We start from the raw sequence: 57,671 nt of genomic DNA, 5'->3' as shown, positions 1-57,671 counted from the left end.
CCTTGAATGACACCTAAAGAATGTTGATAATCTTTCGATTTAAAAGCCTTTAGATTTTCTTTAGTTTCGGCTATTTCGTCTAAAATATCAAAGCAAGTATTCTTCAACTGGTAAGCGTATTGAGTTGCTATTTCCTTAGTTGGTTCATTGTAATAGCTTTCTAACGAGCGTTGGGGGATAGGAGTTTTCTTAGACATGGTTCGCACCCTCCTTTGTGTCATAAATAGGGCGTGGACACAAAAGCACTTCCGACTTTAAATATCTTACCTTATTACCTATACGGTAAGCCTTCAATACGCCTTTTCGTGACCAGTCCCAAATTGTCACGGTGCTAACAGCGAACATCTTAGCCACTTGGTCACGTGTTAAGTATTCTGGTTTATCAACCAACTGTAAGGAAGTTTCTTTCTTCACTTTCGCCAATTCCTCAACAATACTTTGCACTTGCATAAGCCTTGTTTCTAATATTTCAAATGGATTTGAAATTACTTGTTTCATTTGCTTATTTGTTTAATTTTTAATAAGCAAACCTACATTCAAATATTACTATGGTGAAAAATTTGTGATTAAGTTTTACTCAAAAAAAAATGCAAGATACTGTTAATAAGCACCTTGCATTTTTTAAACTTTTAAGATATTCTATCTAATTGGTGAAAGGTTAGTGAAATATTGGTGAAGTAAAAAATTACTTAGAAGGCAAATTTTTATATTCATTTTCCGCCATAATAATGGCTTTTATATTCTTTTCAGGACATTTCTTTAACAACTCAATAGCACAAAGATAATCTTTATCTCTATTCCTTTGATATACCATTCTATTTCTACCGCTCTCATTCATTTTATTATACTCTTTACAGAATTGCCCCCAATCTATTCTAAACAATAAAGAAACCTCTTGCATAGCCTTAATTTTTCCACCTTGACGAATATCAAAAGGTTTTTCAATACCGCACTCAATCAAAAAATAATAGTACAGTGCAATCGCCTTTATTGAGTATTTATTTACCTCAACATTTAAAGAATTATCTTCAACTTCATTCTTATTGGTATCATCATTTATTTCATCTTTTTTAAATTCAAGAATATATTTTATGTAACCAAACCAAATTATATCATTTTCAAAATCTCTTAAAATATCATTTCTTTTTTTAATAGAACTACAAGGTATAAACTCTCCTTTTAAATAAAATGAAATAAGTTCTTTTGTTACATTTTTATACGCCAATACTAATTCACCTTTAATGACATTCGATAGTGAATCAATCGACATTCTTATTTTTTTTAAAAATACTTTTTTTAGTGTTGAAATATTTTTTTCACTACTAATTTTCAATTCCTCACACTCTTTTTTAGTCGGAATAAAAAACTGAGTACTTGGATAAACATCATAGTTAAATATACTACTTTCCTTTCTTTGATTTACTTCTAATTGTAACCGTTTAAGTTTATCAACTAAAGCACTCTTATTTAAAGAATTACATTCCCGAACCTCCGTATAAATCATATCTTTCTCTAAATCAAGTTGCAATATTCTTTCGTAGAACTCACTTGCTTCAAATAAAGTATTTACAAATTTTTCAAAGTCTAAATTTTCAATATCCATCGTTAATATAATTAAATTTTATCCTTCATGTTCCGCTAACATATCCATAAACTCAGAATTATCTAACTTCAAATATTTAATAAAATTCTTTTCGGTTGTGTGTCCAGTAGCACGCATAATTATTCTACTATCAACGCCATCACGGTAAAGGTTTGTAGCAAAAGAACGCCTTGCGGTATGTGTACTTACCTGTTCCCATTTCTCAAATATTTCTACTTGTTGCCCACCGCTAACCGTGGAGGTTATTTTTACCTTTTGATTTATCCCTGCTAATTGGCATAGCTCTTTTACAGAACGGTTTATTTCCTGTTCCGAAATAACTGGTAAAACATTATCATACTTTAATAAAATATCTTTTACAATTGGTCGTAATGGTGTTGTAGCTATGGCTTTAGTCTTGGTTTGCATAATTTCAATATAGGCATTTTCTTTGTTTGTAGTTTTAAAGTTTTCTGGTTTTACTTGATACCAGTCTGAAACCCTAAAACCAGTATTTAAGCCAATCAAGAACAAATCACGAACTTTATCTAAACGTGAATTGCTGGACAAATCAACTTTCTCTATCAATTCAATTTCTTTTTTTGTTAAATAAACATCAACGGGGTTTTCTGTCATTACTTTAGCAACGTCTAACAATCCATCATCATCTATCCATAATTTAGCCTTTTTACACTCTCTCAAAAACACTATCAAGTACTTTTGATACGAGCCTACGGTATTGACTTTGTATTTCTTTTCCATCGTCAAAAAATTTATGTACTCATCCCAAAACCTACGGTTAAGATTTTCAAAAGTTATAGGTTCTTTGGTGTATTCTTCATACTCTTTCAATCCGTTAAAACCAGTATTATAATTTTTAATGGTACGTTCTGCCATACGCTTACCCTCATTCAATCTTTTACCGCTCTTACAATCATCAAGATACTGTTTGATAAATTCAAAGAATGTAATCTTTATTTCAAATTTAGGATTTAGAATACTTTCTAATTCAATCTTGAGCAACTCCCTTGTTAATTCTTTTTTAGGAATAGACGTTTTATATTTTACACTTATGCCATCTACTATTTTTTCCAGACTATCCAAATAAGAATTTATCTCAACTCTATTCAATACCTTGATTTTGTTTTTTAGCCTTCCAGTTTTAAAGTCCCAATTTTCGGGCAATACTTTAAACTTGGTCGAATAAACAAACTGCTTTTGACCCAACTTAAAACCTAAAAAAATTAACTGCGGTGTTGTTCCGTTTTTGTTCCTTAAAAAGAAGAATGTATTAGCCATATATAAGTAATAATGAATGCCAAATATTAGTTTCAAAGTTAGGCATTTTCTTAATATGCTAAGCGAATTGCTAAGCTATTTTTCTTAACACTACTTAATTTACCTTTATTCTACTTAAACAATAGGATAAACAAAAAGTGCCTTTAAAGTTAATTAAAGGCACTTTTAAGGCTTTTTGATAACCTGAGAGTAAAATATAAATTAAGTATATTTGACTACGGCTCTGGGTACTTTGTAAAACCCTAATTACTTCACTGATAGTAATTAGGGTTTTTTATTTGTCTTTTGGTTTCGCAATGTGTTACGCATTTTCCTAAAATATCCTTCTACATAACAAAAAACGCCCTTTAAATTGAATTAAAGAGCGTTTTTTACTTGAATCCTGTACTTAATTACGATTTCTTTAAAATCGCAAAGAATTCTATGCCAAAGCCTAAAAGTACAATAATTGGGCCGAGTGTCAATCCTAAAAATCCAAATCCAAATTCTTCTTTGTCGAGACTCATAATAAAAAAGCCTGCAAGAATAATCGCAATGCCGACTAACATGATTGTATAGTTTGTTTTTCCAAAAGGAAGTTTTTCTTTGTTAGACATAATATGTATGTTGAATTATAAATTATCAAATCTTTTTATTTGTTAATAAAGTTCATCTAAAGACAATCTTAAATAACGCTCTACTGACTGGAAAGTACTCAAAACTCCCATCAATGTTCCAATAATCAAAATACCGCCTATTAATATCAGCATTTTGTCCATTTCTTGTAGTAAAACCAAGCCTTCTATTTTTTGTACGGCTACTTGCTGTAAAACGATTAACAGAGTACAAGCAACAAAACCACTAATTAAGCCTTGTAAAGCTCCTCTGACCACAAAAGGCTTACGAATGAAAGCATTAGTTGCACCTACTAATTGCATACTTCTAATCAAGAAACGCTGTGAGTAAAGAGCTAATTTAATGGTATTATTCACCAAAATAATGATGATAAATAATAAGAGTAATACAAAAACTGAAAGAATTAAGTAAATCTTTGAAATGTTTCTATTCACCTCATCCACGAAATTTTCTACATAAGCTACTTCGTGTATGCCATCTATTTGCTCTAATTCGGTTTTGATTTGTTTTAAATTGGCATCCGTAAAATATTCTTGTTTAATTTTTACGGTGTATAAATTATGAAGAGGATTATTTTCGCCTAATAACTTTCGGTAATCTTCACCAGACTCTTCAATAAACTGTTTGGCTGCTACTTCTTTTGAAATAAAATTTACTTGTGGCGAATTTTCCTTATAAAGTACAAAAGGCTTGGCAATTAATACTTTGTAGATTGAATCTAAACGAACAGTGGTTAAATCGTTCTTCAAATACACCTGTACTTCAACATTTTGCTTTACTAATTCAGCTAATTTTCGGGCATTTAGTGTTAGTAGCCCACACAAACCAATCAGAAAAAGAGCGATTGTAAGACTAACAACCACCATTACATTGGGGGTACTTCCTAATTTTTTTATCTTAGCCATAGTATTTTGAGGCAAATATTTCTAACAAATTTACGATTTTTCTAACGCAATTGACGCCAATTAACGCTTTTTAACAAAAAGCCATCCGAGGCTATCAGATGGCTTTTGTGAAGGTACAATTTTATTAATTTCTTTTATCCAATTCGTCTCTAATTTTTGCAGCCTTTTCATATTCTTCGTTCGCTAAGGCTTCTTGCAACATTTTATTGAGTTGTTCTACTGGATTTTCTTTCAACATTTCTCCGAAAGATTTCTTTGGTTTTACTTCTGGCTCTAAATCTTCCATTAATGGGTCTTTTGAAGATTCGTTTGAAGAAATTCCTGCTTCCGACAATACATTTTCAAAAGTATAAATCGGAACATTGAATCGAAGACCAATGGCTATTGCATCCGAAGGACGAGCATCTATATAAGTATCTTTGATACCGTCTGTACAATGAATTTTTGCAAAGAAAACACCTTCTTTTATATCTGTGATGGTAATCTCGCTTACCGAATAATGAAAAGTACGAGCAAATGATTTAAACAAATCATGGGTCATAGGGCGGTTGGGTTCTATCTTTTCAATTTCGATGGCTATTGCTTGTGCTTCAAACATCCCAATAATGATGGGTAGCCTTCTTGGGCCAAACTCTTCTCCCAACACCAATGCAAATGAACCCGTTTGTGATGAACTGGGTGATAATCCTAATATTTCTAACTTAATTTTTTCCACTTTTCGAGTATATGCTTTTAATTATTAACCGAGTTTTTTCATTAGCGTCTGACAAAGATATAAACCACGATAAATTTAAAAAAGTTTTCTGAGAATAGATTCAAAATAAAAGACCTGTGAAAATTAAAATCACAGGTCTTTTATTCTTTTTTTGAAATTTATTTTGAAGCCAACACTGCTTTTGTTAATCTCGGTAAAATATCAAAAACATCTCCGACGATACCATAATCGGCTGCTTTGAAAAATGGAGCTTCAGGGTCTTTGTTAATTACTACAATTACTTTTGAAGAATTGACACCCGCTAAATGTTGAATTGCTCCGGAAATTCCTGCTGCGATGTACAAATTTGGTGATACTTTGATACCTGTTTGTCCAACGTGTTCGTGGTGAGGTCTCCAATCTAAGTCAGAAACAGGTTTTGAACAAGCCGTAGCTGCACCCAAGGCATTGGCTAAATCTTCCACAATTCCCCAGTTTTCTGGGCCTTTCAAACCTCTTCCTGCCGAAACTACCAAATCCGCTTCTGGTAAAGAAATAGTACTTGATGCTTTGTGAGTTGCTACTAATTTTACACCAAAATCAGCGTCATTGAGCGAGGTTGAGAAGCTTTCAACCGTAGCCAAATCACTTGATTCAACTACTGCCACAGCATTTTTCTTAATAGCAAGAATTTTTTTATCGGTTTTTAATTCAACCGTTGCAAAAGCTTTTCCTGTATAAATACTTCTGTTTACTTTAAAACCATTTTCAAGGTTTGGCAATGCTGTTACGTTTGAAACAATCGCCGCTTTTAGTTTTCCTGCCACTCTTGCCGCTACGGCATCACCCAACGACGATTTAGCCAAAATAACAACCTCAGAGCCTTCTTGTGCTACGGCTTGTCCTAAAACACTTGAATAAGCTTGAATATTGGCTTCTGCCAAACGTACATCATTGGCATGAAGTACTTTGGTAGCACCAAAATTCCCAGCTTTGGCCAATTCCTCTGCCGATGCCTCGCCAATGGCTAAAACTGTGGCAGAAGTACCTTGTAATTTTGCAAGCTCTGCTCCGTAGAACACCGCTTCGAGCGAAGATTTTTTTATCGCTCCATTATCTAATTCAGTGAATATTAATACTGACATTTTATTTCGGATTTTAGATGGAAATGAAATATGAGTTTTGAATTAAGTCATCTTGCAAATTTATTTTGACTAAAAAGAACAATAAATTACTGAAAATCAAAACACTAACTCACAATTGACAATTCACAATTTTACATGATTACTTATGAAAGATGAGTTTTGAAAGTAAACGACTTTATGCAAGCACAACTCAGCACTCAAAACTCATCACTTAAAGTACTTTTGCTTCTGTTTTTAGTAAAGCGATTAACTCTTCGGCTTGTTCGGCTGGAATCATTTTGCAAGCTCCTTTTGGGGCTGGCAATTGGTATTTTTCCGTAAAAGTAAGGTTCTCTCCTACTGGCTGAACTACTTTCAAAGGTTTGGTTCTCGCCGTCATGATTCCACGCATATTCGGAATTTTCCATTCTGCAATTGGTTCTTGACAACCCAATACTAAAGGCAAATTAGCTTCAAGGTCTTCTTTTCCGCCTTCAATTTCACGAGTAATCTTGGCTACACCTCCTTCAATTTCTAATTTCATTACTGGCGAAAGCGAAGGAATGCCCAAAAGCTCGCCTACTAAACCGTGTACTACGCCACTATTGAAGTCGATAGATTCACGACCCATCAAGATTAAATCATACTTTTCAGTAGCAGCAATTGCCGCAATTTGCGTAGCAACAAAATAAGAATCCGTAGGTTCGCAGTTTACCCTAATGGCATCATCAGCACCAATGGCCAAACATTTACGAATCACAGGTTCTGCATCTGCTTCGCCTACATTCAATACAGTTACTGTACCGCCTAATTTTTCTTTTAGCTCTATAGCCCTCGAAAGTGCATAATCATCATAAGGCCCAGTGATGTAAGTAACTCCTGCTTTGTTGAATTTTGTATCTCCGTCCGTGAACGAAATTTTCGCTGTGGTGTCGGGTACGCTGGTAACACAAACTAAAATTTTCATTTTATATGCTTTATTTTGTTAATCTATTAGATTTTGCTTTCGGATATACTCTCAATATTTCACTATTTTTGGTTTAATTTGTAGTATTCCTTATCTTCTCACAATATTAACGAAAAGTTTCAATAATAGTATGCAAGCATACTATTATTTATAAATAAATTATACAATGCTTTCAAATAGATTAGAATTACTCAAACAATTTCTTGAAGAAGACCCAAACGACCCATTCAATCATTACGCTTTAGCGACAGAATACTTAAAAACTGAGCCTACAAAAGCCAAGGAGATTTATGAATACTTACTAAAAAATCATTCTGAGTACTTGCCAACTTATTATCATGCAGGAGCTTTGTTGGTAGAATTTGAAGAATATGATTCGGCTCAAAAAGTCTATCAGGAAGGTATCGAATTGGCAAAAAAAGTAGGAAATGAGCGTGCCTTAAAAGAACTTAAAGGAGCATACCAAATGCTTTTGGATGAATTGGAGATGTAGAAATTCTTCACCGATTTTAGAATGTCTTCAATGTATTATTTAACCTCAAACTAAACTATGAAAAGAATTAAAAAATTGTTTTGGCTTTTAAAAGCTACGTTTATCGTTTTTATATTTTCTGGATTCCAGCTAAATAAAAGTACCGAAACACAAGTTCGCAAAGCAGATGTAATTATTTATGGCGGAACTTCGGCTGCCATCATAGCAGCTGTACAAGTAAAAAAAATGGGGAAAAGCGTAATCGTTGTTTCTCCTGATACACACTTAGGCGGTTTGTCTTCGGGTGGTTTAGGTTTTACTGATACAGGTAACAAAGAAGTAATTGGTGGACTTTCTCGTGAATTTTATCAAAGACTGTATCAATATTATCAAAACAATAGTACTTGGCATTGGCAGAAAAAAGAAGAATACGGCAATAAAGGACAAGGCACTCCTGCCATTGATGGAACGAACAGAACGATGTGGATTTTTGAGCCACATGTAGCAGAACAAGTATTTGAAGATTTTGTCAAAGAAAACAAAATACTGATTTACCGCAATGAATGGCTTGACCGCTCTGAAAAAGGCGTAGTAAAAGTAGCTGGAAGTATCCAGTCGTTTCGTACTTTAAACGGCAATGTATATCAAGCAAAAATGTTTATTGATGCTACTTACGAAGGCGACCTTATGGCGGCGGCAGGCGTTGATTATCATGTGGGTCGTGAAGCGAATAGTGTTTATGGCGAAAAATGGAATGGTGTTCAACCAGAAGTATTTCAACATGGTCATCATTTCAAAGCGAAAATTAGTCCTTATAAAATAGCTAATGATTCAACAAGTGGACTTTTGCCTGAAATTTCATCCGAACCAATTGCTGAATATGGTTCGGGAGACAATAAAATTCAAGCCTATTGTTTCAGAATGTGTCTGAGTAATCATCCAGAAAATAGAATCCCTTTTCAAAAACCAGAAGGCTATAACCCTGCTCGATATGAATTACTTGCACGAGTTTTTGCCACTGGCTGGCGTGAAACTTTTGATAAATTTGACCACATTCCTAATCGTAAAACAGATACTAATAATCATGGACCTTTTAGTACAGACTATATCGGCAAAAACTATGATTACCCAGAAGCAAGTTATGACCGTCGTAAACAAATCATCAAAGAGCATGAATTGTATCAAAAAGGTTTGATGTACTTTTTACAAAACGACAAAAGTATTCCAGCGGATGTTCATGAAAAAATGCAAGAATGGGGTTTACCGAAAGATGAATTCAAGGACAATGGAAATTGGCCACATCAACTCTACATCCGAGAAGCAAGAAGAATGATTGGTGAATTTGTGATGAAAGAGGCTGATGCTTTAGGAAAAACTCAAGTTCCTAATCCAATCGGAATGGGTTCTTATGCTTTGGATGCCCATAATGCTCAACGTTATATCAAAAAAGACGGCTATGTACAAAACGAAGGAGATATAGGCGTACACCCAGATAAGCCGTATTCAATTGCTTATGGCTCTATTTTACCAAAAGAAAAAGAATGTAATAATTTGTTAGTTCCTGTTTGTGTATCAAGCTCGCACATTGCTTATGGTTCTATTAGGATGGAACCCGTTTTTATGATTTTAGGGCAATCGGCAGCTACGGCAGCAGTACTTTCTATTAACAACAAAGTATCGCCTCAGCAACTACCTTATAGTAAATTGAAAGCTGTTTTGTTGAAAGATAAACAAAGGTTAGAACTGTAAAAAACTGGGTATCCTTTCATCATAGTTTTAGTTAGGATACCCAATTATTTTAAATTAAAGACTTTTTATCAAAGTACTGATAATTTTTGTCATCAAAGGTTCTGACTTACTGGCGGCGGCAATGATTTTCTCAAGACTTGCTTTCACTAAAGTTTCTGGAATGCCCATGTCTGTAATAATTGACATTCCGAAACACTTCATCCCCATTTGATGCCCCACGATAATTTCTGGAACGGTGGACATTCCTACGGCATCAGCTCCTAAAACTCTTAAAAGTTTGTACTCGGCTCTGGTTTCCAATTGCGGCCCCGGACACATTATATATGTACCTTTCTGAACTGGAATGGTTAAAGAAGCGGCAATTTCCTCGGCTTTGTCAATTAATGCTAAATCATAAGGGTCGCACATATCAGGAAAACGGTCGCCAAAAGAAGGAGTATGTTTGCCAGTCAAAGGGTTTTCGGGCATGAACAAACTAATATGGTCTTGGATAATCATCAAATCACCGACTTTAAAATCGGGATTCAAGCCACCAGAAGCATTCGATACAATTAATTGCTGTACGCCCAATTGCTGCATTACTCTTACAGGAAACGTTACTTCTTTCATAGAATAACCTTCGTAGTAATGAAAACGCCCTTGCATACAAACCACATGCTTATCTCCGATTTTACCAAAAATCAATTTTCCTTGATGAAACTCTACGGTAGAAACGGGAAAATTTGGAATTTCTGCATAAGACAAAGTATGTAAAATATCAATTTCATTTACCAAAGCTCCCAAGCCTGTGCCTAAAATAATACCAAATTCGGGCTGAAAATCTTTTACTTTTTGCTGAATAAATTGAGTAGTTTCTGTGATTTGCTGAAAGTACATGGTAATTTGAAAATTTGGTGATTTGAAGATTTGAAAATTATTGATTATGATAGCCGAAAGCTCACTGATAATATGATTCTATGCTTGCTATCTTTGTTTCAAAAATTTGAAAATAAAGTAAGTTAATTACATATTTTTGCCTGCCACAAAACCTGTTGTCCAAGCAGCTTGGAAATTGAAACCTCCCGTTACGGCATCAATGTCTAATACTTCTCCTGCAAAAAATAAGTTTTTCACTATTTTACTTTCCATCGTTTGTGGATTAATTTCTGCTAAATCTATTCCTCCGCAAGTCACAAATTCTTCTTTAAAAGTAGTTTTGCCTTGTACTTTTTGCGAGCAATTCAATAAATTTTCAATCAATTTATTCATAGATTTATTTGAAATATCAATCCAACGAAGATTTTCATCTATTTCTGAAAGTTCACAAAATTTCTTCCAAAGACGAGTTGGCAACGTAAAAAGAGCGTTTGATTGAATGATTTTTTTAGGACTTGCCTTTTTCATCATCGCAAAAGCTTCTCTTGCTTCTTTTTCTGAAACATCAGGAATCCAATTGATTAAAGCCGTAAATTCATAATTTGCCTCAGCTAATTCCCTTGCTCCCCAAGCTGAAAGTTTCAAAATCGCTGGCCCAGAAAAACCCCAATGCGTTACCAACAAAGCTCCTTCTTGCTGTATTTTTTTTCCCGCAATTCGGGCAATTGCTTTCTGTACGCTTACGCCTGAAAGCTCTGAAAATAAGGAATTTGGCACATTGAAAGTAAAAAGTGAAGGCACAGGCTCGATGATATAATGCCCCAAATCAGCCAACCATTCATAACCAGATTTTTGTGGATTTCCGCCTGTTGTAATCAATAAAGTATCTGTGGGAAGGACTTCACCACTTAGCAATTCTACGGCTTTTACTGTTTTTTTTTCCAATAAAATTCGCTTCACTCCTGCCGAAGTAATTACTTGTACGCCCAGTTTTTTTGCCTTTTGCTCTAAACAAGTAGCGATGGTTTCTGAACTATCGGTTTCAGGAAACATTCTGCCGTCGGCTTCTGTTTTCAATACAACACCTTGATTTTCAAACCATTTTACCGTACTTGTTGCATTAAACTGATTAAATAAATTTCTTAAAAAAGCCGAACCTCTCGGATAAAATTTTGATAATTGCTTATTATCAAAACAAGCGTGCGTTACGTTGCAACGTCCACCGCCCGAAATACGAACTTTATTTAAAACTGTTCTATTCTTTTCTAAAAGTGTTATTTTCGCAGTTGGGTTGTTCTCGGCTGCGGTAATTGCTCCGAAATACCCCGCAGCACCAGCACCTACCACTATAATTTGTTTTCTCGACATTTTTTGATGGTTTGTAGCATTTTAAACCTTGATACATCATGCCGTAAAATTAGCGAATTTTGTAGCGGTATTTCCAAAATCTTATTTTCAAACATATTTTCACGCTAAGATTAATCTTTTTCAAAAAATGGGCAAAATCAAATTTCTTTTATTTCTCTTATTGCTTGGCGTTTTTTTGTATTACTGGGGCAAACCTCAACCTTTGAAAAGCTTAGGGAGAGACCTTTCGAGTCTTTCTAATAGTTCTAAAAAAAGTACTAAAGAAAACCCAGAAGAAGTAAAACCAGACAAAGAAGAGAGTACTTTTTTAGAAGAAAAATCAAAAGAATTGACAGATGGAATTAAGGAAGAAGTAAGTAAGAAAGTTGAAGAATCTGTTTTAGACATTATCAAAAATAAATTATTTAGCGATAAAAAAGGGAGTACTGAAAGTAGCAATGATTTAGACAAATACATTCCATTTTCAAAACATAACAACGAAATCGTTCGCCACAAAGCCTTTATTTTGAATTACAGAGAAGAGTATGAACAGGCTTCTTGGGTACTTCATAAACTTAGTAGCGAAGCCGTGACTGGACACGAACCACGCTCGAATGAATTTATTGAAGACCCATCAGTAGAAACAGGTTCAGCAGTTACGCAAGATTATTCTCGTTCGGGTTTCGACCGTGGGCATCTTTGTCCAGCAGGTGATTTCAAACATGATAAAGAATTGCAAGACGAAACTTTTTATATGTCGAATATGTCGCCCCAAGTACCTGATTTTAACCGTGGTATTTGGAATCATTTAGAAAGTAAGGTGCGTACTTGGGTGAGTACAAAAGGAGAATTTATTGTTTTGACAGGGCCGATACTTACCACAGGACTTGAACGAATCGGAAGAATTAATAAGATTGCTGTACCAAAAGCCTATTATAAAATCGTTTATGACCCAGCGGAGCAGAAAGCAGTGGCTTTTTTAGTACCCAACGAAGGCTCAAGTAAATCTATCAAAAGTTTTGCGGTAAGTATCGACAAAATCGAAGCACTAACAGGAATAGATTTTTTTGAAAAACTACCCGATACTTTAGAGCAAAAAATTGAAAGTAAAAATAATATTCAAAGCTGGTATGAATAAAACAAAGCGATACAAAGCCCATCAGGTACTTTTTAGGCAATAATAAATATCGTAACTTAGTATCTTAAAAGCTTAGTTCAAGCAGAACCTCCAAACCCATCATCAGTCATATAGCCCTAAAATTATTAATAATAATGACATTAGCCTTTACCATTTGCTCTATAAACTACTTAGCCCAAGCCCAAACGCTGGGGCAATCGCTACAAAAAACAAATCCAGATATAGAGTTTGTGATTGGTCTGGTAGATAGACTTGATAAAGTAAATTTAGAACCAGATAAAATTCCACCTTTTCAGTTACTTGAAATTGATAAAATCAATATTGATTGTTTGGATGATATGTGTAAAAACTACGACATCACCGAACTCAATACGGCTGTAAAACCTTTTTACTTCGACTATTTTTTCAAAAATAGAAAAGACATTCAAAATGTCATTTATTTTGACCCCGACATTATTGTTTTTGATACACTCAAAAGTCTAACGGATAGTCTTTTAGTAAAAAGCATCGTCATTACTCCACACATTAGCTCGCCAATCTGGGATGATTTCACAACTCGTGAAATCGACCACCTCAATACAGGTATTTACAATTTAGGATTTATCGGCGTTGGACGCAGTAAAGACAGTTACGAGATGATTGATTGGTGGAAAGAACGCCTCAAGAAAGATTGTAGAATAGACCTTTGCAATGGACTTTTTGTTGACCAACATTGGATAAACTTCGTGCCTTTGTATTATCCAGATTCGGTTTTGATAGAAAAACATCCGGGCTACAACATGGCGTATTGGAACTTACACGAAAGAAGTATTACAAGAGATGGCGAAAAGTTTTTGAGTAATCATCAGCCTTTGATTTTCTTTCATTATAGCGGTTATCAATTAAAAAATCCGAATAGCGTTTCAAAGTATCAGAATCGTTCTACTTTTGAAAAACGCCCCGACATTGTGCCTTTATTTGAATATTATGCTCAACAATTGCGCAATAATTTCAACGATTATTATATCCAAATTCCTTGTTATTATATTAAACCGCCCGTAGTAAAGCGTTATAAAAGAGTACGAAAAGCTTTACAAACTCCTTTCAGAAAAATTCTTAATTTAATTCAAGAAGACTAAAAATATTTGAGATTTCTTTCAAGAAAATATGATGATAAAAAGAGAATACTGTGGAAATAGACCAACAAAAATAGGATTTAGTATTTTGGATATTTTCATTGATGTAAGCTTGTTTGTTTTAGGTAAGAAAAAAAACAAAAGTTACGTTCATCCACAGAAAATTTTGCTATTTAATTTTGGGCATTTGGGGGATATGCTGATGATGGGTTACATGATAAATGCCCTGAAAAAGCAATTTCCTACTGTTGAAATCCACCTTGTAGCAGGGCGTTGGTGCAAATTATTGGTAGAAAACAATCCTTTGTTCGATAAAGTATTTTACGTAAATCACTTCCAAACTAATAGAAGTAACCTATCGTTTTTAGAAAAAATAAAAATGTTTCTGAATGATGCTTTTGCTTTTATTCAAGAACAAAAACAATATTCATACACTCATTCTTTCGATTTTAGGTATTCAGCTTACAATGCAAATCCTTTGTTGCCTTTTTTAACGATTCAGAAAAAAATAGGCTTTGGCTCAAGAGCTTGGGGTGGATTTCTGGATAAAGAGTATTTTTTACTTGCTTCGCCCGTTCATACGATTGATATACAAATTCAAGTTTTGAGCGAGCTAATTGCTGAAAATAGCCTCACACTTGAACCTGTACTCTTTGTAGCCGAACAAAATGTGCTACCAATTCAAGTAACACAAGATTATTTAATGATTTTTCCAGAAGCAGGTATCGAAAATAAAATGTTGGATTTAGCTACTTGGGAAAGTATCGTTACTTATTATTTACAGTATTTTCCACAATATCAAGTAATTGTTTGTGGACTGACTGACTATACAGAACAACTATCAGCACGATTAACGCAAAAGCATGCTGAAAATATCATTAATGCTTGTGGCAAACTTTCGATTCCACAAATTATAGCTTTACTTAAAAAAGCTTCGGGAGCAATTACTTTAGATTCATTCCCAGCCCATTTAACCTCTACACAAACACCTACTTTGTGTTTATTTAAAGGCGGAAGTGGCTTTGAATATTTTCCTATCAATGCCAAAGCAACCTACATCATTCACAATCATTTGTACTCAAAAGAAATCACTCAATTTAGGACTGATATGGACATAAGTTATGTAGAATCTTTTGATGATGAAATATTCAAAAAAAATCTTTTCGTCGCTCTTAATAAATTATTTTCAATCAATCTGTAAGTTCATCATTTTGTGTATTTAGAACTTCAAATTATCTTTGAAAATCAATCAAAGCATTTGAAAGCATATTCGATTATTTCTGTTGATTAAATTCGGCATATTTTTTGTAATCTAATGTTCAAGGGATTTATCATAAAACTTCACAAAAGACCCTTGAATAATCAAGCCGTTAAACAATTAATCAACTACTGTCGCCAACTATAAAAAGTTGAGATTGGTACTTCTTTAAAAATGAATATAAACACTATGGAAAATCCTTCCGAATTAAATGAGTCGGAAAAAACCTACCGAGCTTTAGAGAACTCAATTCATAAAATACAGAGGTTTACTCATAAACTGGCAAAGAAGTCAAACCCAAGCCTTGAGGTACAAGGTTTTTGGGAACTCGGTGACCCTTCATTGATTCATTGGATTAGTGATACCCATTGTTACCTCAGCAGAAGAGGACAAAAATTACAGTTCTTAGGCCGTCAGTCTAAATTAGAAATTATTGGTTTCCACTTAGAAGAAGGTGACAAATTACTGATTTGTGGTGAATCTATCCGTGAAAAAATTACTGATGCAGAAATTGACGAAATACTTCAAGGCAGTAATGGTGTAAAAGACTCATGCTTGAATATCTTGAAAGTAGCGAATAAAGATACTCCTTACAATGTCTATAATGTGCATAATGTGATTGTGTTGGAAGTTGTCAATAAGCAAAAAATTGCTCCTTCAAATGTAGATGCCAACAACAATCCATTTATTAAGAAATCTTACGACGGTCTTTTCTTCCTTATTTTGTTTTTGGGAATCGTAGGAGTACTTGCTTATTTTTATAATTCAAACAGAACATTTGATATTTCGGGCTTAGTGAATAAAGTATTGAAGCGTGAAAGTCCACAAAATACCAATACGCCGACTGATTCTTTACAGAGTTTTCAAAGTAATACTGATTCTCTGACTCAATCGACTCAACCGAGTATCAGTAATGATGGTTTTGGTAATGAGCCAAGCAATAGCTTCCAAGAAAATACGACAAAACCAGTTGAAACAAGTACAGAAGCTACCACAACTAAGCCCGTTAATACTCAGCCTTTAACAGCGGAAAAAGTAGCTCCAAAAAGTACATGGAAAAAGCCAGAAGCTACGGTTAGTAAGAAACCAAATTCAGCTGATTTTTCAAAAGAAGAACAAAACTATAATGCCTTACGTCAGCAAAAAGAAAAGTGGTTGAAAATCAGAAATGATTTGCAACAAAAACTCAATGCAGGTGATGCTTCTGTTACAGACCAGTTAAATAATAGCATTAAAGTACTGGCAAGAATTGAGGAGAAATTGATGGTAAGTGCCCAAAAATTAGATAGTCAGCGATAATTCGCTGACTTTTTTTTTACAGATTCACTAAATTTTCAGTCTTAGCTGAAATTTGTTTGGCAGTATTGCTACCTTTCAAAATATGTGCCGCCCACATGTATAAGCCAAACAAAGCACAAAGTATATACAGAGAGGTTGTATTATGCGTTTTTTGACTAATGACTAAAAATAAGCCAGTAGAAAAAATCGTAAACGACCAAAGGACTAAAGAAGCCTGAAAGTGTGATAATCCGCTATCAATCAATAAATGATGTAAGTGATTTCTATCAGCTACGAAAGGTGATTTTTTATTCTTCAATCGAATAATAAATACTCTGAGTGTATCAAAAATGGGTACAATAAGTACAACAATGGCTAAAATTGGAGCGGCAAAATAACTATTAGGGTCGAAACGATATTGAATATTGAGTTGAATAAAACGTACAGCAAAGACAGCCAGTAAAAAACCAACAATCAACGAACCAGTATCGCCCATAAAGATTTTAGAAGTTTTAGAGAAATTGAACCTCAAAAAACCCAACAAAGCACCCGCCATTGAAGCCGCCAAACAAGCCAAAGCATAATGTTGATTAAGGTAAAACCAAATACCAAAAAGTCCGCCAGCTATCATGGCAATTCCTCCCATCAAGCCATCAATCCCGTCAATTAAATTAACTGCATTGATAAGTGCGATAAATACAAAAACCGTAAGCGGCAAGCTGATGAAGTACGGAACAGAGTAAATGCCAAATATGCCAAAAAGATTTTCGATTCTTAAATCTCCTAAAACCACCACCAATAAAGAAGCGGCAATTTGTACATACATTTTTTTCTTGGGTGCAAGTATCAGAATATCGTCTTTTACTCCTAAAAAGAAAAGAATGACTACCGATGAAATAGAAAGGTGTACGAGTTGTCCTTCGTCAGGATTTTCCCATAAAAAATAACTTATCAGCATTGATGCAAATACTGCAACACCGCCTAAAGTTGGAGTAGCTTCTTCGTGTGAACTTCGTTCGATAACATTTGCCATTAAATTTTTCAAACGAGAAATATTAATAATAACAGGTATTGCAGTAATAGAAGTAGCACAAGCCACCATTGCTGATACAATGATGTGAAAAAGGTCACTATTGTAAAATATCCAGAATAGTTGATTCATTGGTATTAAATTATTGTATCCACAAAGAGGTATCCATTCAATGGATTGAGTATTAAAACTCAGTCAAATTACAATTAAAATTGAGAAGTACCAAACTGTTTACTATTTGATAACCCTCTTCCGAACCTCTTGTGCTGGATTTCCTTGAAAAACCGTGTAGGCTTCCATAGACTTAGTAGCCACAGAATTTACCGCCAAAACTGCATGCGATTTAGCCCTCACTCCCGGACAAACCACTGATTTTGCTCCTATCCAAACACCTTCTTCTAAATGAATTTCACCCACCATCAAATCAAAAGTACTTTTGGTATAATCATGGTTTCCAGTCAAGAGCATTGCACCTTGCGAAATACAAACATTATTTCCGATACTTACTTTTACAAGATTATCAATCCAAACCATTTCGCCAATCCAAACATAATCTCCTACTTCCAAAAACCACGGATATTTTATCAATACTTGTGGCTTTATCATTACTCCTTTCCCAATTTTTGCCCCGAATATTCTGAGGATAAAAATTTTAAATGATACTGGTAAAGGCAGATTTGAATGCAAACAAATTGAACCAACTATATGCCACAGCGTTCGTTTGATAAAGCTTCCGGGCTTATACCAAGCATTGTTGTACTTTGATAAATCTGTTGTTAAATTCATTTACTTAAATCTTTTTGGTACTCGTCTTTAAAGAATTGTACGATGGCACTTTTCTCTTTTCCTGCTCGATGATATACTTCATACACTTTGGCATCTACCAAAAACCGATACCAAAAACCTTGTAAAAAATGCCAAATAAAGCCTTGTTTGCCGTCTAAAAAGCCAAATCTGACAAAATAGCGATAAATAAAGTAGAAAATCGGGCGGAGAAACAGAGGTACTGAAGCATATTTTACTTTTAAAAATCGAGTTCTTTGTTCTTGTGTACCAAAGAATTTTGGTTCTACCGACTCAAAATTTCTGAAATTATATTTGATATTTAATAAATCAATTACTTCACGAATGGCATAAAGATTATGCTTTTGTGTCCACCAAGTAAGGTTGTTTAAATTATGGTCAACAAGGTCGTTTTCTAATTGTTTTGTGTTTCCTTGTGTCAGCGTAATGTGTTCGTCCATCCAACTTTCTTCACAAGCTCCTTGTCCATTACGCCAAATTCTTAATAGCCAAATTGGATAATATGCTCCGTGACGAATCCATTTATCCATAAAAATTACTCTTCTTTTAATGTACAATCCACTGGTTTCATCTGAAAATGTAGCTAATTTCTGATTGATTTCAGCGGCTAATGCTGGTAAAACGTACTCATCAGCATCCATTCTCATCAGCCATTTGGTCTTGAAGGGATTGTTTACTATGCCAAAATTGAATTGTACTGCATAATTTACCCAAGTATTCTGTACAACTTTTGCTCCTAAAGCTTCTGCTATTTCAACCGTTTTATCGGTTGAACCTGAATCTACAATGAAAATTTTATCAGTAAAAGCCTGCAAAGATTCTACACATCTTTTGATATGTTTTTCTTCGTTAAAAGTAAGGATAATGACGGTAATGTCTTGCATTATTTTTTCTTGACTATTTTCTTAAATTCATTTAATAAATTGAGTGCCACCAACTCTATATCGTACTGTTTTTTCACTAATGCTTTTCCGTTTTCAGCCAAAAGTTTGCAGTACTGTTCATCATCAAGCATTCGGTTAAGCCCTTCTACCACACTTTTTTCGTCTAAATCTACCAAATGAGCCGCCTGATTTTGCCTAATGGCTTCTCCAAATCCTACTCTATCCGACAACAAAGATGGTACACCCGAAATCATAGCCTCTAAAGTAGCAATCGAAAAACCTTCAGAATAGGAAGGTAAAACAAAAATATCAGCATCAGCAAAGGCTTCTAATTTATCATTGCCTGTTAGCATTCCTACTAAGTAAATACTTTTTTGTAGGTTATTTTTTTCAATAAACGCCTTTGTTTCAGCTAAATAACCATCATCTGGACCAGCCAAAACCAAAATACAGTCTTGTCGCTGCGAAGAAATTTTCTGAAATGCAGGTAACAATAAATCCAAGCCTTTCTTGATATTCAATCTGCTCAGAAATAAAATTATTTTAGGCTCTTTGGGCAAATTAAATTTATCTCTAAAAATGCCTTTGGCTGGTAAATTATCAAAATTCGACAGATTCATGCCATTCGGAACAATGGCAACGTTGGGATGTTGATGCCCTAAAAAACCTAATAAATCTTGCTTTTCGTCGAGATTATTAATTTGTATAAGTTCCGTTTTATCTAACAGTCGTTTCTGAAAAAAAATGGCAAATAACTTCTTTTTCCAGTAACCATTCGCCAAAGCCCAACGGTCGAGTAAGCCATGAATCGTCACACATTTTGGCGTTTTTACGCCTGCCAAATAAGGAGCAAGCCCAGCAAAATGCCACAATCCATGAATATGAATTACATCATATTCGTTGCCATGTTGCTTTAACCAAAAATATAATTCTGGCGAAAATTCAGCCCAAAATCTTGCTAACCAATGTCTTTTACAAACTATTACTTTTGCTCCTTCGGGTACTGCATATAATTTTTGTCCTTCCGAAAGTGGCGTTAAAATGGTTACTTCTGCTCCATGTTTCATCTGAACCACTGCATGGTCATAAATGATTTTTGGCGGGCCGCCAATATCCCACGAGTATCCACAAATATTAAGAATTTTCATAGGTTTATGCTTTCGTAATGGTCGATAAGTACTTAGACAATGGTTTTTCTATTTTTTTATGAATAAAAATACTAATCAATACTGTGATAATAATAATGAAAATATTGTACAAAACCGCTGCAAGGTTTGATACTTCCCAGCCTATGATGGAAGGAATTTTATTCATCAATAACAACAAGGGAAAATGAATCAAATACAAAACATAGGAAGCGTCGCCCAGTGTTATCGTAAATGAAGGAATCCGTATTGCTTGATTATTTTCTAAATTCAACATCGCTATCAACAAAAAAGCTGAGGGAACACCAAAAGTAAGTACTCTTTTCTGATAGTCGTAGTCGATGATGTCGTAGCCATAATGGATAATTATCGCCAAAGAAATCACAATGAGTAGTACTGAAATCCAATTTTGAAACTTGATTTTATCATAAAACTGATAAATCAAAAAGCCGAACATAAACTCTAAATTATAGCCACTAAAGATAAAATTGAAGTGTTTTCTGTATTCATCATGAATAAAAATGATATTGTATAAAGAAACTAATATCAACAAAATCGGGATGAAACTAAGCCTGCGAGAAATAATCAATAATGAAAAACACAGGTAGAAAAAAAGCTCATAACTTAAAGTCCAAGTAACTGGATTAATAGCGAAATGAAGCGGTGTTAGAAAATAGGTCTGTAAAAAAGCTGAAATTGTATAAGGATAACCTATATTAAAAACATCTTTTTGAAGAATCAAAGTAATGAACCAACTCAAGCCAAAAAGTACTGTCAATACAATCCAATAAATTGGATATACTCTCAACAATCTTTTTTTCAGATATTTACCTAAGGTTGAAGGATTATCTAAATAGTTTTTACTGGTAAAATGTATGATAAAACCACTAATTACAAAGAATAAATCTACTCCTGCAAAACCGAAATCAAAAAAATCTCCGAGAAAAGTAGTGGTAAAATAGCGTTTGATGTAGCCTCCGATATGGTAAACCACCACTACAAAAGCGGCAAGCCCTCTTAAAAATTGTATTGAATTGATTACTTTCTTGGACGACATAATTGTTTGTAGCCTTCAAACATTTCTTTAGCAACATTTTCAGGCGAATATTCTTGGATAATTTTTTTGGAAGCTTCAGACATTTCAAGAGTATTTACTTCCTTATTCATAAATTTTAGCAGTTTTTCGGATAGTTCAGTCATTTTTAAAGGTTGGAATGTAAAACCATTCAAACCAGCCTGTACTAAATCATAAGCTGAACCACATTTTTCAGAAACTAAAACAGGTAAACCGCAAGCCATTGCCTCATTTACGACTAAACCCCACGGTTCTGAGTAACTTGGTAAAACTAAAACATCACTCAAGGATAAGTAAATGGGGACTTCTTGCCAATTTACGCCTTCAAAAAAAAACACTTTTTGAATATTTTTTTCGGCTACTTCTTTTTGCAAAACAGATTTTTGCTCGCCAGTTCCCAAAAATATTAATCCCCAATCAGCATTACTTTTGTTCTGAGCAATGGAAAACGCCTCTAAAAGTCGAACTAAATTTTTAAATTCTATCAATCGCCCAACAAAAATAAAGTTATGAGTAGGTAAATTTAGCTCTTGCTGTCTGCGTTCACGCAAAGGATATGCTTTTGAATAGATTTCGGCAAGTAAAGTATTATCTACACAATTGCGATTAACTAACATTTGGGATTCTTTTCCTCCCAAAGTCATCATATAAGCTTTCGAGAGTTTTCCGAAATTAAAAAATCCGTTGAATTGACTAATAATTAATCGTTTGAAAGTTTCTTTCAGAAAACTTCTCTGATGGTCGCCAGCCGTTGATTCGTTTGATAAAACGGTTTTGATTCCATTTAATTTGCAATAAATCAAAGCAACCCATGAAGCTATATCATAATAACCCGTAAGATTTACAAGGTCTGGCTGATAGCTTTTGATGGTTTTTAGAATACCAGTTATTCTATCTTTAAGACTTAAATCTTCTAAAATTCCTTCAGAAAGTAATTGATACTTGTATTTATGTTGAAACAAAGCGGCATCACCAAGCCCTACTCTACTCTTTTCAATACTTGCCAACTGCAAAACCAATAAATCAAAATCAGTATTTTGATTGGCGATGTTTTGTAATTCGTTAAAAATAATGGCTTTGTAATGGGCCCAAAGTTGATTGTGAATTATTAAAACCTTCATTTATGAAGCAGCTAAAGGTGTTTGTGGAGAAGGTTCTGTATAAGGGTTTTTCACAGCTACTGGCGTTTTTACAAAATACTTTATGCCTAAAAAACGCATCATTACGGCGAAAATAAACCAATATGCTGTACCAAAAGGCTCGCCTCCCGTGAAAATTCCGACAAAATAGGTCAAGTAAAAGTAGCCCAAAAACATTGTAAAAGTATTATTCTGACTTTTCATCGCTTTTAGTGCCTCAATAAAAATCATTAAATTCATCAGACTAAAAGCCAAAAAACCTAAAACACCTAAATCCGTAAGGGTTTCTAATACAGGTATATCTATGTAAAAATACTTAAAGCCGCCGCCAAAAAGAAAAAGCCAAGGATTATCAATAAAGGTCTTTTTTACTACTTCAAGGTTATTAATCCTCCCCATGGCCGACAAATCTACGTTTTCTTCATCAACCATGCCAAAAGCCGTAAGCATTGCTTTGGTAAAAGTAGTCAGAAAAGTTTCGTAATATAAATTGATAATATTCACCAAGTGTGGCTGACTACTGATAAAGTAAATAATCAACCAAATGACAAAGGCTATCATCAACAAATTACGAGGCTTAATCAGCACAGAAACAGCTTTTTGAATTGTTTTTTTAGAAGTATTAAAATAAACAAAGAGCATTAGCGAGAACAAAAAGGCAAGTAAAATAGAACGAGCCTGAGCCAAAATAAGTACGACTCCCGATAAAATTAAGTTGAGTGAAGATAAAATTTTCCAAAAGAAACTTCGCTGTTTCAGCAAAAAATAAGAAGAATAAATACCTGCAAAAGCATTCCTTGCATAAACGTGCGGATTACCACTTGAAGTAGTAGTACCGTCTCCAAAAACAACTGTCGCTCTTTGTCCAATCACAAAATAAGGATTAGTTGCCATTGAATAAATCAAACAAATACTTCCAAAAAAGGTAAAAATAACTACAATTGGCAGGAAATAGTCTTTAATTTCATTTGAAACACTTACCAGTAAAAATAGAAAGACGAAAATGAAGATAAAATTTCCTAAATCTCTATAAAAAACGTAAATGTTTTCGCTAAAAAAACCGAAGTAAGGATTAAAGAAAAGATAATAAACAAAAGCCAGAAACAGGAAGTAAAACGCAAGTCTTGTAATAGGAATATTGGGTTTCCAGAATTTACGAAAAATATCTTCTGGAGCAATCATCAGTACTAAGCCCATCACTAAACTAAAAATAGTAAAAACAGAACTCCCCCCGAAACCTAAAACTTCTTTAAAGAAAAAGATTAAAGGATTGCCCATAAAAACAATGAACACTCCTAATGATTGACGACTATATTTAAAATCAAAATACTCTTTCATGTTACAAAAATAATAATTCTAAATTGTTACTCGAAACTCTTGCCAAAAACCTTTTCGGTAAACACAAAACAATCCTATTGGAATAGTAACGAACATTAGATTCGGTGGAGTACATTTTTTTATTGTAAACAGCTTGTAGTGTAAAACAAAAAAGCCACTTGAAATATTTATCCAAGTGGCTTTTAATTCTGTGATTCCATCAGGATTCGAACCTGAGACCTACTGCTTAGAAGGCAGTTGCTCTATCCAGCTGAGCTATGGAACCTAAACAAAAATGTGTTAATCTGATTTTTTAAGGAGTTGAAAATCAAGGAAATGTAATTTTCAAATTCTCAAATCTTCAAACTAACACATTTAAAAGTCGGGGTGGCAGGATTCGAACCTACGACCTCTTGGTCCCAAACCAAGCGCGATACCGGGCTACGCTACACCCCGAAAATTTCCCTTGCTTAAAATTTTTATTTCTAAGCGGAGAGTGAGGGATTCGAACCCTCGGTACCCTTGTGAGGTACGGCAGTTTAGCAAACGGCTCCTTTCGGCCTCTCAGGCAACTCTCCTTAACACATTTTGTATCGCTTGTGATACTGTCGTTGTGTTTAGGTGATGCAAAGGTACGGCGATTTTTCTATTTAGCAAGCCCTCTTTCAAAAAAAAATTGAAATAATTTTTCTCATTTTTTGTACAAATTGGATACAGAATTGAAAATCAGAATGTTATTTGAGTACTTAAGTCGCTAAAAAAAATCAATATTTTTTCAACTTTTTTTTAATTCTTTATATTTCTAACCTAATTTTACTGATAAACATAGGGGATTGGCTAAGCTCAGATGTCAGATTAATAACATTTAGCTTACATAATTTTATGAAAAAAATATTCATTTACTTCTGCCTTTTAGTTTTTTTTGGTTCAATTTCCTCTTGTTCTTCTATTAAAACCATGAGTTTACGCCCTATCGAGCAAGAAAGTATTTTTGCTGATGGTAAAGAAATCGTAAAAAAAGAGGATAATGGTTTAAAGATTGTTGCTTCTTATGATGGCAGCTATCACGATTACATGGTTTTTGACGTTGAAATTTTCAACAATTCAGATTCTGCTATTGCTATTTCTCCTAAAAATTTCAGAGCTTTTCCGCTTGATAGCCAAAAACAAAATTTACGTACTGCCGATGGACAATCTATTTTTGAGTACGAGGGCATAGAACCCGCTGAAGAAGTTGAGGTGGTAAGAAATAAAATGGACTACCAAGAAAGAAAACTGAAACGAGCTAAAACTGTCAATACGATTCTCTTTATAGGTGGATTGTTAACCTCTATATCAAGCCAGTCTTCTCGTGGAAATTCAGAAAGATTCATTAGAAGCGTAGATATTGGGCAGACAATGATGAATGTTTCACAAGTAAAAAGAATTGCTGACCACCAAGAATTTTATTCTAAAATGGACAGACTCGAACATGAGTATCGTACTTGGTCAAGTGAAGGTTTTAGAGCAACAACACTTGCTCCACACACTTCTATCAGAGGTGGCGTTTTTATTGAGGCAAATCTTCAAGCGAAGTTTGTTCAGATTAATTATCTTACTCCAACACACAATATCGACTTCTTATTTGAGCAATCATTTGCCAAAAAGTAATCTAAAATACTCCTTTTCAGCAAGGTTTATCAAAACATATTAAGTTTTGGTAAACCTTTTTTTATGTTCAATTAAGTGTATTTGCTTATTTTTTATGACCTTTGCAAACTCAAAATTGAAAACCCTCTTTCGATACTTTTCAAATGGTTTTCAATCCACAATGAAACAATAATATTGCATGGAAATCTTAAAAAGTAGTCGTCTTGATTCACTACGCTACGATATTCGTGGGCCAGTTTACGAAAAAGCTCTTCAATTACAACGTGAAGGCTACAAAATCACTTCGTTAAATATTGGCAATCCGGCGACATTTGGTTTTGAAACGCCCGAGGAAATCATTCATGACATTATCATGAACATTCGCAACGCACAAGGATATGCTGATTCCAGAGGACTTTTCGCCGCCAGAAAGGCCGTAATGCAATATTATCAAAGCAGAGGTGTAAGAAATATCGAAATTGAAGATGTATATATCGGAAATGGTGTGAGTGAATTAATCTCATTGGTCATGACGGCTTTGCTGAATCCAAATGATGAAATTTTAATTCCTTCGCCTGACTATCCACTTTGGACGACCTCTGTGGGTTTGGCTGGTGGCACGCCAGTGCATTATGTCTGTGATGAAGCTTCTGATTGGAATCCTGATTTGAAAGATATTGAATCAAAAATCACTAAGAAAACTCGTGGTATTGTTTTGATTAATCCAAACAATCCAACGGGTGCAGTTTATGACAAAGAAATTGTAGAAGGTATCGTCAGAATTGCAGAAAAACATAAATTGATTGTGTTTGCTGATGAGATTTATGATAAAATTCTTTACGACGGAGCAGTTCATCATTCAACGGCTGGGATGTCGGAAGATACTTTGATTGTAACCATGGGCGGTATGTCGAAAAACTATCGTGCGGCTGGTTTCCGTGGTGGATGGATGATTTTGACTGGTGCTAAACACAAAGCAAAATCTTATGTTGAAGGGCTTACTTTCTTGGCTTCAATGCGTTTATGTGCTAATGTTATTACACAATATGGTATTCAAACGGCTTTGGGTGGCTATCAATCTATTAATGATTTGGTTGCTCCAACTGGTCGTTTGTACAAACAAATGCACTTGGCTTATGAAAAACTGATAGCCATTCCAGGCATTACTTGTGTGCGTCCGAAAGGGGCCATGTACTTGTTCCCTAAAATTGATTTAAAACAATTTGATTTTAAAAATGATGGTGATTTTGTGTTGAGTTTGCTGGAAGACCAAAGAATTTTAGTAGTTGGCGGGCGTGGCTTTAACTTCAAAGAACCCGACCATTTTAGAATTGTTTTCTTGCCACATTTAGAACAATTAGAGCTTGCCATGAATAAAATTGCTCTTCATTTCGAGAATCACCGTAAAAAGTAGGGCTTTGAAGAATTGTTGCTCAACAATTTTTAACATATTTTGTTATCTTCGTAAAGAGGTTGGATGCTTCAAACATCTAACCTCTTTTGATTTTTAATCAAAATAAATCATAGCTCAATTCTTAACCACATGAATATCAACACATCCCTTCTTAGCTCTAAAAGAACTCAATTATTTATTTTCCTCTTTGGGATTTTTCTTTCAAACGCTATTGTAGCAGAAATAATCGGTGTAAAAATCTTCTCTGTTGAATCTACTTTTGGTTTTGAACCCTTACATCTTCAAACATTTTTAGGTACTTGGGACATCAACCAAACTGCTGGAGCTTTAAACTGGCCTTTCGTATTTATTACTTCTGATATTATTAATGAATACTTTGGCAAAAAAGGTGTCAGAAAAGTTTCCTATTTAACTTCGGGCTTTATTGCATACTGTTTCCTTATTATTTACGGAGCAACTTTGCTTACTCCTGCCCCATTTTGGTTAGAAGTAAACAAAGGCACTGATAATTTTAATATCGATTACGCTTTTGGAAAAATCTTTAGACAAGGATTAGGCATCATTACGGGTTCATTGACGGCCTTTTTGATTAGCCAATTATTAGATGCTTATGTATTTCATGCCATTCGTAAAATTACTGATGGCAAAAAAATATGGTTGCGAGCTACGGGGTCAACCTTGGTTTCGCAATTAATAGATAGTTTTGTGGTGATTGGTATTGCCTTTGTCATTTTTGGAAATTGGACGATTGAACAGTGGCTTTCTACTTCTTTGAACAGTTATTTGTACAAGTTTTTCACTGCCATTTTAATGACTCCTCTGATTTACTTAGCTCATAATTTAATTGATAAGTTCTTAGGAAACGAAGAATCCGACCAATTGTTAAAAGAAGCTTCTAATCAAGTATAAATATTTCATATTCAATACTTTAAAGTATTTTACTTCAAATAGCGTAAATGTCCGTTTACGCTATTTTCCTATTTTTTATGCAAAAAATCTTTTCGCTTTTCTCTTTTAATCACAATTCAGAAAGTAAAAAATTACAACTACTTTACGCCTTTGGCTTTACTTTTTTCACGGTTATAGCTTTAGGTATAGACTCCGTTGCGTTCAAAAATCACTATTTTGATGGTAGAAATGTTACCAACATTTTAGCCTTTATATATTTCTTCTTGATTTACTTTGTTTCAGACAAACACTTGAAAAAGTTGATGTTTGTGATGATTTTTTTGTCGTACCTCGGTGAAGTAATTTTCAGTACTATTTTAGGAATGTACTTATATCGAACAGAGCAAATTCCTTTGTATGTACCTTTCGGACACTCAATTGTGTATGCCAGCGGATTTATTTTTGCTAAAACAAATTGGGCAAAAGCCAATGAATTACTGCTCAGAAAAATCTTTATCGCCTTCTTTTTAGTACTTTTCCTCTGCGTTGGCTTTTTCTTGAATGATTACTTCTCACTCATTTTCGGGGTATTTTTCTTTGCGATTCTAAAAAGAAAAAAGATGGACAACCTTTATTCGTTCATAGCCCTGTGTGTGATTTTTATTGAATTAGTGGGTACTTATTTTCAATGTTGGACTTGGATTCCAAAAACGTTTGGTGTAATTCCTGCCGCCAATCCGCCAATGGGAGCTATCTTTTTTTACGCAGGGGGCGATGTACTTTTGGTGAAGATTGTAAGTTTGATAGAAAAGCGAAGTGAAAAAAAATAGTCTCCACAAAACTGATTACATTTTATGAAGACTAATTTTTATAAGTACAATTGCACCATTTTACGCCAATAACGAGCTCTGTGAGCTTCCTCGTCCCAAACGTAAAGTTTATTTACAATACCTTTTCGCCAAAGAATATCGCTAAAGTATTTATTGTTTTCTAAGAAAGCATCGTCCTGACCGATTGCCAAAACGAACTCTAAACGTCTCAGTTCATGCAGAATTGCTTCGTCGCTAATATTCGGAATAAATTGAACTGGCGTGTTGAAGTAAATATTTTCATCATGGTAGCCATCAAATAAATCTTTGAAAACGCCTACTTCCCATGTTAAATCGTATCTGCCGCTCATTCCTACCACTTTCGTGAAAAACTGCGGATACTTCGTTGCCACATTTACAGCATGATAAGCTCCTAAACTACAACCAGCAGAAATCATCGTCATATCTGGATTAAGTTCTCTGGTAAAAGGCAATACTTCGTGGATAATGTACTGTTCGTATTGAATATGCCTTTGAATACGAAAACTTGGCGAACTATCTTTAGCATAAAGACTTTCAGTATCTACGCTGTCAACACAGAAAATCTGTAAATAGCCAGCCTCAATTTTATCTTGGATAGCTTCAATTACACGCCAATCTTCATAGTCATAAAATCTTGCCCCACGAGTTGGAAAAAATAAAACCCTCGCTCCTGCATGACCAAAAACCAGCATTTCCATGTCTTTTTGTAGATGGTTGCTATACCATTTATGATACTCTCTTTTCATTCTTTTCTAAAATTTTGGTTTAGAAATATTTTTAAAAGTTTGAATTTCAACAGTTTCTAAATCTACCATTTCCGCAAAGCTATTTTAGTATTTAAAACTAATTGAATTGATATTCGACAAATGTTTTACAAGCTCATCTTTCAAAACATTATGTCCTGCCTTGTTGAAATGTAAGCCGTCTTGCTCGAAATACTGATGATTGGGCTTTTGGTCTTTTCCAATATAATAATCGTAAATATTCACAAAATGAAGGTTCGCTTCTTCTCGTTTCTTGATTTCTCGTTCGATAATCATATTGGTATATTTTACTTGGTCGTTCAGATACCAACGTTGTGGACTTGGTTTTATCGACACATAAGTACAGTCAATTGCTCCGTATTTTACTTTGATTTTATCGAACAATTGAAAAAAGAAAAGGTAAATTTCTTCGGGATGGCGATTGTTACTTAAATCATTATCACCAGCATAAACAATGATGGATTCTAAATTTTCGTATTGAGAAAATACTCTTTCAAAATACCAAGCACAAGCCGCCAGCGTAGAACCACCAAAACCAAGATTTACTGGAAAAAAAGTATCAAAATCTTGATAGATACTTTTCCAAAGCGTAAAAGTTGAACTCCCATAAAAAGCAGTTTTGGGTTGATAATCCAGTTGAATGCGTTCTCGTTCTAATCTTTTAACGTCTTCTTCGTACCAAAACATAGCCTTAGGATTTATACAAATGCAAATAAAAGTGAAAGGTTGATAATGATGATTATCTAAAAATTAATGAATCATTACTAAAATCAAATTTAACTAAAAGCTTGTTAATCAACCTATTGATAATTTAAAATTCATAAAAGAAATCAAAATATTACAATTTTCCTCTTCTAATATTATCGCAAATTACAGCGGTGGCGATGCCAGCGTTTAGAGACTCTGCTTCACCAAAACGAGGAATGGTAATTTTATCACTTACTAATCGTTCTACTTCTGCCGAAATTCCGTTGGCTTCGTTGCCAATTACAATGTAGGCGGTGTCCACAAACGCTGTTTGGTGTACATTGGCTGAATCCAAGAAAGTACCGTAAACTTTGGTACTGGTATTTGAAAGAAACTCAACCAGATTAGTATAAAAAATAGATACACGGGTGAAAGAACCCATTGTTGAAGAAATCACTTTAGGACTATAAAAATCGACTGTTTCGTTTGAACAGACAATTTTAGAAATCCCATACCAGTCAGCCACACGGATAATTGTACCCAAGTTGCCCGGGTCACGGATATTATCGAGTACAAGTACGTACTCTTGTGGTTGGGCTACCAATTTCAGATTTTGTTTTGTCTTAACTGTGGCAACGGCAGCATTGTTTGAACTGAATGAACCAATTCTTTCTAATTCTGCTTGGCTAACAATTTCTGCACGAAGAGGTTGTTTCTCTAAAAGGCTTTCGTTTTCTTTGTAAAAATCATTGGTTACAAAAAGACTTTCAATCTCAAAATCTGAACGTAGAAGTTCAATTACGCTTTTTGCACCTTCTACAATAAAAGATTGATACTCTTGTCTAAACTTTTTTTGCTGAAGAGAATTAATGTATTTAATTTGATTTTTGGATAGCATTCGTTCTAAAATTATAGCTTGTTCATATCATAATATCATCGTATCACCCTTGAAAAAAATAGTACTTCATATATCAATTATTTTCTTAATTGTCTATTTTTCAAGCTGTTCTCCCAAAGGAACGCTTTCTGAGCCTTTGTTATATTCACAGAATATCAAAGGCAATAAAGTAGTTTCTGCTGAAAAATTAGAAGCACTTCTACCTCAAAGACCCAACAAAAGAATCCTCAGAACGCCCCTTACTTTGGGTTTATATTTTCATCAGCTTTTTGCTCAGAACTATCCTGCACAAAAAGCAAAATGGCAAAATGACCTAACAAAGTTAAACGAGGAATTTGAGCAAGCTACTAAAGGCATGGAGAATTCTTCGTCGATTTATACTGAATTATCGAAAAAGAAAGAAAAAAAAGCCCAAAAACTTACTCGAAAAATCAATGAAGGAAACTGGGGAATGCGAACTTTTGGGGAAGCTCCCTCCTATTTTTATCCCGAAGATGCTCAGAAAAATGTTGAAAAAATAAAGACTTATCTCAAAAACCACGGTTTTTTCAAGTACTCAGTTAGCTACAAAGCGGACAGCCTTTTTTTCAAAAAAAGAAGTATCGCCGTTACTTACTTGGTAAATGAGGGTACTTTTTATCCATTCAATCGAACAGATTCTTTGGTGGTGAAAGATAAAGCAATTTATCAGATTTTGAAAAAGGCTCAAAACGAAAGTCTTTTACAAGTAGGTAAGCGTTTGGAAGTAGAAAACTACAATGCAGAAAAAAATAGAATTGAACAAATTTTAAAAAATAACGGCTATTATCATTTTTCAAAAGAAAATATCAGTATCAGAATCAACGACCTTGATACTGCTACTACAAAAGGGATTGATGCCATTACTTTTGTGCCGCATCCCGACAGGCTACCCTCGAACCCGAACTATAATAAATCGTACTTAATTAATAAAGTTACTTTTATTTCGGATGGCTCTTCGCCAAGTATTCCTGCTCCTAAAATTGATACTGTTGATTTCCATAATATCCGCTACTTATTGGTAAACAAAAAGTTCTCGGCAAAATTATTGGATTCAAAAATTGATATTCAACCTAACGAGCCTTACAGCCAGCAAAAAGTTTTATCGACTCAGAAAAAACTGTATGGACTCGACCAATTTCAGTTTACTCGTATCAATTTCGATACCACCAAAGGCGTTTTAGACGCTACCATTTATGCTCGTCCATTAGACAAATACCAATTTACAGCAGAAACTGGAGGGAGTTTGTACAAATTGGTTTTAGGACCATTTTTTAATACTTCTTTTAAATTAAGAAATCTTCGAGGAAGTGCGAGTTCATTAGAAAGTAATTTTCGCTTTGGTTTTGAAGCTCAAGCAGGCTTTATTCGTCCCGACCTTGTAAGTAGAAATTTGGAATTAGGTTTTAATACTTCTCTGATTATTCCCAAAATTTTAGCTCCGAATATCATCGCACAAAAGCTTAACGACTTTACACCACAAACACGTTTGGGAGCTGGGGTAGAATTAGTCGGTCGTCAGGAATATAACCGTTTGAATTTTAAAATCAATCAAACTTACTTGTGGCGACCATCGCCTAATAAATATTGGCAAGTATCATTGATTGACTTAAACTTATTATCAACGACTTATCCGAATAATCAGCAGGCGAGAGATTTCAAGAACTTTTTGGACAGTCTTCAAAAATATACGGGAAACAACTTAGTCCGAAGTTTCAATAAATCATTTGTATCAAGTATCAGTGCATCTTATACTTATACAGATAATCCTTACGGACAAATCACGAAGGGAAATTACCTCAGACTCTTACTTGAATCAGGGGGAACGACACTCAACTTTTTCCCAAATGGCAAAATTGGTTTTGTCTCAAGTATTTTTAGTGATAGTTTACAGTTTTATAGATTCTTGAAAATAAATGCCGATTACAGACGATACTTGTCTTTGAATTCAATAGGCAACTCAATTTTTGTCTATAAAATCAATACAGGTTTGGCTTATGCTTATGGCAATGAAAAAAGTTTACCTTACGAGAAAAACTTTTTTGTAGGTGGTCCGAACAGTTTGCGAGCTTGGAAACCCAGAGCATTGGGGCCGGGTTCTGCAAAAGGAAATTTCGACCAGCCCGGCAGTATTTTACTGGAAACCAGTGCGGAATACCGCTTTAAAATCTTCAAGTTTTACGGAGATTACAATATCAACGGAGCATTTTTTGTAGATGCTGGAAACGTTTGGCGTTTCAAGGGGCAAAACACAGAAGGTGTTGAGGGTAGTGATTTTCAATTTAATAGATTTTACAAAGAAATTGCAGTGGGTACGGGCTTCGGAGTACGGGTTGATTTGTCATTTTTTGTTTTGCGTTTAGACTGGGCAGTGAAAGTAATTGACCCTTCTTTAGCTGAAAATAATCGTTGGGTGTTGTTCAAACCCAGCAGTAAACTCCCTTCAAATTATCAAAATCCATTGGTGTTGAATTTTGGAATTGGCTATCCATTTTAATTTCAATAATTTACTGACATTTTGTCAGACATAACAATATTTCTTCGTAATTTTGCCATTCGTTACGAGCAAGCTCGTCTATACATTACAACATTTTTTCACGAAAACAGAACATAATCAACTGATTTTGTGTACAAAAGATATGAGAAACTTAGAAATACTTACAGAAGAAGACAAACAAACCTTGGATTTACCAAGAACTACAGTTGACGAAGTTGGAAAAGACAATAAAAAGAAATTGTATATCGAAAGCTACGGCTGTCAAATGAATTTTTCTGACAGCGAAATCGTCACTTCTATTTTACAAGAAAACGGTTATGCTACTACTTCAAAATTTGAAGAAGCCGATGTGATTTTGGTAAACACTTGTGCCATTCGTGAAAACGCCGAGCAGAAAGTAAGAAATCGCTTAAAAAACTTTACGCATATTAAAAAGAAGCGTCCGGGTGTGGTTGTGGGCGTGTTGGGCTGTATGGCAGAACGCTTAAAAACGAAATTTTTGGAAGAAGAGAAAATCGTTGACGTAGTAGCTGGGCCAGACGCTTACAGAAATTTACCTGAGCTTTTTGAAGAAGTAGAAGAAGGCAACAGAGCCATCAACGTTTTCTTATCAAAAGAAGAAACTTATGCAGATATTTCGCCTGTACGCTTAAACTCGAATGGTGTAACAGCATTTGTGTCAATCATGCGTGGCTGCGACAATATGTGTTCGTTCTGTGTTGTTCCATTTACTCGTGGTCGTGAACGTTCACGTGATGTATATTCAATCTTGAAAGAGTGTCAGGATTTATTAGACAATGGTTACAAAGAAGTAACACTACTTGGACAAAACGTAGATTCGTATAAATGGACTTCGGCTGACGGAACTGAAACTGTAAATTTTGCACAACTTTTAGAAAGAGTAGCCCTTATAAACCCTTTATTAAGAGTACGTTTTTCTACGTCACATCCGAAAGATATTACCGACGAAGTACTTTACACGATGAAAAAGTACGAGAATGTTTGTAATTATATTCACTTGCCAGCACAAAGCGGAAGCAGTAGAATTTTGAAACTGATGAACCGTACTTACGACCGTGCTTGGTATATCAATCGTGTAGATAAAATTCGTGAAATTTTAGGAGAAGAATGTGGTATCTCTCAAGATTTGATTGCAGGTTTCTGTACTGAAACAGAAGAAGACCACCAAGAAACGCTTTCGTTGATAGAGTATGTGCGTTATGACTACGGATATATGTTTGCTTACTCTGAAAGACCTGGAACACCAGCTGCCAAGAAAATGGAAGACGATATTCCAGAAGAAGTAAAACAAAGAAGATTAGCAGAAATTATCGCTCTTCAGCGACAAATCTCACATGAACGCAATCAAATGGCGGTTGGAACAATCCAAAAAGTATTGATTGAAGGTTTCTCTAAGCGTTCAGAAGATTTCTTACAAGGCAGAAACGACCAAAATAAAATGGTAATTCTACCAAAAGGAAATCATCAAAAAGGAGATTATGTAAATGTGAAGATTACTTCATGTTCGTCTGCTACTTTGTTTGGAGAAGTAGTGTAGTTAGTTGAAAGCTTTGTTGAAAACACCTAAAATCAACATTCCATGAGCAAATTAAATAAAGTAAGTATTGCAATTGGTATTTCAGGTTCAGTATTAGCGATGCTGTTAATTTATCTCTTAGAAGAAAGAGATAGAACTTTAATCAATAAACTTTCTATTCTTGGAACGATCGCTTCTCTGGTTGGTTAGCTATCACTTATCTCCAAGTAAGGGAAATAAAAAGTATTTCGGAAGCTAATAAGGAAGCGATATTAGAAACAAAAGAAAGTATAAACTATGCGTTGCTTTTGTCAGATTCAAGTCATGTTTCTCACTTAATTGCCGAAATTCAAGGTTATTTAAGAGAGGAAAAACTTGAATTAGCACATTTAAGAATGAAAGATTTGAAAAGACATTTAATTAGTTTTAAGCAAACAGAAAGATTTAAAAAAAATATCTCTGTTCAAAAAATAAATTCAAACTTGACAAATTTATCTACGCATATCAATAATATTTCAGTTGTTATTAGTAAAACTTCTGATACTCAAATAGATTTACAGACCATTAACCAAGATATAGAATTGCTATTGGAGTTGATTATTGAATTTGAACAAAAAACTAAGAATGAGAAACTAAAGTAATAAAGCTTATGAATGCTACAACAGACAAATATATCATTGAATTAATCGAAAAGTTAATATCAAAGACAGATATAAATGAAGTAAAATGGGAAGCTACAAGCCGCAACAATCAGTTTTTGTTAAAAATCAACAGCGGAGCGTTTATAATCGAAAAAAATACTTACCCAGCTTCTCGTGATAAGCCTTTAATTTCTTTTAAAATTCTTGATGAAATTGGAGATGAAATTGAACGCATCGAACAAACTTTACCTCTGCTATATGATTTAAAAAAGGATTCACAAACAACTAAGGAATTAGATAATCTAATTAATAAACTTTATGTGAAGGCAGAAGCAAATGTTCATAAACCCATTAATGACTCTCTAAAAAAAATATTAAATGAATTAGACATTTTTTCTAATTCTAAAAAATGATACAATCCGAACTACAATCCATAAAAGCCCGATTTGGCATTATCGGTAATTCGCCAGCTTTAAATCATGCCATAGAGGTAGCCTCGCAGGTTGCCCCTACCGACATGACGGTACTCATCACAGGAGAAAGCGGCTCTGGTAAAGAATCATTTTCTAAAATTATTCATAACCTTTCTGCCCGAAAACACGGTCAGTTCATTGCCTTAAACTGTGGGGCAATTCCAGAAGGAACGATTGATTCTGAACTTTTCGGACATGAAAAAGGTGCTTTTACAGGTGCAATTGACGCTCGTAAAGGTTATTTTGAAGTAACCGATGGCGGTACTATTTTCTTGGATGAAATTGCAGAAATGCCACTTGGCACACAAGCTCGTTTGCTAAGAGTACTTGAAAATGGTGAATTTATTCGTGTAGGTTCATCTAAAGTACAAAAAACCAATGTGCGTGTAGTGGCTGCAACAAACATCAATTTGATGACAGCCGTTGAGCGTGGGAAATTCAGAGAAGATTTATATTACCGCTTGAATACTGTACCGATTTTTGTGCCGCCATTGCGTGAAAGAGGAATGGATATTGAACTACTTTTCAGAAAATTCAGTGCTGATTTTGCCGAAAAGTATCGTACAAAACCAATTCAACTTTCGGCTGATGCTCAACAGATTTTGCTTACACAGCGTTTCCCTGGCAATATTCGTCAATTGAAAAATCTTGCCGAACAAATTTCTATTCTGGAAACAGATGACAGAATAGTAGATGCCGAAAAGCTTTCGCATTATTTGCAAATGAATAATGGCAAATTAATGGGCAACAGCTTGGTAAGAAGGGATTTTGAAGCACAGCAAAATGATAATTTCACCGAGCGAGAATTACTCTATAAAATTCTTTTTGATATGCGTAAAGACGTTACGGAATTGAAAAGAATGTTTTTAGAAGTATTACAAAATGGAGAAATTAACCCCGAAATTTTAAAACAAAACGAAGGGCTTTTCAAAAATATCGAAGCCGAAAGAAATTATCCATTTACGCCAACATTTCAGCCAGAATTTACTCCTGCAAGGACTTTGCCTAATGCCAGTAATTTTGCTCCGAAAAGTACTGATAACGAATTAACAATTATTAACTTAGGAAATGCCACTCCTGAGAATAAAAATGCTTTTATCGACGTTACTCACGAGGCAGAAGAAGTTTCTCTTTCTTTAGAAAAGCAAGAAAAAGACATGATTATCAGGGCTTTACAAAAAAACAAAAACAAGAGGAAGTACGCTGCAAAAGACTTAGGCATTTCTGAAAGAACCTTGTATCGAAAAATTAAACAATATGACATTGAAGAAGAATAAAATAGCTATGCGAAGACTATCATTTTTAATGATTTTTGTGTTGATTACGCCATTGCTAAGTGCTTGTTATACTTTCAGAGGAGCAAGTTTAGACCCTTCTCTAAAAACTGTACAAATTCAAAATTTTGCTCTTCAAACTGCGGGTGGCCCAGCCAATTTGAGTCTTACTTTCAACGAAAAGTTAAAAGAGTATTTTCAAAGAAATACTTCTTTGAAAATGACAAATACGAATCCTGATTTAATTTTTGAAGGAGCAATTACAGGTTTTGATGTTGAAGCCCAAGCACCCACTTCAAGTGATAAAGGCGGTTTGAATAGATTGACAATTAAGGTTCAAGTAAAATTCACGAATACCAAAGATGAAAATAAAAACTTTGACCAAGAGTTTCCTTTTTATTTAGATTTCCCGCAAACTCAGACGATTACGGCAGCACAGGGAACTTTAATTCCTAAAATTCTTGACCAAATCGTTTTAGATATTTTCAATAAAACGGCTGGAGAATGGTAAGTTGAATTGTGAGTGCAGAATTGTGAGTTTGGAGTGTTGATAAATGAGCCAATAAATCACTTATATTCAGTAACCTGTATGATTCACATTTTCATGAAATCTAAAAGTCCCAAATCCTAAAGTCTTTAAGTCTCAAATTCCTAAAGTCATCAAACAAAATGACAAAAGAAAAATTTACATATTTCATTGCCAATCCTACGGAAGTTACTGTCCATGAAATTGAAGAATTTGAATCAGTGGCAAACGAATATCCTTATTGCCAGTTAGTTCATTCTTTATTGGCAAAGGCATATAGTAAACATTCTTCAGAAGAAATTTCTCAAGAAAAAATCAGAAGAGCAGCCGCTTCTGCCTTGAGCAGAAATGCACTCAGAAAAATAGTTAGAGGTACTTTTACCAATCAATCAAGTAATACAACCATTACAAAATTTGATTCGGAGTATTTACAAAAATTAGATAGCATCGTTGAGGCAAAAGAAGAAGAAAACAATCGAACTAATTATGCTTATCAGCAGGAATTACTTTCTGATAGAGATTTCCTCACTTACTCAACTGCCGCTGAGGATGCTTTACTCAACGAAATTGCCCAGAAACAACAAATTCAGAAAACCATTATTGATAATTTCTTAATCAAAGACCCCGGCTTAATTAGAACAACCAAAAGCCAATTGGAAGCAATGGGTAAACAAGAAGATTTATCCTTGAATAGTGTAAAATTAGAGAAAGGGATTGTAACGGAAAGTTATGCCAAAATTCTTACGATGCAGGGCAGAAAAGACAAGGCTATTGGAGTTTATGAGAAATTAATTTTGAAATTCCCAGAAAAAAAGGCGTACTTTGCATCCAAAATTCAAGAGCTATCTGATTTTTGAGTTTATTTTTAGCTTTTACCAATCATTCATCTTTTGGGTAAAGCATTTATTTTAGAATCGTTAATTTCAAATTTTTCAAATTACATATAAGATGTTCGGAGCAATTGTCGTAGTTATTTGCATTATTGCAGTGTTATTGGTTTTAGTAGTATTGATTCAAAACCCTAAAGGTGGTGGACTTTCTGGAGAGTTCGGTACATCAGGTGCAAGCCAAATGTTTGGTGTACAACGTACTGGAGACCTCTTAGAACAAATTACTTGGGGAGGTGCAATTACAATTGCCGTTTTAGTTTTGGCAACAAAATTCATTACTCCTACTGAAAGCGGAGAAACTTTTAAATCAGTTAATACTGAAGCTGCTTCTAAAAAAGCGGGTATTCCAGCTACACCAGCTACTGCCCCAGCTCCAGTTACTCCTGCTCCAGCACCAGCGAAATAATATTTTTTAGCATTCGCTAATTCATAAAAACGGCTTGAATTTCAGTAATTCAAGCCGTTTTTTATTATCCAAGCATTACTTCTACTACTTTCTTTTTGGCAATTGGTAGAAGTGTTTCTTCTAAAGGCAACACATACTTCGACTCTACCAAGTAAGTAGCAGGATTTGGCAAGTGCTTATACCGTTTTACCAAATCCAACTTTATATTTTCAAAAGTATTCATCATACTTTTCTTGATAGTTTCTACATAGAAAGTTTTCAGCCCACGCAAGCGTTCGTTTTTGTTTTCAAAAATGGTAAGATTATACTGATACACTCTTGTTTCGTTAATCATGGGTTCGTGTAAAAGTAAATAACCATCATTTTTGTACAAAGGCAAAATTCCGACAGGAACGACTTGCAAATTCTTTTGTACTTCAGCCACAATTTCCTCTCCTTCATTGATTGCCCTTTTAAATCTTGGCAAAGCATAATCCATAATGGATTCAATTTCGGAAAGGTAATTGTTTTCAGGCTGTGGACTTGCCTCGTATTCCAGATTTAAGTTTTCTGGATTTACTCCTTTAATTCTTTTGGGAAATTGTACACTAAGCTGTTGAATTCCATCTTTGAAGTACATGGAGTAATCATAGTGATACTGCAAATCTCGTAAGTCAGGATATAGCTTCTGACTTTTAAAATTACTTTTGACGTGTTGTAAATATGCTAATAAAACATATTTCTTGTACTCAAAATCAATGAGTCCCGACGTTAACCAATCTTTCTCTAAGCTTTTCATAGGCGATTTTTTTTAGTGAAGGATTATTGGGAAAAATCAAAAAATAATGCGAGGAGTAAAGAATCCTCTTTTTCTACTTTAAAATTAATGATTTCGCTGAAAATGCCAAGTTTTCTTGAAAAAAAATTAGAGGCTGTCAAAAAGTAAATACAACAGCTTATTTATTTTAAAATAATCCTTAAAACCTGACAATTTTTCCGTTTTTTAGACACTGGCACAAAATATGACTAAAAGGAGGTTGTAAGGCTATTATACATGAAATTAGTTTGTATAATTAGTTGGATTAATACCTAAAAATTAATTACAAAAAAAATAACTTATCAAAAAAACAATGTCAACAGTTAGTATCAAACCTTTGGCTGACAGAGTTCTGGTAGAACCAGCAGCCGCAGAAGAAAAAACATCATTTGGGATTATCATTCCTGACACTGCGAAAGAAAAACCACAAAGAGGAGTAGTTGTAGCAGTTGGTTCTGGTAAAAAAGATGAGCCAATGACAGTTGCAGTTGGCGACACTGTTTTATACGGTAAATACTCAGGAACTGAAATCGCAGTAGAAGGTAAAGATTATCTTATCATGCGTGAAAGCGATATTTTCGCAATTTTGTAAGAAGTGATTGGTAAATGGTGATTAGTGATTAGTTTTTATGCTACGCAATCGTCAGTTACAATAACCTAAAACAAAAAATCATTAAAATATTTTTTGAAAAAATATGATTAGTTACGGTGACATATTTATTCTATTCACCAATTACTAATCACTAATAACTAAAAAAATGGCAAAAGAATTATTTTTTGACACAGACGCAAGAGATAAATTGAAAAAAGGCGTCGATACTTTAGCTAACGCTGTTAAAGTAACCTTAGGACCAAAAGGTCGTAATGTAATCATTGACAAGAAATTTGGATCACCTTCAATCACCAAAGATGGTGTTTCAGTAGCGAAAGAAATCGAATTAGAAGACGCTGTTGAAAATATGGGTGCTCAGTTAGTGAAAGAAGTAGCTTCTAAAACTGCTGACCAAGCTGGTGATGGTACTACTACTGCTACTGTATTAGCACAAGCGATTTATACAATCGGTTCTAAAAACGTAGCGGCTGGTGCTAATCCAATGGATTTGAAACGTGGTGTTGATAAAGCAGTTGCAGCGGTTGTTGGTTCATTGAAAGCACAATCAAAAGCGATTGAAACTTCACAAGAGATTGCTCAAGTAGCTACTATTTCTGCTAACTCTGATGCTACTATCGGTACTATGATTGCTGATGCAATGGACAAAGTAGGTCGTGAAGGTGTAATCACTGTTGAAGAAGCTCGTGGTACTGAAACTGAAGTAAAAACAGTAGAAGGTATGCAGTTCGACCGTGGATATTTATCTCCATACTTCGTAACGAATACTGAGAAAATGGAAGCTGAGTTAGATCGTCCATTTATCTTGATTTCTGAGAAGAAAGTTTCTTCAATGAAAGAATTATTACCAGTATTAGAAGGTGTTGCTCAAACTGGTCGTCCTTTGTTAATCATTGCTGAAGACGTTGACGGTGAAGCTTTAGCTACTTTGGTAGTGAACAAAATCCGTGGTGCATTGAAAGTTGCTGCTGTAAAAGCTCCAGGTTTCGGTGACCGTCGTAAAGCTATGTTGGAAGACATCGCTATCTTAACAGGTGGTACTGTAATTTCTGAAGAGCGTGGTTTCAAATTAGAAAACGCTACAATTGAGTACTTAGGACAAGCTGAAAAAATCATCATCGACAAAGACAACACTACAGTTGTAAACGGAGTTGGTGCTAAAGATGGTATTGAAGCTCGTGTAAATCAAATCAAAGCTCAAATCGAAAATACTACTTCTGATTACGACCGTGAGAAATTGCAAGAACGTTTGGCTAAATTGTCAGGTGGTGTTGCTATTCTTTACATCGGTGCTGCTACTGAAGTAGAAATGAAAGAGAAAAAAGACCGTGTTGACGATGCTCTTCACGCTACACGTGCCGCTGTTGAAGAAGGTATCGTAGCGGGTGGTGGTGTTGCTTTAATCCGTGCTATCAAAGCATTAGACGGTTTAACTGGCGACAACGAAGACCAAACAACTGGTATCAACATTATCCGTCAGGCAATCGAAGCTCCTTTGAGAACTATCGTTGCTAACGCAGGTGGTGAAGGTTCAGTAGTTGTAAACGCTGTTAAAGCTGGCGAAGGTGACTATGGTTACAACGCTCGTGAAGACAAATATGAAAATATGTTAGCGGCTGGTATCATCGACCCAACTAAAGTAACTCGTTTAGCATTAGAAAACGCTGCTTCTATCGCAGGTTTATTATTGACTACTGAATGTGTTATTGCTGACAAACCTTCTGCTGAAGCTCCACACGCACACGGTGGCGGCGGCGGAATGGGTGGAATGATGTAGTATTAGTTATGAATTTTGAGTTTTGAATTATGAGTTAAATTATCCTTCAAAACTTCAAATTCAACATTCAAAAAACTCCTCATTAGCAATGCTTTTGAGGAGTTTTTTTATTTATTTTAAATATCAAGACTTGTATCAATTTATTGAAAGACAAATACGATTAACATATTTCAGATAACTGATAACTTGTACGAAAGTACTTAAAATCAAGCGGTTTATTTTATGAAAAACACCAAACATTGGGCAATATTCTTATCAAACAGTGCCAACAAACAAGTATTTATTCAACAATTGCTATCTCAGAAAGCTACGGGGATTTTTGAAGACTTAAACAGTACAAACGGTTTATTATTTTCAAGCCTGACGGTCAATGATTTTATTGATGAAGAAAATCGTCATGGATTTACAGCTGTAACCAAACATCTTAACAGAAGTTTGAAGTCGATGTCGAGCGGAGAACAGAAAAAAGCTTTGTTGAATTACTTGGTTGCACAAAAGCCCGATTACTTGATTTTGGATAACCCTTTTGATAATTTGGACGTAGCAGCTCAGGCTTCTTTATTAGCAATGCTCCATGAAATTGGTACACATACTTCATTAATTCAGCTAATCAATCGTGAAAGAGACTTGTTGTCTTTCATCACAAATGTTGTAAGTATCGAAAAAAATAACCAATTAGTTGTACACGAAGACCTTCAAATTTTTCTTGAAAATTATAGAAAAAATCAAACTTCCTCTTTTTCAGGAGAAATCCCTCCTCCTATCAAGCATTACGATTTGCCCAATCCCGAATTGATTAAATTCAACAAAGTAAATGTAAGTTATGGTGAAAAACATATTTTAAAGGACATCACTTGGACAATCCATAAAAATGAATTTTGGCATTTAGTCGGGCCAAATGGTTCTGGGAAAACAACCATGTTGTCGATGATTACGGGCGATAATCCCAAAGGGTATGGGCAGGATTTAACCCTTTTTGGTAGAAGAAAAGGTACTGGCGAAACGGTTTGGTCGATTAAAAATAATATCGGCTACGTTACCCCTGCCATGACGGATTTATTTACCGCAAGCCATACTTTAGAACAAATGTTAATGTCTGGCTTTTATGATTCTATTGGTTTGTACAATAAACCTTCTGATTTACAAATCAAGCTCGCCAAACAATGGCTTACTTTAATTGAGATGGACAAGCTCAGTAAAAAGCCATTTTTTATGCTTTCGACAGGGCAACAACGCATGGCTTTGATAGCCAGAGCCATGGTAAAACATCCACCTTTATTGATTTTAGACGAAGCCATCGCTGGTTTAGATGACCACAACGCTTCACTGGTTATTTCATTAATCAACAAAATTGCCAACGAAAGTGAAAGTACCATTTTGTACGTCTCGCATCGCAACGAAGCAGGACTTTTTCCAAGAAATATCTTTCAATTATTTCCTTCTGAAGAAGGGTCTGTTGGGGTTGTGATGAAGTAGCAAGAGCATCATTTTAATACTCGTGAGTATTGTTTTAGGACTCAATTGAATCAATTCAATACTCGTGAGTATTGTTTTATTACTCCATTGAATCAATTTGATGCTCGTGAGTATTGTTTTAAGACTCGAATGATTCTATTAGATGCTCGTGAGTATTGTTTTAAGGCTTGAATGAATCAATTTGATGCTCGTGAGTATCGTTTTAAGACTCGAATGAATCAATTCGATGCTCGGGAGCAATAAATTGTATTTTCATAAAGCAGTATAACTTCAATCAAGCATATTGCTTTAACTTCTTCTCTAAAAAATAAATAACAACGCCACAATAAGGTTTAAAACCAAGCTTGTCTTCATGTTCATTTTGCTTAACAGTCTTAGTTTTCCATACTTCTAATTGTTGTTCGCATTCACTTTTCTTCCACTTTTTCTTATCTAAAATAGCTATAATTGCTTCAATTACTTGTAAGCGATTCGCCTTTAGTCTTCGATTATTGAGGTTTAAAAGGCGGTTCAATTCATCTTCAATTGTTGGTACTGATGATTTTATTGTACCATCTTTAGAGCTATAAGAAATTGATTGCTGTAACTGTGGTACAAAAAGTGAAAAAGAAATACTTTGGTGTCCTTTTGATTTATCACAATGACTATCACCATCAATACTTCCAGGACAACAGATAAGCATATTGTTATAATCTAATTGTAAGTCTGGATAATCACTTCGTGACTTGATATGTTCTATTTTAGATGTTTCTTTTTCTGATAAATCTTTTACAGGAATTTGTCTCATACAATATGCACATATATAGCCTTGTTCTACTAACAAGGCTTGGCGTAATGCAGGAATAGGCTGGTAATGGGTAAAATTGGGTGTATTACATTTAGCTGTCCATTCAAGAGGCTCTTTACCCTTATTTATCTTAATCATTGCTATCACTCAAAAAATTCAACATCGTTTCTGCTTTGGCTAATTCAGGTAAATTATCACCAAATTCTTTTTTCATTTCATGAAGGTAATTGGCTGCTTTAATATAGTCATCAATATCAATGAAAGAAAACAGCGTATTCAAGCGGTCATTTACGTCTTTTGTTCTTGGAATTACACCTAAAACGGTTTCAATAATTGTAGAAGCATCTAAACCGTAAGTTTGTACTACTTGGGCTGTATAACCTTTTTCCTTAGCATAAGTAAGTTTATAAATTACATTTTTCTCGTTATCTGAAATGCCAGACATTACTAAAGGGCTGTGTGAAGTAATGATAAATTGTAGCCGAGGGAAAGCATTTTGTAAACCCTTTACCACGAGCGATTGTAAACTTGGATGTAAATGCAAGTCAATTTCATCAATCAACACTGTTCCTTTTGTATTGGCACAAGCCTCAACGCCAAAAATGCCTTTATTGAGTAACATACATCTGAAAGAAAGGTCTAATACAATATTTACCAAACGGGTAAGTCCATCAGAAAGTAAAGCTGTTTCTACCTCTCGTTTATCCGTGAGCATATAATACACTCTTCCTTGGTTATGACGAATTTGCATATCCTCAATAACATTACATCCATCAACACCCAATGCTTTTTGAATAGCCAGTCTTACTCCTTCGATTTCTATTTCACCTTTTTGAGCTTCTTTTAAAATCAACAATCTTTTAGTCCAATAATCTAAAAAACCATCTCCTTGCAAGCATTCATAATAGCCAAACGAAGGTTTTTGGTCATAATTTTTAAATTTCTCTCTGTTGATTTTTCTCGTGGTATGAATATCTGCCGTAGAAAAACTCGCAAAAAGCGGTAGCGTTTCTTTTTGTACTTTATCTTCAAAAAGGTTTTTATAAAGCGACTTTCCTACTTTATTAATAGCATCAAGCGGCTTTTGTAAGGTTCTGCCCTTTTTGGAGTTTAATTCAAGAGAAGCATTTACCTGTAAGTTGGTGAAATCAATCCTTATGGCGGGTTCATTTGCCAGTCCTGTTACGGATTCTAAAACTCTAAAATCATTTGGACTTAATCCTAAAAAACGAGTATTTTCATCACTAAATCCTATAAAAAAAGAATTTAGCACAGTGCTTAAAGCCCTAATAAGCGTGGTCTTTCCACTCGAATTATCTCCAATAAACAGATTAACCCCTTCTTTGAAGTTCAAAGAAAGTAGCTCAAAGCATCTATAATTATGTATTTTTATCTTCTCCATCATGTAAATATAATAACTTAAAGAGAAATCTTATAGGCAAAAAATAAAAGGGAAATCTTCTACTGAAAAATTTCCCTTTTATTGTAATATTCAATTAACTCTTGTATCTACTTATTCTTCTCCTCAATCCAAAGTCTCGCATTAATAAATGCTTCTAACCAAGGACTTACTTCGTCGTTTTTGCGGTTGGCTGGGTAGTTGGCCCAGTTCCAAGGGAAGGTCGAACGTTCGATGTGTGGCATGGTTACTAAATGGCGACCTGTGGCATCGCACATCATGGCGGTGTTGAAATCCGAGCCGTTTGGATTCGCTGGATAGGCTTCGTAACCGTATTTGCCTACAATGCTGTATTTTTCTTCTTCGTAAGGTAACACAAATTTTCCTTCTCCGTGCGATACCCAAACGCCTAATGTAGTTCCTTCTAAAGTAGAAAGCATCACAGAATTATTTTTTTGGATAGTCACCGAAGTAAAGATACTTTCGTGTTTATGCGATTCGTTATGATGCATTTTGCCATGTACTTCGTGGTCTGGATTAATCAATTCCAATTCCATAAACAACTGACAACCATTACAAATACCTACCGAAAGCGTATCTTCACGAGCAAAGAATTTTTTGATGGCGGCGTTGGCTTTTTCGTTATACAAGAATGCACCAGCCCAACCTTTCGCCGAACCTAAAACATCTGAGTTAGAGAAACCTCCCACTGCACCAATAAACTGAATATCTTCCAAGGTTTCACGACCTGCAATTAAGTCAGTCATGTGAACATCTTTTACATCAAAACCTGCCAAATACATCGCATTCGCCATTTCACGCTCTGAGTTTGAGCCTTTTTCACGAATAATCGCCGCTTTCGGACGCACCGCAAGCGTACTGTTATCCGTTAATTTTCCAGTAAAATGTGAAGGGAAGGTATAGCTTAATGGCTGATTTTTGTAATTGCTATAACGTGCTAAAGCCGTTCCGTTTTTCGATTGTTTTGAATCTAACAAGAAAGAAGTTTTGAACCAAACATCTCTTAATTCCGCCACAGCAAAATCAAACGAAGTAGCATTGTTTTTCACCGAAACGGTATTACCTTCTACTACTTCGCCAATTTTAACGATAGTAATATTGTTTGCTGCAAAAACCGCTTCTACCGAAGCATCCGCTTGGAATACCAAGGCAATATTTTCGTTGAATAAAGCTTTTACAGTATCAGTTTCGCCTAAACCTGAAAGGTCAATATTTGCTCCAAGGTTTACATCGGCAAAACACATTTCTAATAAAGTCGTAATCAAACCACCGCTACCGATGTCGTGACCTGCTTCGATTTTGCCTGCTTTGATTAAATCTTGGAAAGTATCAAATGCCGTTTTGAAATACGCCGCATCTTGAATCGTTGGTACTTCGTTGCCTACTTTGTTCAAGATTTGGGCAAAAGAACTACCGCCCAATTTGAAACTATCTTTCGATAAGTTCAAATAGTAAATCGCTCCGCCATTGCGTTGTAGCACTGGCTCAACTACTTTATTGATGTCCGAACAATGAGCCCCTGCTGAGATAATTACAGTTCCCGGAGCAATTACTTCATCGTTTGGATATTTTTGTTTCATCGAAAGCGAATCTTTTCCTGTTGGAATATTGATGCCCAATTCGATAGCAAAATCAGAACAAGCCTGTACGGCTTCGTACAAACGTGCGTCTTCACCTGCATTTTTACAAGCCCACATCCAGTTGGCAGAAAGCGAAACCGATTTTAAACCGTCTTTCAACGGAGCAAAAACGATGTTTGAAAGTGCCTCCGCAATGGCAGTGCGTGAACCAGCAGCAGGGTCAACGATGGCGGCTACTGGCGAGTGACCGATTGAAGTAGCGATGCCGTCTTTTCCTTTGAAATCTAAAGCCATTACGCCAACGTTGTTCAAAGGCAATTGCAATGGGCCAGCACATTGTTGTTTGGCCACTCGTCCGCCTACGCAACGGTCCACTTTGTTGGTCAACCAGTCTTTACAGGCTACGGCTTCTAATTGCAATACTTGTGCTAAATACGTGGGAATTTCTGTTTCTGTATATGACAAACCTGCGTAATTGCGTACCACAGTCTTATCTTCCATAATCATTTTCGGAGAACTACCGAACATTTCCGAAATGGCAAAATCCATTGGTTTTGCACCTGTTGACTTCGATTGGAAAGTAAAACGATTATTTCCCGTAATATCTCCAACGGTATAAATCGGCGAACGTTCACGCTCTGCCACTCTTTGAAGAGTTGCTAAATCTTTTTCACCAATCACCAAGCCCATGCGTTCTTGGGATTCGTTACCGATGATTTCTTTGGCTGAAAGCGTTGGGTCGCCTACGGGCAATTTATCTAAATCAATCAAACCGCCTGTTTCTTCTACCAATTCCGACAAACAGTTGAGGTGTCCGCCTGCACCGTGGTCGTGGATAGAAACAATTGGATTATGGTCTGATTCTACCAAACCTCTAATCGCATTAGCCGCACGTTTTTGCATTTCTGGGTTTGAACGTTGGATAGCGTTCAACTCGATACCCGAACCAAAAGCACCTGTATCTGCCGAAGAAACGGCTGCTCCCCCCATACCGATGCGGTAGTTTTCACCACCCAACACCACTACTTTATCGCCAACGCTTGGCTTTTGTTTTTTGGCTTGACTTTCTTTGCCATAGCCTATACCACCAGCCAACATGATTACTTTATCAAAACCTAATTTGCGGGCTTCTTCTTCGTGTTCAAAAGTAAGTACCGAACCCGTAATTAAGGGCTGACCAAATTTATTTCCAAAATCAGAAGCACCATTGGAAGCCTTAATCAAAATATCCATTGGCGTTTGGTACAACCAATCACGCTCATTAACTGCTTTTTCCCAAGGACGATTTTCTTCTAAACGAGAATACGAAGTCATGTACACCGCTGTACCCGCCAAAGGTAATGAACCTTGTCCACCTGCCAAACGGTCACGAATTTCGCCACCCGAACCTGTTGCCGCACCGTTGAAAGGTTCTACGGTAGTTGGGAAATTGTGCGTTTCAGCTTTTACCGAAATTACAGAATCAAATTCTTTTTCTGCATAAAAATCTGGTTTGTCGGCAGATTTTGGAGCGAATTGCGTAATTCTTGGCCCTTTGATAAAGGCAACGTTATCTTTATAAGCAGAAACGATGTCGTTTGGATTCGTTTCAGAAGTTTTCTTGATAAGTTTGAAAAGTGAAGTAGGTTTAGCTACACCGTCGATGACGAAAGTACCATTGAAGATTTTATGGCGACAGTGTTCTGAGTTTACTTGAGAGAAACCAAATACTTCTGAATCAGTAAGTTTTCTGCCTAATGTTTCAGCCAAGCCATTCAAGTAAGCAACCTCTTCCTCGCTCAAGGCAAGACCTTGTTCCTTGTTGTAAGCTGCTACATCCTCAATTTCAAGAATCGGTTCAGGTTGAATTTTGATGGTATAAATACCTTGATGCAATTGGGCATATTTCTGCGAAAGCATCGGGTCGAAATCCGTAAAATCCTCCGCTACTGCCGTAAACTCCTCAATACGAATAATTCCTTGAACCCCCATATTTTGGGTAATTTCAACAGCATTGGTACTCCACGGCGTAATCATGGCTGCACGAGGGCCCACAAAAACCGCTTCCAAAGTAGCATTTTCTTGGTTTACAAGGGTAAAAGTATGGTCGATTTTACTATTGAAAAGCCAAAAGAGTTTTTGAATATCTTCATCTGAAAGAATGGCATGCGTTTGCACGGCATAAACTGTGCTGGAGTGACTCCCGAAGAAATGAATCATGATGAAACAGATTGATGGTTGTTTGTCGGCTATTTTCTAAAAACAACATAAATACAGCCGAATTGCTAAAGAGTTGCAAATTTAGCGGTTTTGAAAAAGAATACCTATAAAAATTTAAGGGATTGGTTTTGTTTGCGTGAAGCTTGTATATTGGGCAAATTTTATCATAATAAACTTTTAACGAATTTACACTCCAATGAAAAAATTGCTTTTCCTTTTTTTGTGTTTCTTCACTTTAGAAACATTTGCTCAAAAACGTTCTATTAACAACAAGCTTAGTGCTGAACATATTTTCATTTCAGCTACAAAAATAGCATTAGTTCCTCCGCCCAATTTCACAAAAGCTGTTGGCTTTAGTGGCTTTCAACAAGCCGAAACGAATTCATCAATCTTGGTTGCAGAAATTCCTGCTCCTTATCCAGAAATGGTAAAATCTTTTACTGCTGAAAACCTTAAAACCAGAGGAGTTATTCTGATTAAAACTGAAGATATTTCTTTTCAAAACACGCCTGCAAAATTACTCTTCACCAAACAATCTGCTAATGGTATGGATTTTTCAAAAACAATTTTAGTTTTTGGAGATTCAAAGAAGGTCATTTTGGTGAATTTTCTTTATCCTGAAAATGATAAAACTTTGGCTGAACAAATGGACAAAGCAATAGCATCTGTTGTTTATCAAAGTAATAAACTGGTAAATCCGCTTGAGGAAGCAAACTTCAAAATCAATACCGCTGATTCAAAGTTCAAATTTGCCCATTCACTTTCTGCTCATTAATTTTCACCAGCGATGGACAATTACCTCCTGCCGATACAGACAAAGCTTTTCTTTCGATTAGTCAAATACTTATCAATACTTCGACTGTTCTTGACAAAAAAATATTGGCTATTGAAACAATGCAGAAATTCCCTAATGGCAAGAAAACTAAAATCGAAAAAGTATCTACAATAGAAATTGATGGTTTGACTGGCTACGAAGTAATTGGAACGGGCGAAAATGAAAAAGGACAAAAAGAATTAGTCTATGAAGTAATGTTATTTTCAAATAGCTCTTATTATACCATCATTGGTATTTCACCGACTCAGTTTGATAGCTATTTACAGGTTTATAAAAGTATTGCTAAAACGTTTGAGAGGAAATTATAATCTTTAAAGCTTCATCAGGATTAGGAAGAATATTTATCTATAATTGCCGTATTCCTTGTCTTCAAAAAAGATAATCTTCTTCGTTTTCTGCCCAAAGTTCATTCAGTTAGATGACATCGGGGCTTTTTGCTCGGTTGATGCGGTAAAAAGCAAGGCTTGATATGCTCGGAGCTAGGAAAAGCTCTCTAAAAGAGAGGACAACGGAGCTTTTTTGCGGATTTATGCGGTAAAAAGAGAGGCTTGATATGCTTGAGTGTATCAAACCTCTCTTTTTACCGCAATTTCCCGAATAAAAACGAAGAAAACCGAATATTTTTATTTAATTAAACTTTATATTGATTCCTCACTTGAGGTAGTTTTTTTTATGAGTTTATATTTTTCTAAGTTGAAAGTTAAAAGTATTTGTTTCACCATTAATAATTGGACCAATTGGATTTCCCACTATTTCATATTGATTATCTTTCCAAAGGTGTATAGTATATTCAGTCATTAAATCATAGTTTGTAAAGCCCAAAGGTTTGAATGATGCTAATCCATAGTCAACGATATGTGAAATAGTATAAATTCCATCCTTATTAGTTTCTCCAATTACATCGAATATAGGGAGACGATGAAGCCCCTTTGCATAATCTGCACCGAATTGAAATTTAAAGCCTACGACAGGCATATCGTTTTCATCAATTACTTTTCCAGTAATGATAGTGTCACGGTCTGGAAATTCATCTTTCCCACAGGAAAAAAGTATAGGTGGCAATATGCCCAATACACCAAGAAATTTTCTTCGTTTCATATTAGATACAGAATTTAAATTGTTAGAAATTAAACATAATTATACTTTTATCAGCTGTATTGAACTGTTGTTGAGTAATCTGTTCATTAGTTTAAAGGGAATAAAAAAGACAGGCAAAATAGGTATTTTGATGTCGGTGAACTACGTAGATTAGATACATTATTGCTTCAAAAAATATAATAAATATATTTGCGAAGCAAGTTTCCCTCGCTTGGCGTAGTATGTTAAGTTACACCAAGCGAAGGATCTGTTAAAAATTAAGCAGAAAGTCGCTCAATTAATTGTTCTATTCCTTGTTTCCAAGCAGGATAATCTTCTTCGTTTTCTGCCCAAAGTTCATTCAGTTCTGAGCCTTCATCCAATACTTTTTGCAAAGCAATGATTGCTTTTTCACGAAGCGTAGAAAAGTCAATGTCGGGATTTCTTTCTGGAAAAGTATCTACCTCCAACAATTCTTCATGCTCTGGCGAAGAAAACTTAGTACCATTGACTTGTCTATCAATGTACGCCGAAGCTACAATTACGGCATTGGCATCATCTGAATCTAAATAATCAGACTCAATGGCAAATTCAAAAGCGTCCTTAAAAAGTTGTTTCGGATTTTCCGAATCTTCAACATCTTGCATAAAATCTAAGGCTGCGTCGTCCTCAAAGTAACCATGTCCCCATGCTCCCATAATGTTAAATAGTTTTGTTTTTTGAAATTGTTTTTTGTAATATATTTTCCTCCCGATTGGGTGTTATTTCCAAAAATGATTAACATTACGATTATGCTACTCATAACTAATTGACATATCCTGTGCAAGTGCATATCCTTGATTTACTACAATTCTTGTAATTCTACCTTGTGAGTCTAAGGTTGGAGTAATATCCGCCCTCGTCTGTGCCCCTGAAATATATTTTAAACTCCAATTAACTGGTAATTTTTCTCCTAAATACAACATTATGGTATTATAGTTAGTATCATCAATTAATAAAAACTGGGTTTGCTTAGTTATCTCCCAAAGTGGATTTTTTATATCTGTCCACGAAGAAATGAAATTGGATAAAGAACCATCATCTGTTTCGGTGACATTCTTTTTGCCTGTATCCCACTTTAAGCTAAAAAAAACATCTTTCCCAAATCCTCCACTTGGAGTTAGTCTTTTGACTAATAAGCCTTCTTCATTATAAGTTATTAGAGTCTTCCAAACTGTGATAGTCTTTTTATCTGCACTATAAGTATAAGTGTCCGATAATATAGTTCCATCATCATATTTAGTCTCAATTTCTGTAATCAAGCCATTTTTATCTCTCTTGAAGGTTTTCTCTATAATCCGTGTTCCCTCGTTTTCAACTGTTTTCATTAATACGCCTTTTTCCCATATCAATTTAATAGTTGATTTCACACTCACTCTAAACGGATTTGATATGTAAGTAATAGAACTTGGTAAAGAACTAGTCGATACGGGGGCTTCTTTAGTAATCGTAGCCGTGTAAACCTGTGTACTACCGTCTTCGGCTGTGACGGTAAAGCTGACTGGCTTAGAAAAATCTAAGATAGCATCAGAAACAGGAGTCACTTTGGCTCGTTCTGAAATGGTGATATTGGCTTTTAGTTTTGATAAATCTGCCGTAGTAGGTACAGTTGCCGTGATAGTTTTGGTAGTATTATCTATTTTGGCAATGACTGCTGGTGAAAAATCATTGAATGAAAAACTTAAAATATCTTTTGCCGATAATTTGGTACGGCTTACCTGTACTATATAAGTAGCCGTAGAACCATCTTCTGCCGTAACGGTATAAGTAATATCATTACTGAAATCCTGTGCTTTACCAGTTTCTGGTGAAAGCTTTGCTTTGAGAGATACCGTAATAGTGGGTATCAATTTGCTAATATCTATCGTAGCAGGAACAACAGCTGTGATTTTTTTATTGGCTTCATCAATCGTAGCATCAACCACAGGTGTTAAGCCCGAAAAACTAAATTTAGTAATTTTTCTTTGCGAACTTTTTGAGATAATAATTTCTTCATTACATGCCATTAATAATAACATAATAGGCAGGTAGAAAAGGATGATTTTGGTGAAAATAGATTTCATTGTTGTGCTAAATTTCTGGATGTTAAAATTATTCTTTTCGTATTATTAGCATATTTTTATAAAACTTCCCAAACATCAATACCTGTATCTTCCAATATTTTACTAAATAGGCTACTGGTTTCTAATGCTGTATCTTGAAGGCTGCCTAAATTCCCTTCCTGAATAAAGGCTTGCCCATCATGGCTTGACATTTCATAAAGCATTTTCCCATCTTTATAGCATGATATACTAAAAGCCATCGAAGTTTCATACACTCTAAAAATAATAATGGTTTGCCCATCTTTAGTAGTATCTATGCTGTCTAAATCTTCTTCTTCTACCAATACTACTGCACCGTTTGTTTGAAAGATAATTTCCACACAGTCTTCATCAAAATCTGCTCCGAAAAAATCTGTTACTAACTCTTTTTCACTCCCATAAACATGGGTACATACAAATCCTGTCTTGTTCATTTTTCTGAATTAAATAGTTGATTTACTTTTTCAATATAACCTAAAAGGCGTTTTTGCTTTTCACTAGCTTTATTAGTATTTAGCCATGGTATTATAAAGGAATCAAACCAATCGAAAACTCGCTGATTATTAAAGTATTTAGCTACAATGTATGTGCGTAAGTATCCATTACCATCAATACAAAAAATTCCTGTAATATAATTATCAAGTTCTTCACATTCCAATAATTGTTGATTGAGGTCTTCAATAGTTAAGTTCAAAAAATCTTGTATCTCTTTACTATAAAAGTATTCTTTGATGATAGTCGCTGCCGCTTCAATATCAGATTCTTGTAGAACTATTACTTCATTAGCAACATCAAGCATTTCTTTAGGAAGTGCCAAAAAAGGAGAGTTTATAGTTGAGCTTACAAAATGAGTTCTGATAGTATGTTGCTCCATCGCAGGCTTCTTCTCTACTACTTCTTGAACTATCTTTTCTACTAATGGGATTTTTTTTTTCAAACCACAAGCTACTGATTTTAAATGGGCTATGATAAGTATCAAAAAACAACAAAGCTGTTATCAATTCTTCACCTTGCATTCTTGTATAGATAATACCATCATCATGCACTAAAGCTTCAAAGCCTTCCTTTTCATCAAAAAAGGAGAAGTATTTACGGCATTTTTTCTTGAAATGTGTCTTGTTTGTCATTTTGGAGTAATGTTTTGTAAGTTATCTATTGCTTTGCCGAATCCATCAACACTCCAAATTTTATAGAATTGTTGAGGTTTAATAATTCCAGTTTGTGGTAAGTCAAATTGCACCCCTCGCTTGGCATAGTGTTCTACACTACGTCAGAGTGAACTGCAATGTTACATTGCAAAAATGCAACGCATTTTATAATTATTCCCAAGTTGTGTACTCATATTCCACTATCCGTTGCGGACTAGGCGTTGCCTTCTAAGAAGGCCTGACACACTGACGTAGTGAAAAACACTACGCCAAGCTAGGGATTTCATGGTTATGCTAAATTTCTGGTTTAGTAGTTGTTATAATTTTGATAAAATATCAAGTAATACATTATACATTTTGTAATAATTTTGATATTCAGTAAGCCCTTGATTATAAATAGCACTATAAATCCTATCATTTACCATTTCAGTAAAAGATTCATAACGAGGATTTTTACATAACTTCATAATAATGGTGACTCTAAAATTAGTTTCCCCGTAAAAAAAATCACCCCATTTACTTTCATCAAAAGCCTCAATTATTTTATCGTTGATGTCTTGCAATGATTGATAACTTTCAAAATAAGGTTCAATATAGGTTTCAATATGCTTTTTAAACATCTCAGCAAATAATACTACACGGTCTTCGTAAAATACTCCACTTTCAATAAAAATAATGCTAAAGTTTTTTTTGACATGGTCATACCATTCTTCCCCGACAATTCTATGGTTTATAGTGTATTCGTATTTATGATTAATAGGACTACCTTCTATATCGGTTGTCTTAATACTATCAAAAACTTTAAATAAAATATCATTAATCTCTGAAGAAAAAAAACCATAACTAAGTCCACTAATTTTTAAATCTTTGTATTTAGAAACATAAAAACTATATAGAATACAGGCAGTTAGGTTGCCTCTATCTTTCAATAAGACTGTAGTCGATTCATATATATCTTCATCTCTAAACCCTAATGAATCAATATCAAGCATCTGTTTTAGAGACTTATTTATTTTTAGTATTTCTTTTTTTCTCATGGCTATTTATGGTATTATACTACCTAAAGTATCTTTTGTTAGTCCCCTCGCTTGGCGTAGTGTTCTACACTACGTCAGAGTTTACTGCAATGTTACATTGCAAAAATGCAACGCATTTTAAGTCTGTCGAATTGCAACACCCTCGCTTGGCGTAGTGTTCTACACTACGTCAGAGTGAACTGCAATGTTACATTGCAAAAATGCAACGCATTTTATAATTATTCCCAAGTTGTGTACTCATATTCCACTATCCGTTGCGGACTAGGCGTTGCCTTCTAAGAAGGCCTGACACACTGACGTAGTGAAAAACACTACGCCAAGCTAGGGTATCAATTTGCTAATATCTACCGTAGCAGGCACAACAGCTGTAATTTTTTTATTGGCTTCATCAATAGTAGCATCAACTACAGGTGTTAAGCCCGAAAAGCTAAATTTAGTAATTTTCCTTTCAGAACTTTTTGAGATAATAATTTCTTCATTACAAGCCATTAACAATAGCATAATAGGCAGGTAGAAACGTATGATTCGGGTGAGAGTAGATTTCATGAGTTTATTAAGATAATTACATTTTTTTAAATTGTTTATTAACTTTCTCTTTCAAAGAGATGTAATGTTCCACTCGTATCAAGACTATACAATTTTTTCCCATCAGACTTTGGGGGTTGAGATGAATATATTGGCTGGTCGTATTGCCAAACGATTGATAAATTCTTACGGTCGAATACTCCTAGTACTTCTGGTTGTAAATTCCATCCTATACAAGCCATGAAATAGGCGTAGTTTTCATCGTAATGGACATGTTCTATTATTAAATCTGATTGAGAATTTACCCAAAGCGTTTCTAATTTACCAGTGATTAAACTGATACGTAAATACCTGTCTCGCTTTAATAAATATACATATTCATCTTCCAAATGTAAATATGAATGAAAGCCAGCTGGTCCTTGTGAGTAATTCTTTCCGTGACTCAAGGCTTCTGTATCTCCTGTGATGATACCGTTATGTAAGTCTATCTTCAAAAGTCTTGTTCCAACCGTAATAATTAATTTATTATCGGATATGCCTAATATTCCTCCTACTCGTTCATCTTTGTAACTGAAACCATCTAATGAACTTACAAAGTTAGATATATCTGTCTCCCATAAATATTCCCCTGTTTCTAGATAGAGAGATGTAACATATTTATTTTGTTTAATGTGGAATATATTATTGTTTATTCTAATACTTGGACCAATATTATATCTGTAAGGTAATTTGTAAACAATTTTTTTTTGTAATATATCGAATAATGCTATCTGAAAGTCTTTTGTTATTGAGTCATAGTCATATTCTATGATAGCATTTACACCATCGAAAGTGTCAACAATTACAGAACTTTCTAAACTTTCTAAATTTTCATTAATAAAATGATAGGTATTAATAAACCCATTTTTAAATTCGTAGGAGAAAAAATGATTACCCTTTTTTGCTATTCCCAAAATAGAAGTCTTTAAAATTTTATTGTTGAAGTCATCTTGACTTTTTTGACAGTATTGCTTAAAAATAAAAAAGGTTGCTGATATTTGTTTTGCGAACCATACCAAAGCAACCTTTTTATGTACTACGTACTCAGCAAAGATATAAT

At 34.8% G+C, this 57,671-nt stretch carries 58 protein-coding genes and 3 tRNA genes (1 of these 61 running past the window's edge); 24 read left to right on the top strand and 37 right to left on the bottom strand.

Annotation, left to right across the window (positions count from 1 at the left end; all coding sequences use genetic code 11):
- The 9 genes from VB248_RS11830 to VB248_RS11790 all read right to left on the bottom strand — a co-directional run.
- A protein-coding gene (locus VB248_RS11830; RefSeq protein WP_323296990.1) for a hypothetical protein crosses the window boundary here: on the bottom strand, positions 1 to 197 show its start. Its footprint begins 229 nt before the window's first position; the window shows 197 of its 426 coding nt (coding positions 1–197); the start codon lies at positions 195 to 197; its stop codon lies beyond the left edge, outside the window.
- Entirely contained in the window at positions 190 to 498 is a 309-nt protein-coding gene (locus VB248_RS11825; RefSeq protein WP_323296989.1) for a helix-turn-helix domain-containing protein, read from the bottom strand. The genes VB248_RS11830 and VB248_RS11825 overlap by 8 nt, the downstream gene beginning before the upstream one ends.
- A gap of 187 nt (positions 499 to 685) precedes the next feature.
- Positions 686 to 1,603 (bottom strand): hypothetical protein, encoded by a 918-nt coding sequence (locus tag VB248_RS11820; RefSeq protein ID WP_323296988.1) that lies wholly within the window; start codon positions 1,601 to 1,603, stop codon positions 686 to 688.
- A gap of 18 nt (positions 1,604 to 1,621) precedes the next feature.
- Positions 1,622 to 2,881 (bottom strand): site-specific integrase, encoded by a 1,260-nt coding sequence (locus VB248_RS11815; protein WP_323296987.1) that lies wholly within the window; start codon positions 2,879 to 2,881, stop codon positions 1,622 to 1,624.
- Between the two features lie 392 nt (positions 2,882 to 3,273).
- Positions 3,274 to 3,477: a DUF3098 domain-containing protein gene (locus VB248_RS11810; protein WP_323296986.1), complete on the bottom strand. Its 204-nt coding sequence runs from the start codon at positions 3,475 to 3,477 to the stop codon at positions 3,274 to 3,276.
- A gap of 42 nt (positions 3,478 to 3,519) precedes the next feature.
- The gene (locus VB248_RS11805) at positions 3,520 to 4,401 is read right to left on the bottom strand and encodes a cell division protein FtsX (protein WP_323296985.1); all 882 of its coding nucleotides are present in this window, start codon (positions 4,399 to 4,401) and stop codon (positions 3,520 to 3,522) included.
- Positions 4,402 to 4,525: 124 nt separating this feature from the next.
- The gene (locus tag VB248_RS11800) at positions 4,526 to 5,116 is read right to left on the bottom strand and encodes a bifunctional nuclease family protein (RefSeq protein ID WP_323296984.1); all 591 of its coding nucleotides are present in this window, start codon (positions 5,114 to 5,116) and stop codon (positions 4,526 to 4,528) included.
- 158 nt (positions 5,117 to 5,274) lie between these two features.
- The gene (locus tag VB248_RS11795; protein WP_323296983.1) at positions 5,275 to 6,240 is read right to left on the bottom strand and encodes an electron transfer flavoprotein subunit alpha/FixB family protein; all 966 of its coding nucleotides are present in this window, start codon (positions 6,238 to 6,240) and stop codon (positions 5,275 to 5,277) included.
- Between the two features lie 211 nt (positions 6,241 to 6,451).
- Positions 6,452 to 7,186: an electron transfer flavoprotein subunit beta/FixA family protein gene (locus tag VB248_RS11790; protein ID WP_323296982.1), complete on the bottom strand. Its 735-nt coding sequence runs from the start codon at positions 7,184 to 7,186 to the stop codon at positions 6,452 to 6,454.
- A 166-nt stretch (positions 7,187 to 7,352) separates the two neighbouring features.
- Here VB248_RS11790 and VB248_RS11785 point away from each other — a divergent pair, with 166 nt between their 5' ends.
- Together VB248_RS11785 and VB248_RS11780 are read left to right on the top strand one after the other, a co-directional pair.
- Entirely contained in the window at positions 7,353 to 7,679 is a 327-nt protein-coding gene (locus tag VB248_RS11785; protein ID WP_323296981.1) for a tetratricopeptide repeat protein, read from the top strand.
- Between the two features lie 57 nt (positions 7,680 to 7,736).
- Positions 7,737 to 9,407 carry an FAD-dependent oxidoreductase gene (locus VB248_RS11780; RefSeq protein ID WP_323296980.1) on the top strand — a complete coding sequence of 557 codons (1,671 nt, stop codon included), beginning with the start codon at positions 7,737 to 7,739 and terminating at the stop codon, positions 9,405 to 9,407.
- Positions 9,408 to 9,461: 54 nt separating this feature from the next.
- On the opposite strand, the gene VB248_RS11775 is transcribed toward VB248_RS11780, so the two are convergent.
- The gene (locus VB248_RS11775) at positions 9,462 to 10,283 is read right to left on the bottom strand and encodes a purine-nucleoside phosphorylase (RefSeq protein WP_323296979.1); all 822 of its coding nucleotides are present in this window, start codon (positions 10,281 to 10,283) and stop codon (positions 9,462 to 9,464) included.
- Positions 10,284 to 10,409: 126 nt separating this feature from the next.
- Positions 10,410 to 11,630 carry a BaiN/RdsA family NAD(P)/FAD-dependent oxidoreductase gene (locus tag VB248_RS11770; protein WP_323296978.1) on the bottom strand — a complete coding sequence of 407 codons (1,221 nt, stop codon included), beginning with the start codon at positions 11,628 to 11,630 and terminating at the stop codon, positions 10,410 to 10,412.
- A gap of 127 nt (positions 11,631 to 11,757) precedes the next feature.
- Between VB248_RS11770 and VB248_RS11765 the strand changes: the two genes are divergently transcribed.
- The 4 genes from VB248_RS11765 to VB248_RS11750 all read left to right on the top strand — a co-directional run bounded on the left by VB248_RS11765 (position 11,758) and on the right by VB248_RS11750 (position 16,419).
- A complete protein-coding gene (locus VB248_RS11765; RefSeq protein ID WP_323296977.1) occupies positions 11,758 to 12,747 on the top strand; it encodes a DNA/RNA non-specific endonuclease in 990 nt (329 codons plus the stop codon).
- Between the two features lie 134 nt (positions 12,748 to 12,881).
- Positions 12,882 to 13,865: a glycosyl transferase gene (locus VB248_RS11760; RefSeq protein WP_323296976.1), complete on the top strand. Its 984-nt coding sequence runs from the start codon at positions 12,882 to 12,884 to the stop codon at positions 13,863 to 13,865.
- 28 nt (positions 13,866 to 13,893) lie between these two features.
- Complete coding sequence (locus tag VB248_RS11755; RefSeq protein ID WP_323296975.1) at positions 13,894 to 15,063, top strand: glycosyltransferase family 9 protein; 1,170 nt, start codon at positions 13,894 to 13,896, stop codon at positions 15,061 to 15,063.
- 231 nt (positions 15,064 to 15,294) lie between these two features.
- Positions 15,295 to 16,419: a DUF1129 domain-containing protein gene (locus tag VB248_RS11750; RefSeq protein ID WP_323296974.1), complete on the top strand. Its 1,125-nt coding sequence runs from the start codon at positions 15,295 to 15,297 to the stop codon at positions 16,417 to 16,419.
- Positions 16,420 to 16,435: 16 nt separating this feature from the next.
- Here VB248_RS11750 and VB248_RS11745 read toward each other — a convergent pair whose 3' ends face one another.
- The 10 genes from VB248_RS11745 to VB248_RS11700 all read right to left on the bottom strand — a co-directional run bounded on the left by VB248_RS11745 (position 16,436) and on the right by VB248_RS11700 (position 24,370).
- Positions 16,436 to 17,560, bottom strand: coding sequence for a glycosyltransferase family 4 protein (locus VB248_RS11745; RefSeq protein WP_323296973.1), 1,125 nt, complete (start codon positions 17,558 to 17,560; stop codon positions 16,436 to 16,438).
- Between the two features lie 102 nt (positions 17,561 to 17,662).
- The gene (locus VB248_RS11740; protein ID WP_323296972.1) at positions 17,663 to 18,214 is read right to left on the bottom strand and encodes a WcaF family extracellular polysaccharide biosynthesis acetyltransferase; all 552 of its coding nucleotides are present in this window, start codon (positions 18,212 to 18,214) and stop codon (positions 17,663 to 17,665) included.
- A complete protein-coding gene (locus tag VB248_RS11735) occupies positions 18,211 to 19,116 on the bottom strand; it encodes a glycosyltransferase family 2 protein (RefSeq protein WP_323296971.1) in 906 nt (301 codons plus the stop codon). Before VB248_RS11735 ends, VB248_RS11740 begins: the two co-directional genes overlap by 4 nt.
- The gene (locus VB248_RS11730; protein ID WP_323296970.1) at positions 19,116 to 20,264 is read right to left on the bottom strand and encodes a glycosyltransferase; all 1,149 of its coding nucleotides are present in this window, start codon (positions 20,262 to 20,264) and stop codon (positions 19,116 to 19,118) included. The genes VB248_RS11735 and VB248_RS11730 overlap by 1 nt, the downstream gene beginning before the upstream one ends.
- A 4-nt stretch (positions 20,265 to 20,268) precedes the next feature.
- Positions 20,269 to 21,318 carry an acyltransferase family protein gene (locus VB248_RS11725; RefSeq protein ID WP_323296969.1) on the bottom strand — a complete coding sequence of 350 codons (1,050 nt, stop codon included), beginning with the start codon at positions 21,316 to 21,318 and terminating at the stop codon, positions 20,269 to 20,271.
- The gene (locus VB248_RS11720) at positions 21,300 to 22,457 is read right to left on the bottom strand and encodes a glycosyltransferase family 4 protein (protein ID WP_323296968.1); all 1,158 of its coding nucleotides are present in this window, start codon (positions 22,455 to 22,457) and stop codon (positions 21,300 to 21,302) included. Before VB248_RS11720 ends, VB248_RS11725 begins: the two co-directional genes overlap by 19 nt.
- Positions 22,458 to 23,813, bottom strand: a complete 1,356-nt coding sequence (locus VB248_RS11715; protein ID WP_323296967.1) for a hypothetical protein — start codon at positions 23,811 to 23,813, stop codon at positions 22,458 to 22,460.
- A 191-nt stretch (positions 23,814 to 24,004) separates the two neighbouring features.
- Positions 24,005 to 24,078: transfer RNA gene (locus tag VB248_RS11710), tRNA-Arg, on the bottom strand.
- Positions 24,079 to 24,174: 96 nt separating this feature from the next.
- A tRNA-Pro gene (locus tag VB248_RS11705) sits at positions 24,175 to 24,248 on the bottom strand.
- Between the two features lie 34 nt (positions 24,249 to 24,282).
- Positions 24,283 to 24,370, bottom strand: a tRNA-Ser gene (locus VB248_RS11700).
- Between the two features lie 379 nt (positions 24,371 to 24,749).
- Between VB248_RS11700 and VB248_RS11695 the strand changes: the two genes are divergently transcribed.
- The 4 genes from VB248_RS11695 to VB248_RS11680 all read left to right on the top strand — a co-directional run bounded on the left by VB248_RS11695 (position 24,750) and on the right by VB248_RS11680 (position 28,553).
- On the top strand, positions 24,750 to 25,442 hold the full coding sequence (locus tag VB248_RS11695) for a hypothetical protein (protein ID WP_323296966.1): 693 nt from the start codon (positions 24,750 to 24,752) through the stop codon (positions 25,440 to 25,442).
- 178 nt (positions 25,443 to 25,620) lie between these two features.
- Positions 25,621 to 26,835 (top strand): pyridoxal phosphate-dependent aminotransferase, encoded by a 1,215-nt coding sequence (locus VB248_RS11690; protein ID WP_323296965.1) that lies wholly within the window; start codon positions 25,621 to 25,623, stop codon positions 26,833 to 26,835.
- A 129-nt stretch (positions 26,836 to 26,964) separates the two neighbouring features.
- Positions 26,965 to 27,744 carry a queuosine precursor transporter gene (locus VB248_RS11685; protein WP_323296964.1) on the top strand — a complete coding sequence of 260 codons (780 nt, stop codon included), beginning with the start codon at positions 26,965 to 26,967 and terminating at the stop codon, positions 27,742 to 27,744.
- Positions 27,745 to 27,791: 47 nt separating this feature from the next.
- Complete coding sequence (locus VB248_RS11680) at positions 27,792 to 28,553, top strand: hypothetical protein (RefSeq protein WP_323296963.1); 762 nt, start codon at positions 27,792 to 27,794, stop codon at positions 28,551 to 28,553.
- A 38-nt stretch (positions 28,554 to 28,591) separates the two neighbouring features.
- Here the strand turns inward: VB248_RS11680 and VB248_RS11675 are convergent, their stop codons facing one another.
- From VB248_RS11675 to VB248_RS11665, 3 genes are all read right to left on the bottom strand, one after another.
- Positions 28,592 to 29,320, bottom strand: coding sequence for an esterase family protein (locus VB248_RS11675; protein ID WP_323296962.1), 729 nt, complete (start codon positions 29,318 to 29,320; stop codon positions 28,592 to 28,594).
- A gap of 84 nt (positions 29,321 to 29,404) precedes the next feature.
- Entirely contained in the window at positions 29,405 to 30,025 is a 621-nt protein-coding gene (locus tag VB248_RS11670) for a GDSL-type esterase/lipase family protein (protein WP_323296961.1), read from the bottom strand.
- A 151-nt stretch (positions 30,026 to 30,176) separates the two neighbouring features.
- The gene (locus tag VB248_RS11665) at positions 30,177 to 30,923 is read right to left on the bottom strand and encodes a TrmH family RNA methyltransferase (RefSeq protein WP_323296960.1); all 747 of its coding nucleotides are present in this window, start codon (positions 30,921 to 30,923) and stop codon (positions 30,177 to 30,179) included.
- 49 nt (positions 30,924 to 30,972) lie between these two features.
- Here VB248_RS11665 and tamL point away from each other — a divergent pair, with 49 nt between their 5' ends.
- From tamL to secG, 9 genes are all read left to right on the top strand, one after another.
- Positions 30,973 to 33,438: a translocation and assembly module lipoprotein TamL gene (gene tamL / locus VB248_RS11660; RefSeq protein ID WP_323296959.1), complete on the top strand. Its 2,466-nt coding sequence runs from the start codon at positions 30,973 to 30,975 to the stop codon at positions 33,436 to 33,438.
- Positions 33,439 to 33,580: 142 nt separating this feature from the next.
- Positions 33,581 to 34,996, top strand: a complete 1,416-nt coding sequence (miaB, locus tag VB248_RS11655) for a tRNA (N6-isopentenyl adenosine(37)-C2)-methylthiotransferase MiaB (RefSeq protein ID WP_323296958.1) — start codon at positions 33,581 to 33,583, stop codon at positions 34,994 to 34,996.
- Between the two features lie 42 nt (positions 34,997 to 35,038).
- The gene (locus tag VB248_RS11650) at positions 35,039 to 35,185 is read left to right on the top strand and encodes a hypothetical protein (RefSeq protein WP_323296957.1); all 147 of its coding nucleotides are present in this window, start codon (positions 35,039 to 35,041) and stop codon (positions 35,183 to 35,185) included.
- A 98-nt stretch (positions 35,186 to 35,283) separates the two neighbouring features.
- A complete protein-coding gene (locus tag VB248_RS11645) occupies positions 35,284 to 35,616 on the top strand; it encodes a hypothetical protein (RefSeq protein WP_323296956.1) in 333 nt (110 codons plus the stop codon).
- 8 nt (positions 35,617 to 35,624) lie between these two features.
- Positions 35,625 to 36,029, top strand: a complete 405-nt coding sequence (locus VB248_RS11640; RefSeq protein ID WP_323296955.1) for a hypothetical protein — start codon at positions 35,625 to 35,627, stop codon at positions 36,027 to 36,029.
- Positions 36,026 to 37,366: a sigma-54 interaction domain-containing protein gene (locus VB248_RS11635; RefSeq protein WP_323296954.1), complete on the top strand. Its 1,341-nt coding sequence runs from the start codon at positions 36,026 to 36,028 to the stop codon at positions 37,364 to 37,366. The genes VB248_RS11640 and VB248_RS11635 overlap by 4 nt, the downstream gene beginning before the upstream one ends.
- A gap of 7 nt (positions 37,367 to 37,373) precedes the next feature.
- Positions 37,374 to 37,874: an LptE family protein gene (locus VB248_RS11630; protein WP_323296953.1), complete on the top strand. Its 501-nt coding sequence runs from the start codon at positions 37,374 to 37,376 to the stop codon at positions 37,872 to 37,874.
- Between the two features lie 158 nt (positions 37,875 to 38,032).
- On the top strand, positions 38,033 to 38,746 hold the full coding sequence (locus VB248_RS11625) for a hypothetical protein (RefSeq protein WP_323296952.1): 714 nt from the start codon (positions 38,033 to 38,035) through the stop codon (positions 38,744 to 38,746).
- Between the two features lie 91 nt (positions 38,747 to 38,837).
- A complete protein-coding gene (secG, locus tag VB248_RS11620; RefSeq protein WP_323296951.1) occupies positions 38,838 to 39,185 on the top strand; it encodes a preprotein translocase subunit SecG in 348 nt (115 codons plus the stop codon).
- Positions 39,186 to 39,249: 64 nt separating this feature from the next.
- Here the strand turns inward: secG and VB248_RS11615 are convergent, their stop codons facing one another.
- The gene (locus tag VB248_RS11615) at positions 39,250 to 39,963 is read right to left on the bottom strand and encodes a hypothetical protein (protein ID WP_323296950.1); all 714 of its coding nucleotides are present in this window, start codon (positions 39,961 to 39,963) and stop codon (positions 39,250 to 39,252) included.
- Between the two features lie 331 nt (positions 39,964 to 40,294).
- On the opposite strand from VB248_RS11615, the gene VB248_RS11610 reads away from it, so the two are divergent.
- From VB248_RS11610 to VB248_RS11600, 3 genes are all read left to right on the top strand, one after another.
- Positions 40,295 to 40,573, top strand: a complete 279-nt coding sequence (locus tag VB248_RS11610; RefSeq protein WP_323296949.1) for a co-chaperone GroES — start codon at positions 40,295 to 40,297, stop codon at positions 40,571 to 40,573.
- A 166-nt stretch (positions 40,574 to 40,739) separates the two neighbouring features.
- Positions 40,740 to 42,368: a chaperonin GroEL gene (gene groL / locus VB248_RS11605; protein WP_323296948.1), complete on the top strand. Its 1,629-nt coding sequence runs from the start codon at positions 40,740 to 40,742 to the stop codon at positions 42,366 to 42,368.
- A 222-nt stretch (positions 42,369 to 42,590) separates the two neighbouring features.
- Positions 42,591 to 43,844: an ATP-binding cassette domain-containing protein gene (locus VB248_RS11600; RefSeq protein ID WP_323296947.1), complete on the top strand. Its 1,254-nt coding sequence runs from the start codon at positions 42,591 to 42,593 to the stop codon at positions 43,842 to 43,844.
- 274 nt (positions 43,845 to 44,118) lie between these two features.
- On the opposite strand, the gene VB248_RS11595 is transcribed toward VB248_RS11600, so the two are convergent.
- The 3 genes from VB248_RS11595 to purL all read right to left on the bottom strand — a co-directional run bounded on the left by VB248_RS11595 (position 44,119) and on the right by purL (position 49,830).
- On the bottom strand, positions 44,119 to 44,769 hold the full coding sequence (locus VB248_RS11595) for an HNH endonuclease family protein (RefSeq protein WP_323296946.1): 651 nt from the start codon (positions 44,767 to 44,769) through the stop codon (positions 44,119 to 44,121).
- Complete coding sequence (locus tag VB248_RS11590; protein WP_323297064.1) at positions 44,762 to 46,033, bottom strand: AAA family ATPase; 1,272 nt, start codon at positions 46,031 to 46,033, stop codon at positions 44,762 to 44,764. The genes VB248_RS11595 and VB248_RS11590 overlap by 8 nt, the downstream gene beginning before the upstream one ends.
- A gap of 107 nt (positions 46,034 to 46,140) precedes the next feature.
- The gene (purL, locus tag VB248_RS11585; RefSeq protein ID WP_323296945.1) at positions 46,141 to 49,830 is read right to left on the bottom strand and encodes a phosphoribosylformylglycinamidine synthase; all 3,690 of its coding nucleotides are present in this window, start codon (positions 49,828 to 49,830) and stop codon (positions 46,141 to 46,143) included.
- 196 nt (positions 49,831 to 50,026) lie between these two features.
- On the opposite strand from purL, the gene VB248_RS11580 reads away from it, so the two are divergent.
- Together VB248_RS11580 and VB248_RS11575 are read left to right on the top strand one after the other, a co-directional pair.
- Entirely contained in the window at positions 50,027 to 50,605 is a 579-nt protein-coding gene (locus VB248_RS11580; RefSeq protein WP_323296944.1) for a hypothetical protein, read from the top strand.
- A 119-nt stretch (positions 50,606 to 50,724) separates the two neighbouring features.
- The gene (locus tag VB248_RS11575; protein ID WP_323296943.1) at positions 50,725 to 50,973 is read left to right on the top strand and encodes a hypothetical protein; all 249 of its coding nucleotides are present in this window, start codon (positions 50,725 to 50,727) and stop codon (positions 50,971 to 50,973) included.
- A gap of 370 nt (positions 50,974 to 51,343) precedes the next feature.
- Here VB248_RS11575 and VB248_RS11570 read toward each other — a convergent pair whose 3' ends face one another.
- The 9 genes from VB248_RS11570 to VB248_RS11530 all read right to left on the bottom strand — a co-directional run.
- Positions 51,344 to 51,763, bottom strand: a complete 420-nt coding sequence (locus tag VB248_RS11570) for a hypothetical protein (protein ID WP_323296942.1) — start codon at positions 51,761 to 51,763, stop codon at positions 51,344 to 51,346.
- 257 nt (positions 51,764 to 52,020) lie between these two features.
- On the bottom strand, positions 52,021 to 52,440 hold the full coding sequence (locus VB248_RS11565) for a DUF4259 domain-containing protein (protein ID WP_323296941.1): 420 nt from the start codon (positions 52,438 to 52,440) through the stop codon (positions 52,021 to 52,023).
- Between the two features lie 96 nt (positions 52,441 to 52,536).
- Positions 52,537 to 53,844, bottom strand: coding sequence for a DUF5018 domain-containing protein (locus VB248_RS11560; protein ID WP_323296939.1), 1,308 nt, complete (start codon positions 53,842 to 53,844; stop codon positions 52,537 to 52,539).
- A 56-nt stretch (positions 53,845 to 53,900) separates the two neighbouring features.
- Complete coding sequence (locus VB248_RS11555) at positions 53,901 to 54,296, bottom strand: hypothetical protein (protein ID WP_323296938.1); 396 nt, start codon at positions 54,294 to 54,296, stop codon at positions 53,901 to 53,903.
- Complete coding sequence (locus VB248_RS11550; RefSeq protein WP_323296937.1) at positions 54,293 to 54,679, bottom strand: hypothetical protein; 387 nt, start codon at positions 54,677 to 54,679, stop codon at positions 54,293 to 54,295. The genes VB248_RS11555 and VB248_RS11550 overlap by 4 nt, the downstream gene beginning before the upstream one ends.
- Positions 54,666 to 54,989 (bottom strand): hypothetical protein, encoded by a 324-nt coding sequence (locus tag VB248_RS11545; RefSeq protein WP_323296936.1) that lies wholly within the window; start codon positions 54,987 to 54,989, stop codon positions 54,666 to 54,668. Before VB248_RS11545 ends, VB248_RS11550 begins: the two co-directional genes overlap by 14 nt.
- Positions 54,990 to 55,327: 338 nt before the next feature.
- Complete coding sequence (locus VB248_RS11540) at positions 55,328 to 56,047, bottom strand: hypothetical protein (protein WP_323296935.1); 720 nt, start codon at positions 56,045 to 56,047, stop codon at positions 55,328 to 55,330.
- 321 nt (positions 56,048 to 56,368) lie between these two features.
- Entirely contained in the window at positions 56,369 to 56,593 is a 225-nt protein-coding gene (locus VB248_RS11535; protein ID WP_323296934.1) for a hypothetical protein, read from the bottom strand.
- 38 nt (positions 56,594 to 56,631) lie between these two features.
- Positions 56,632 to 57,671 (bottom strand): hypothetical protein (locus VB248_RS11530; RefSeq protein ID WP_323296933.1); only part of this gene is annotated, 1,040 nt, incomplete at its 5' end.

This window comes from Arcicella rigui (assembly GCF_034929435.1).
In the GTDB taxonomy this organism is placed as follows: Bacteria; Bacteroidota; Bacteroidia; order Cytophagales; family Spirosomataceae; genus Arcicella; species Arcicella rigui.
The sequence above is the reverse complement of the archived record's forward strand: the minus strand, read 5'-3'. Positions and strand labels throughout refer to the sequence as shown.

Excerpts from the sequence above, each read along its gene's own strand:
- VB248_RS11570 (WP_323296942.1), bottom strand. The coding sequence starts at position 51,763 with ATGAAACGAAGAAAATTTCTTGGTGTATTGGGCATATTGCCACCTATA.
- VB248_RS11825 (WP_323296989.1), bottom strand. The coding sequence starts at position 498 with ATGAAACAAGTAATTTCAAATCCATTTGAAATATTAGAAACAAGGCTT.
- VB248_RS11775 (WP_323296979.1), bottom strand. The coding sequence starts at position 10,283 with ATGTACTTTCAGCAAATCACAGAAACTACTCAATTTATTCAGCAAAAA.
- VB248_RS11760 (WP_323296976.1), top strand. The coding sequence starts at position 12,882 with ATGACATTAGCCTTTACCATTTGCTCTATAAACTACTTAGCCCAAGCC.
- VB248_RS11675 (WP_323296962.1), bottom strand. The coding sequence starts at position 29,320 with ATGAAAAGAGAGTATCATAAATGGTATAGCAACCATCTACAAAAAGAC.
- VB248_RS11690 (WP_323296965.1), top strand. The coding sequence starts at position 25,621 with ATGGAAATCTTAAAAAGTAGTCGTCTTGATTCACTACGCTACGATATT.
- VB248_RS11535 (WP_323296934.1), bottom strand. The coding sequence starts at position 56,593 with ATGAAATCTACTCTCACCCGAATCATACGTTTCTACCTGCCTATTATG.
- VB248_RS11720 (WP_323296968.1), bottom strand. The coding sequence starts at position 22,457 with ATGAAGGTTTTAATAATTCACAATCAACTTTGGGCCCATTACAAAGCC.
- VB248_RS11795 (WP_323296983.1), bottom strand. The coding sequence starts at position 6,240 with ATGTCAGTATTAATATTCACTGAATTAGATAATGGAGCGATAAAAAAA.
- VB248_RS11785 (WP_323296981.1), top strand. The coding sequence starts at position 7,353 with ATGCTTTCAAATAGATTAGAATTACTCAAACAATTTCTTGAAGAAGAC.
- VB248_RS11765 (WP_323296977.1), top strand. The coding sequence starts at position 11,758 with ATGGGCAAAATCAAATTTCTTTTATTTCTCTTATTGCTTGGCGTTTTT.
- groL (WP_323296948.1), top strand. The coding sequence starts at position 40,740 with ATGGCAAAAGAATTATTTTTTGACACAGACGCAAGAGATAAATTGAAA.
- VB248_RS11600 (WP_323296947.1), top strand. The coding sequence starts at position 42,591 with ATGAAAAACACCAAACATTGGGCAATATTCTTATCAAACAGTGCCAAC.
- VB248_RS11545 (WP_323296936.1), bottom strand. The coding sequence starts at position 54,989 with ATGACAAACAAGACACATTTCAAGAAAAAATGCCGTAAATACTTCTCC.
- VB248_RS11650 (WP_323296957.1), top strand. The coding sequence starts at position 35,039 with ATGAGCAAATTAAATAAAGTAAGTATTGCAATTGGTATTTCAGGTTCA.
- VB248_RS11635 (WP_323296954.1), top strand. The coding sequence starts at position 36,026 with ATGATACAATCCGAACTACAATCCATAAAAGCCCGATTTGGCATTATC.
- VB248_RS11610 (WP_323296949.1), top strand. The coding sequence starts at position 40,295 with ATGTCAACAGTTAGTATCAAACCTTTGGCTGACAGAGTTCTGGTAGAA.
- VB248_RS11590 (WP_323297064.1), bottom strand. The coding sequence starts at position 46,033 with ATGGAGAAGATAAAAATACATAATTATAGATGCTTTGAGCTACTTTCT.
- VB248_RS11555 (WP_323296938.1), bottom strand. The coding sequence starts at position 54,296 with ATGAACAAGACAGGATTTGTATGTACCCATGTTTATGGGAGTGAAAAA.
- VB248_RS11780 (WP_323296980.1), top strand. The coding sequence starts at position 7,737 with ATGAAAAGAATTAAAAAATTGTTTTGGCTTTTAAAAGCTACGTTTATC.
- VB248_RS11670 (WP_323296961.1), bottom strand. The coding sequence starts at position 30,025 with ATGTTTTGGTACGAAGAAGACGTTAAAAGATTAGAACGAGAACGCATT.
- VB248_RS11680 (WP_323296963.1), top strand. The coding sequence starts at position 27,792 with ATGTCCGTTTACGCTATTTTCCTATTTTTTATGCAAAAAATCTTTTCG.
- VB248_RS11625 (WP_323296952.1), top strand. The coding sequence starts at position 38,033 with ATGACAAAAGAAAAATTTACATATTTCATTGCCAATCCTACGGAAGTT.
- VB248_RS11740 (WP_323296972.1), bottom strand. The coding sequence starts at position 18,214 with ATGAATTTAACAACAGATTTATCAAAGTACAACAATGCTTGGTATAAG.
- VB248_RS11815 (WP_323296987.1), bottom strand. The coding sequence starts at position 2,881 with ATGGCTAATACATTCTTCTTTTTAAGGAACAAAAACGGAACAACACCG.
- VB248_RS11580 (WP_323296944.1), top strand. The coding sequence starts at position 50,027 with ATGAAAAAATTGCTTTTCCTTTTTTTGTGTTTCTTCACTTTAGAAACA.
- VB248_RS11810 (WP_323296986.1), bottom strand. The coding sequence starts at position 3,477 with ATGTCTAACAAAGAAAAACTTCCTTTTGGAAAAACAAACTATACAATC.
- VB248_RS11685 (WP_323296964.1), top strand. The coding sequence starts at position 26,965 with ATGAATATCAACACATCCCTTCTTAGCTCTAAAAGAACTCAATTATTT.
- VB248_RS11790 (WP_323296982.1), bottom strand. The coding sequence starts at position 7,186 with ATGAAAATTTTAGTTTGTGTTACCAGCGTACCCGACACCACAGCGAAA.
- VB248_RS11715 (WP_323296967.1), bottom strand. The coding sequence starts at position 23,813 with ATGAAAGAGTATTTTGATTTTAAATATAGTCGTCAATCATTAGGAGTG.
- VB248_RS11615 (WP_323296950.1), bottom strand. The coding sequence starts at position 39,963 with ATGAAAAGCTTAGAGAAAGATTGGTTAACGTCGGGACTCATTGATTTT.
- VB248_RS11805 (WP_323296985.1), bottom strand. The coding sequence starts at position 4,401 with ATGGCTAAGATAAAAAAATTAGGAAGTACCCCCAATGTAATGGTGGTT.
- VB248_RS11630 (WP_323296953.1), top strand. The coding sequence starts at position 37,374 with ATGCGAAGACTATCATTTTTAATGATTTTTGTGTTGATTACGCCATTG.
- VB248_RS11595 (WP_323296946.1), bottom strand. The coding sequence starts at position 44,769 with ATGATTAAGATAAATAAGGGTAAAGAGCCTCTTGAATGGACAGCTAAA.
- VB248_RS11725 (WP_323296969.1), bottom strand. The coding sequence starts at position 21,318 with ATGTCGTCCAAGAAAGTAATCAATTCAATACAATTTTTAAGAGGGCTT.
- VB248_RS11770 (WP_323296978.1), bottom strand. The coding sequence starts at position 11,630 with ATGTCGAGAAAACAAATTATAGTGGTAGGTGCTGGTGCTGCGGGGTAT.
- secG (WP_323296951.1), top strand. The coding sequence starts at position 38,838 with ATGTTCGGAGCAATTGTCGTAGTTATTTGCATTATTGCAGTGTTATTG.
- VB248_RS11540 (WP_323296935.1), bottom strand. The coding sequence starts at position 56,047 with ATGAGAAAAAAAGAAATACTAAAAATAAATAAGTCTCTAAAACAGATG.
- VB248_RS11755 (WP_323296975.1), top strand. The coding sequence starts at position 13,894 with ATGATGATAAAAAGAGAATACTGTGGAAATAGACCAACAAAAATAGGA.
- VB248_RS11575 (WP_323296943.1), top strand. The coding sequence starts at position 50,725 with ATGCAGAAATTCCCTAATGGCAAGAAAACTAAAATCGAAAAAGTATCT.
- VB248_RS11730 (WP_323296970.1), bottom strand. The coding sequence starts at position 20,264 with ATGAAAATTCTTAATATTTGTGGATACTCGTGGGATATTGGCGGCCCG.
- purL (WP_323296945.1), bottom strand. The coding sequence starts at position 49,830 with ATGATTCATTTCTTCGGGAGTCACTCCAGCACAGTTTATGCCGTGCAA.
- VB248_RS11565 (WP_323296941.1), bottom strand. The coding sequence starts at position 52,440 with ATGGGAGCATGGGGACATGGTTACTTTGAGGACGACGCAGCCTTAGAT.
- VB248_RS11560 (WP_323296939.1), bottom strand. The coding sequence starts at position 53,844 with ATGAAATCTATTTTCACCAAAATCATCCTTTTCTACCTGCCTATTATG.
- VB248_RS11820 (WP_323296988.1), bottom strand. The coding sequence starts at position 1,603 with ATGGATATTGAAAATTTAGACTTTGAAAAATTTGTAAATACTTTATTT.
- VB248_RS11750 (WP_323296974.1), top strand. The coding sequence starts at position 15,295 with ATGAATATAAACACTATGGAAAATCCTTCCGAATTAAATGAGTCGGAA.
- VB248_RS11745 (WP_323296973.1), bottom strand. The coding sequence starts at position 17,560 with ATGAATCAACTATTCTGGATATTTTACAATAGTGACCTTTTTCACATC.
- VB248_RS11665 (WP_323296960.1), bottom strand. The coding sequence starts at position 30,923 with ATGCTATCCAAAAATCAAATTAAATACATTAATTCTCTTCAGCAAAAA.
- VB248_RS11640 (WP_323296955.1), top strand. The coding sequence starts at position 35,625 with ATGAATGCTACAACAGACAAATATATCATTGAATTAATCGAAAAGTTA.
- miaB (WP_323296958.1), top strand. The coding sequence starts at position 33,581 with ATGAGAAACTTAGAAATACTTACAGAAGAAGACAAACAAACCTTGGAT.
- VB248_RS11695 (WP_323296966.1), top strand. The coding sequence starts at position 24,750 with ATGAGTTTACGCCCTATCGAGCAAGAAAGTATTTTTGCTGATGGTAAA.
- VB248_RS11735 (WP_323296971.1), bottom strand. The coding sequence starts at position 19,116 with ATGCAAGACATTACCGTCATTATCCTTACTTTTAACGAAGAAAAACAT.